The 57671-nt window shown below is 72.0% G+C and carries 45 protein-coding genes, 6 tRNA genes, 1 pseudogene and 1 riboswitch (1 of these 53 running past the window's edge); of the genes and pseudogenes, 22 read left to right on the forward strand and 30 right to left on the reverse strand.

All coding sequences use genetic code 11. The features are described from left to right. Positions 1 to 480: 480 nt before the first annotated feature. Positions 481 to 1029, reverse strand: a complete 549-nt coding sequence (locus tag AB0P07_RS30620) for a MarR family transcriptional regulator (protein WP_365556282.1) — start codon at positions 1027 to 1029, stop codon at positions 481 to 483. 152 nt (positions 1030 to 1181) lie between these two features. On the opposite strand from AB0P07_RS30620, the gene AB0P07_RS30625 reads away from it, so the two are divergent. Beyond that, positions 1182 to 2462, forward strand: a complete 1281-nt coding sequence (locus tag AB0P07_RS30625; protein ID WP_365556459.1) for an MFS transporter — start codon at positions 1182 to 1184, stop codon at positions 2460 to 2462. Positions 2463 to 2507: 45 nt separating this feature from the next. Here the strand turns inward: AB0P07_RS30625 and AB0P07_RS30630 are convergent, their stop codons facing one another. After that, complete coding sequence (locus tag AB0P07_RS30630) at positions 2508 to 4157, reverse strand: SpoIIE family protein phosphatase (protein WP_365556284.1); 1650 nt, start codon at positions 4155 to 4157, stop codon at positions 2508 to 2510. Between the two features lie 183 nt (positions 4158 to 4340). Next, the gene (locus tag AB0P07_RS30635) at positions 4341 to 5720 is read right to left on the reverse strand and encodes an NAD(P)/FAD-dependent oxidoreductase (protein WP_365556286.1); all 1380 of its coding nucleotides are present in this window, start codon (positions 5718 to 5720) and stop codon (positions 4341 to 4343) included. A gap of 374 nt (positions 5721 to 6094) precedes the next feature. Between AB0P07_RS30635 and AB0P07_RS30640 the strand changes: the two genes are divergently transcribed. After that, positions 6095 to 6925 carry a TetR family transcriptional regulator gene (locus AB0P07_RS30640; RefSeq protein ID WP_365556288.1) on the forward strand — a complete coding sequence of 277 codons (831 nt, stop codon included), beginning with the start codon at positions 6095 to 6097 and terminating at the stop codon, positions 6923 to 6925. A 436-nt stretch (positions 6926 to 7361) separates the two neighbouring features. Here AB0P07_RS30640 and AB0P07_RS30645 read toward each other — a convergent pair whose 3' ends face one another. Continuing rightward, the gene (locus tag AB0P07_RS30645; RefSeq protein ID WP_365556290.1) at positions 7362 to 7568 is read right to left on the reverse strand and encodes a hypothetical protein; all 207 of its coding nucleotides are present in this window, start codon (positions 7566 to 7568) and stop codon (positions 7362 to 7364) included. Positions 7569 to 7577: 9 nt separating this feature from the next. Between AB0P07_RS30645 and AB0P07_RS30650 the strand changes: the two genes are divergently transcribed. Further along, on the forward strand, positions 7578 to 9359 hold the full coding sequence (locus AB0P07_RS30650) for a sigma-70 family RNA polymerase sigma factor (protein ID WP_365556292.1): 1782 nt from the start codon (positions 7578 to 7580) through the stop codon (positions 9357 to 9359). Here AB0P07_RS30650 and AB0P07_RS30655 read toward each other — a convergent pair. Continuing rightward, entirely contained in the window at positions 9346 to 12639 is a 3294-nt protein-coding gene (locus AB0P07_RS30655; protein WP_365556294.1) for a BTAD domain-containing putative transcriptional regulator, read from the reverse strand. The genes AB0P07_RS30650 and AB0P07_RS30655 overlap by 14 nt on opposite strands. Positions 12640 to 13528: 889 nt before the next feature. Further along, the gene (locus AB0P07_RS30660; protein WP_365556295.1) at positions 13529 to 15688 is read right to left on the reverse strand and encodes an asparagine synthase-related protein; all 2160 of its coding nucleotides are present in this window, start codon (positions 15686 to 15688) and stop codon (positions 13529 to 13531) included. Positions 15689 to 16401: 713 nt separating this feature from the next. On the opposite strand from AB0P07_RS30660, the gene AB0P07_RS30665 reads away from it, so the two are divergent. Next, positions 16402 to 17823, forward strand: a complete 1422-nt coding sequence (locus AB0P07_RS30665) for an MFS transporter (RefSeq protein ID WP_365556297.1) — start codon at positions 16402 to 16404, stop codon at positions 17821 to 17823. A gap of 76 nt (positions 17824 to 17899) precedes the next feature. After that, entirely contained in the window at positions 17900 to 19108 is a 1209-nt protein-coding gene (gene lhgO, locus AB0P07_RS30670; protein WP_365556299.1) for an L-2-hydroxyglutarate oxidase, read from the forward strand. Between the two features lie 290 nt (positions 19109 to 19398). Here lhgO and AB0P07_RS30675 read toward each other — a convergent pair whose 3' ends face one another. Further along, positions 19399 to 19803: a Dabb family protein gene (locus AB0P07_RS30675; protein ID WP_365556300.1), complete on the reverse strand. Its 405-nt coding sequence runs from the start codon at positions 19801 to 19803 to the stop codon at positions 19399 to 19401. Positions 19804 to 19984: 181 nt separating this feature from the next. Between AB0P07_RS30675 and trmB the strand changes: the two genes are divergently transcribed. Both trmB and AB0P07_RS30685 read left to right on the forward strand, forming a co-directional pair. Beyond that, positions 19985 to 20758, forward strand: coding sequence for a tRNA (guanosine(46)-N7)-methyltransferase TrmB (gene trmB / locus AB0P07_RS30680; protein WP_365556461.1), 774 nt, complete (start codon positions 19985 to 19987; stop codon positions 20756 to 20758). 10 nt (positions 20759 to 20768) lie between these two features. Then, positions 20769 to 22151: a PrsW family intramembrane metalloprotease gene (locus tag AB0P07_RS30685; RefSeq protein ID WP_365556301.1), complete on the forward strand. Its 1383-nt coding sequence runs from the start codon at positions 20769 to 20771 to the stop codon at positions 22149 to 22151. A 16-nt stretch (positions 22152 to 22167) separates the two neighbouring features. On the opposite strand, the gene AB0P07_RS30690 is transcribed toward AB0P07_RS30685, so the two are convergent. The 7 genes from AB0P07_RS30690 to AB0P07_RS30720 all read right to left on the reverse strand — a co-directional run bounded on the left by AB0P07_RS30690 (position 22168) and on the right by AB0P07_RS30720 (position 28023). Then, positions 22168 to 23112 carry an aldo/keto reductase gene (locus AB0P07_RS30690; RefSeq protein WP_365556303.1) on the reverse strand — a complete coding sequence of 315 codons (945 nt, stop codon included), beginning with the start codon at positions 23110 to 23112 and terminating at the stop codon, positions 22168 to 22170. Positions 23113 to 23264: 152 nt separating this feature from the next. Beyond that, the gene (locus AB0P07_RS30695) at positions 23265 to 24308 is read right to left on the reverse strand and encodes a M23 family metallopeptidase (protein ID WP_365556305.1); all 1044 of its coding nucleotides are present in this window, start codon (positions 24306 to 24308) and stop codon (positions 23265 to 23267) included. An 11-nt stretch (positions 24309 to 24319) separates the two neighbouring features. After that, positions 24320 to 24476: riboswitch (cyclic di-AMP (ydaO/yuaA leader) on the reverse strand. A gap of 224 nt (positions 24477 to 24700) precedes the next feature. Beyond that, a complete protein-coding gene (locus tag AB0P07_RS30700; RefSeq protein ID WP_365556307.1) occupies positions 24701 to 25912 on the reverse strand; it encodes a PP2C family protein-serine/threonine phosphatase in 1212 nt (403 codons plus the stop codon). Positions 25913 to 26115: 203 nt separating this feature from the next. After that, positions 26116 to 26189, reverse strand: a tRNA-Met gene (locus AB0P07_RS30705). A 68-nt stretch (positions 26190 to 26257) separates the two neighbouring features. Then, complete coding sequence (locus tag AB0P07_RS30710) at positions 26258 to 27388, reverse strand: dihydrofolate reductase family protein (protein WP_365556309.1); 1131 nt, start codon at positions 27386 to 27388, stop codon at positions 26258 to 26260. A 69-nt stretch (positions 27389 to 27457) separates the two neighbouring features. Next, on the reverse strand, positions 27458 to 27757 hold the full coding sequence (locus tag AB0P07_RS30715) for a hypothetical protein (protein WP_365556311.1): 300 nt from the start codon (positions 27755 to 27757) through the stop codon (positions 27458 to 27460). After that, positions 27757 to 28023, reverse strand: a complete 267-nt coding sequence (locus AB0P07_RS30720) for a hypothetical protein (protein ID WP_365556313.1) — start codon at positions 28021 to 28023, stop codon at positions 27757 to 27759. The genes AB0P07_RS30715 and AB0P07_RS30720 overlap by 1 nt, the downstream gene beginning before the upstream one ends. Before the next feature lie 200 nt (positions 28024 to 28223). Here AB0P07_RS30720 and AB0P07_RS30725 point away from each other — a divergent pair, with 200 nt between their 5' ends. Further along, on the forward strand, positions 28224 to 28478 hold the full coding sequence (locus tag AB0P07_RS30725) for a GntR family transcriptional regulator (protein ID WP_365556463.1): 255 nt from the start codon (positions 28224 to 28226) through the stop codon (positions 28476 to 28478). A gap of 46 nt (positions 28479 to 28524) precedes the next feature. Then, positions 28525 to 29484, forward strand: a complete 960-nt coding sequence (locus AB0P07_RS30730; protein ID WP_365556315.1) for a MerR family transcriptional regulator — start codon at positions 28525 to 28527, stop codon at positions 29482 to 29484. Here the strand turns inward: AB0P07_RS30730 and AB0P07_RS30735 are convergent. The 4 genes from AB0P07_RS30735 to AB0P07_RS30750 all read right to left on the reverse strand — a co-directional run bounded on the left by AB0P07_RS30735 (position 29465) and on the right by AB0P07_RS30750 (position 32628). Continuing rightward, complete coding sequence (locus tag AB0P07_RS30735; RefSeq protein WP_365556317.1) at positions 29465 to 29863, reverse strand: hypothetical protein; 399 nt, start codon at positions 29861 to 29863, stop codon at positions 29465 to 29467. The two genes, AB0P07_RS30730 and AB0P07_RS30735, sit on opposite strands and share 20 nt — an antisense overlap. Positions 29864 to 29869: 6 nt before the next feature. Next, positions 29870 to 30238 carry a hypothetical protein gene (locus AB0P07_RS30740; RefSeq protein WP_365556318.1) on the reverse strand — a complete coding sequence of 123 codons (369 nt, stop codon included), beginning with the start codon at positions 30236 to 30238 and terminating at the stop codon, positions 29870 to 29872. Positions 30239 to 30301: 63 nt separating this feature from the next. After that, positions 30302 to 31483, reverse strand: a complete 1182-nt coding sequence (locus tag AB0P07_RS30745; protein WP_365556320.1) for a Cmx/CmrA family chloramphenicol efflux MFS transporter — start codon at positions 31481 to 31483, stop codon at positions 30302 to 30304. A gap of 764 nt (positions 31484 to 32247) precedes the next feature. Next, the gene (locus tag AB0P07_RS30750; protein ID WP_365556465.1) at positions 32248 to 32628 is read right to left on the reverse strand and encodes a MerR family transcriptional regulator; all 381 of its coding nucleotides are present in this window, start codon (positions 32626 to 32628) and stop codon (positions 32248 to 32250) included. Positions 32629 to 32820: 192 nt separating this feature from the next. Here AB0P07_RS30750 and AB0P07_RS30755 point away from each other — a divergent pair, with 192 nt between their 5' ends. From AB0P07_RS30755 to AB0P07_RS30770, 4 genes are all read left to right on the forward strand, one after another. After that, the gene (locus AB0P07_RS30755; RefSeq protein ID WP_365556322.1) at positions 32821 to 33762 is read left to right on the forward strand and encodes a chlorophyllase; all 942 of its coding nucleotides are present in this window, start codon (positions 32821 to 32823) and stop codon (positions 33760 to 33762) included. Positions 33763 to 34175: 413 nt separating this feature from the next. After that, the gene (locus tag AB0P07_RS30760) at positions 34176 to 34754 is read left to right on the forward strand and encodes a helix-turn-helix domain-containing protein (RefSeq protein WP_365556323.1); all 579 of its coding nucleotides are present in this window, start codon (positions 34176 to 34178) and stop codon (positions 34752 to 34754) included. 213 nt (positions 34755 to 34967) lie between these two features. Next, the gene (locus AB0P07_RS30765; RefSeq protein WP_365556325.1) at positions 34968 to 35849 is read left to right on the forward strand and encodes an alpha/beta fold hydrolase; all 882 of its coding nucleotides are present in this window, start codon (positions 34968 to 34970) and stop codon (positions 35847 to 35849) included. A gap of 165 nt (positions 35850 to 36014) precedes the next feature. Then, positions 36015 to 36257 (forward strand): hypothetical protein, encoded by a 243-nt coding sequence (locus tag AB0P07_RS30770; RefSeq protein ID WP_365556474.1) that lies wholly within the window; start codon positions 36015 to 36017, stop codon positions 36255 to 36257. A 232-nt stretch (positions 36258 to 36489) separates the two neighbouring features. Here AB0P07_RS30770 and AB0P07_RS30775 read toward each other — a convergent pair. The 6 genes and pseudogenes from AB0P07_RS30775 to AB0P07_RS30800 form a co-directional block, all read right to left on the reverse strand. Beyond that, a pseudogene (locus AB0P07_RS30775) lies at positions 36490 to 36648 on the reverse strand (IS5/IS1182 family transposase); the annotation flags it as partial. A 565-nt stretch (positions 36649 to 37213) separates the two neighbouring features. Continuing rightward, a tRNA-Lys gene (locus AB0P07_RS30780) sits at positions 37214 to 37286 on the reverse strand. 116 nt (positions 37287 to 37402) lie between these two features. Continuing rightward, complete coding sequence (locus AB0P07_RS30785; RefSeq protein ID WP_365556327.1) at positions 37403 to 38938, reverse strand: amino acid permease; 1536 nt, start codon at positions 38936 to 38938, stop codon at positions 37403 to 37405. 138 nt (positions 38939 to 39076) lie between these two features. Continuing rightward, positions 39077 to 41245 carry a DEAD/DEAH box helicase gene (locus AB0P07_RS30790; RefSeq protein WP_365556329.1) on the reverse strand — a complete coding sequence of 723 codons (2169 nt, stop codon included), beginning with the start codon at positions 41243 to 41245 and terminating at the stop codon, positions 39077 to 39079. A 491-nt stretch (positions 41246 to 41736) separates the two neighbouring features. After that, entirely contained in the window at positions 41737 to 42303 is a 567-nt protein-coding gene (locus AB0P07_RS30795) for a hypothetical protein (protein ID WP_365556331.1), read from the reverse strand. 136 nt (positions 42304 to 42439) lie between these two features. Next, complete coding sequence (locus AB0P07_RS30800; RefSeq protein ID WP_365556332.1) at positions 42440 to 42790, reverse strand: metallopeptidase family protein; 351 nt, start codon at positions 42788 to 42790, stop codon at positions 42440 to 42442. A gap of 71 nt (positions 42791 to 42861) precedes the next feature. On the opposite strand from AB0P07_RS30800, the gene AB0P07_RS30805 reads away from it, so the two are divergent. The 7 genes from AB0P07_RS30805 (at position 42862) to AB0P07_RS30835 (ending at position 49514) form a co-directional block, all read left to right on the forward strand. After that, positions 42862 to 44514 (forward strand): metallophosphoesterase, encoded by a 1653-nt coding sequence (locus AB0P07_RS30805; protein WP_365556334.1) that lies wholly within the window; start codon positions 42862 to 42864, stop codon positions 44512 to 44514. Positions 44515 to 44594: 80 nt separating this feature from the next. Next, positions 44595 to 44667, forward strand: a tRNA-Glu gene (locus AB0P07_RS30810). A 34-nt stretch (positions 44668 to 44701) separates the two neighbouring features. After that, positions 44702 to 44776 (forward strand) — tRNA-Asp (locus tag AB0P07_RS30815). Between the two features lie 24 nt (positions 44777 to 44800). Further along, positions 44801 to 44874, forward strand: a tRNA-Phe gene (locus AB0P07_RS30820). A 118-nt stretch (positions 44875 to 44992) separates the two neighbouring features. Beyond that, positions 44993 to 48952, forward strand: a complete 3960-nt coding sequence (gene hrpA / locus AB0P07_RS30825; protein WP_365556336.1) for an ATP-dependent RNA helicase HrpA — start codon at positions 44993 to 44995, stop codon at positions 48950 to 48952. Between the two features lie 104 nt (positions 48953 to 49056). After that, positions 49057 to 49131, forward strand: a tRNA-Asp gene (locus AB0P07_RS30830). Positions 49132 to 49319: 188 nt separating this feature from the next. Next, complete coding sequence (locus AB0P07_RS30835; RefSeq protein ID WP_365556338.1) at positions 49320 to 49514, forward strand: DUF6274 family protein; 195 nt, start codon at positions 49320 to 49322, stop codon at positions 49512 to 49514. Between the two features lie 458 nt (positions 49515 to 49972). Here AB0P07_RS30835 and bldC read toward each other — a convergent pair whose 3' ends face one another. Both bldC and AB0P07_RS30845 read right to left on the reverse strand, forming a co-directional pair. Continuing rightward, positions 49973 to 50179, reverse strand: coding sequence for a developmental transcriptional regulator BldC (bldC, locus tag AB0P07_RS30840; RefSeq protein WP_003949541.1), 207 nt, complete (start codon positions 50177 to 50179; stop codon positions 49973 to 49975). Positions 50180 to 50748: 569 nt separating this feature from the next. After that, the gene (locus AB0P07_RS30845; protein ID WP_365556340.1) at positions 50749 to 51600 is read right to left on the reverse strand and encodes a hypothetical protein; all 852 of its coding nucleotides are present in this window, start codon (positions 51598 to 51600) and stop codon (positions 50749 to 50751) included. A 229-nt stretch (positions 51601 to 51829) separates the two neighbouring features. On the opposite strand from AB0P07_RS30845, the gene AB0P07_RS30850 reads away from it, so the two are divergent. Beyond that, a complete protein-coding gene (locus tag AB0P07_RS30850; protein WP_365556342.1) occupies positions 51830 to 52924 on the forward strand; it encodes a Glu/Leu/Phe/Val dehydrogenase dimerization domain-containing protein in 1095 nt (364 codons plus the stop codon). A gap of 321 nt (positions 52925 to 53245) precedes the next feature. Beyond that, positions 53246 to 53500, forward strand: a complete 255-nt coding sequence (locus AB0P07_RS30855) for a DUF3073 domain-containing protein (protein ID WP_052843058.1) — start codon at positions 53246 to 53248, stop codon at positions 53498 to 53500. Between the two features lie 78 nt (positions 53501 to 53578). On the opposite strand, the gene purM is transcribed toward AB0P07_RS30855, so the two are convergent. The 4 genes from purM to AB0P07_RS30875 all read right to left on the reverse strand — a co-directional run. After that, positions 53579 to 54646: a phosphoribosylformylglycinamidine cyclo-ligase gene (purM, locus tag AB0P07_RS30860; RefSeq protein WP_365556345.1), complete on the reverse strand. Its 1068-nt coding sequence runs from the start codon at positions 54644 to 54646 to the stop codon at positions 53579 to 53581. A 51-nt stretch (positions 54647 to 54697) separates the two neighbouring features. Beyond that, positions 54698 to 56224: an amidophosphoribosyltransferase gene (gene purF / locus AB0P07_RS30865; protein WP_365556347.1), complete on the reverse strand. Its 1527-nt coding sequence runs from the start codon at positions 56222 to 56224 to the stop codon at positions 54698 to 54700. Between the two features lie 62 nt (positions 56225 to 56286). Continuing rightward, positions 56287 to 57138: an META domain-containing protein gene (locus AB0P07_RS30870; RefSeq protein ID WP_365556349.1), complete on the reverse strand. Its 852-nt coding sequence runs from the start codon at positions 57136 to 57138 to the stop codon at positions 56287 to 56289. A 60-nt stretch (positions 57139 to 57198) separates the two neighbouring features. Beyond that, on the reverse strand, positions 57199 to 57671 hold the 3' portion of the coding sequence (locus tag AB0P07_RS30875; RefSeq protein WP_365556350.1) for a sterol carrier family protein. It continues 325 nt past the right edge of the window; the window shows 473 of its 798 coding nt (coding positions 326–798); its start codon lies off the right edge, out of view; the stop codon is at positions 57199 to 57201.

The raw sequence follows: 57671 nt of genomic DNA on the forward strand, positions 1-57671 counted from the left end.
GCTGTTGAGTTCTCAAGGAACGGACGCTTCCTTTGTACTCACCCTCTCGGGCTTTCCTCCGGGCGCTTCCCTTCGGTCTTGCGTTTCCGACTCTACCAGATCTTTCCGACCCGATTTCCTCGGTGCTTTCCAGGTTCCCGCTTTCGCGTTTCCCTTTCCGGCGGTTCCGACTGTATCAGATCCTTTCGGGCTCTGATTCCCCGTCAGAGGGGGTTGTCGTCCCGGCCATTGGGCCGTTCCGACGTTTCAAACCTTAGCGGACCTTCTCGGCGTTTCCCAATCGGGGTCGACCGGGCCGACGCGTACCCAGCGGAATTGAATTCGGGCGCGCCGAAGTCATTCCCATTGGGGATCGTGCTGGTGGTTTGAGTGCCGCTGCTGCGGCGGAAGGTGCTGCCGCTGAACCGTTACGGTGCCGTGGCAACTCGAAGAACCTTACGTATCCGGCAAGGGACTGTCAAGCGTCGCTGTCAAGATCTTTTAATCGAGGTCGCTGAGCCGGCCGCCGGCGTCCGGCTGGGCGTGTTCCACCCTGCGCAGGAGGCGGGTGAGCACCTCGCCGAGCGCGGTGCGGTCGTCGGCGGAGAGGTCCTGGAGCAGGTCTTCCTCGAAGACCGTGGCCATGCGCATGGCTTCCTGCCACTTCTCGCGCCCCTCCGCCGTGATCGCCACGATCACGCGAACCCGGTTGTTCTCGTCTCGCTCCCGGGTGACCAGTCCCTCCGTGACCATGCGGTCGATGCGGTGGGTCATCGCGGCCGGTGTCAGGCCGAGGCGCTTGGCGAGGTCCCCGGGTCCCAGGCGGTAGGGGGCGCCGGAGAGCACCAGGGCCTTCAGCACCTCCCAGTCCGTGTTGCTGATGCCCAGCTCGGCGGTCTGCCGGCCGTACGCGACGTTCATACGGCGGTTGAGACGGGAGAGCGCCGAGACGATCTTCTCGACCTGGGGGTCGAGATCCTGGAACTCGCGCTGGTAGGCGGCGATCTGCTCTTCGAGTGTCGGCTCGCCGGCGCCGGAGGTGTCGCCCATGGCCGCAGTATGGCACGCGGCGCCTTTGCCTTGAAGTCCTTCGCTATGTACTCTTTACCTTCGAACTTTAGCTTCTAAGTCTTCAGCCTTCAGCTCTGAGGGCCGCAGCGACGATCCCGAGAGATCAAGAGAGGGTGAACGTGACCAGGGCAATGGGCGCGGCGATGCGCCGGATCCACGTGGGCAACGCACTCAGCGCGTTCGGACTCGGCTTCACAGTCCCCTACCTGTACGTCTATGTGGCGCAGGTGCGGGGACTGGGTTCTGTCACGGCGGGCCTCGTGCTCGCCGTCTTCGCCGTGGCCGCGCTGATCGTGCTGCCGTTCGCCGGGCGGGCCATCGTCCGGCGCGGCCCGCTGCCGGTACTGCTGGTCGCCCTGGTCACCGCCGCGCTCGGCGCGATGAGCCTCGGGCTGTCCGCCTCGGCGGGCACGGTGCTGCTGTCCGCCGCCGCGCTCGGTGCGGGGCAGGCCGTGATGCAGCCGGCGCTCGCGACGATGATCGTGGACTGCTCCACGACGGAGACCCGGTCGCGGGCGTTCGCGATGCAGTTCTTCCTGCAGAACCTGGGGCTGGGCGTCGGCGGGCTCATCGGTGGCCACCTGGTCGACACCTCCAGCGCGTCGTCCTTCACGCTGCTGTTCGCCATCGAGGCGGCGATGTTCCTGGTGCTGGTCGCCGTCATGGCGACGGTGCGGGCGCCGCGCGCTCCGCGGCTCGAGGAGGCGCCGGGGCAGGGCACCGGCGGCGGGAGCTGGAAGCAGTTGCTGGGCAACCGGGCCATGGTGCAGCTGTGCGTCCTGGGCTTCGTGCTGTTCTTCGCCTGCTACGGGCAGTTCGAGTCGGGGCTGAGCGCGTACGGCGTCGAGGCGGCCGGCATCTCCACGTCCGCTCTGGGGACCGCGCTGGCGGCGAACACGCTGATGATCGTGGTCGCGCAGTTCGCGGTGCTGAAGTTCGTGGAGCACCGGAAGCGCTCTCGCGTGATCGCGTCCGTGGGGCTGATCTGGGCCGTGGCGTGGGCCGTGGCCGGGTACGCCGGGCTCGGGCACGGCAGCCAGGCGATGGCGACGGCCGCGTTCATCTCGACGTATGCGCTGTTCGGGCTGGGTGAGGCGATGCTGTCGCCGACGCTGGCGCCGCTGGTGGCCGACCTGGCGCCGACCGGGCTCGCCGGGCAGTACAACTCCGCCTTCGCCCTGGTGAAGCAGCTCGCGCTGGCGATCGGTCCCGCGGTGGGCGGGCCGCTGGGGGCCTCGCTGCACGGGCCCTACATCGTGGCGTTCCTGCTGTTCTCGCTGGGCATCACGGTGCTGGCGGTGCGGCTGGGGCGGCAGCTGACCGACGTACAGAACCAGCCGGCGCTCGCGCGGAGCCGCGTGGTCACCCAGGGCGGGGCGCCGACCGACGCGGTGGTGGCCGCGGAGGCGTGAGCGGGCCGGCAGCCGGGGCCGGGAATCCCGCCGCCCCGCGCCGGCTCACGGCTTCTGCAGGAGGAACTCGCACCAGACCGCCTTGCCGCCGCCCGGAGTGCGTCGGGATCCCCAGTTGGAGGCGATCGTCGCGACGATGGCGATGCCCCGGCCGGACTCGTCACCGGGCTCGGCACGGCGGCGTCGGGGCAGGTGGTCGTCGCCGTCGGTCACCTCGATGATCAGGCGGCGGTCGGTGCGGCGCAGGCGCAGCCGCATCGGCGGGGTGCCGTGCTGGAGGGAGTTGGCGACCAGTTCGCTGGTGGCCAGGACGCCGAGGTCGTGCAGGTCGGGCGGGAAGCGCCAGCTGGTGAGGACGCCGGAGGCGAAGGCACGCGCGCGTGGAGCCGCTTCCACTCCGCCGAGCAGTTCCAGTGCGGCGTTGCGGAACAGCTCGGCCTCGGTGCCCTTGCGGGCGGGGTGCTGGAGGACGAGGACGGCGACGTCGTCGTCGTGGTCCGGGGTGACGCCCGCCGAGCGGACCAGGCGGTCGCAGACGACGTGGGGCGTGCCGGTGGCGCCGGACAGGGCGTGCTCCAGGGCGGCGATGCCCTCGTCGAGGTCCTCGTCGCGGCGTTCCACCAGGCCGTCGGTGTAGAGGACGGCCGTGGAGCCGGGAGGCAGCGCGATCGAGCCGGAGGCGTGGATCCAGCCGCCGGTGCCGAGCGGGGGGCCGGTGGGTTCGTCGGCGCGTTGGACGGTGCCGTCCTCGTCGCGCACGAGGATGGGCAGGTGACCGGCGGACGCGTAGACGAGGCGGCCCTCGTTCGGGTCGTGGATGGCGTAGACGCAGGTGGCGATCTGGTTGGCGTCGATCTCGGCGGCGAGGCCGTCGAGGAGCTGGAGCACCTCGTGCGGGGGCAGGTCGAGGCGGGCGTAGGCCCTCACCGCCGTGCGGAGCTGGCCCATGACGGCCGCCGCGCGGACGCCTCGCCCCATGACGTCGCCGATGACGAGGGCCGTGCGGCCGCCGCCGAGGGTGATCACGTCGTACCAGTCGCCGCCGACCGCGGCCTCGGTGCCGCCGGGGTGGTAGGTGGCGGCGACGCGCAGGTCGTCGGGCTCCTCCAGTTCCTGCGGGAGGAGGGAACGCTGGAGGGTGACGGCGGTTTCGCGCTGGCTGCGTTCGCTCGCACGGAGGCGGCCCGCCGCCTCGGCGTGGTCGGTGACGTCGGTGGCGAAGACGAGGACACCGCGGCCGTCGCCGTTGTGGCCCTCGGCGACCGGGGTGCAGGTGAAGGTGTAGGAACGGCCGTCGGGGGCCTTGCGGGACTTGAGGGTGCGGGGCCTGCCGCTGCGCTGGACCTGGTCCAGGAGCGGGAAGAGGCCGGGCTCGTCCAGCTCGGGGAGGGCCTCGCGGGCGCGGGCGCCGAGGTCGCGTGTGCCGAAGGCGGCGACGTAGGCGTCGTTGACGTAGGCGAGGCGGTGCTCGGGGCCGTGGACGAGGGCGACGAGGGCCGGGACACGGTCGAGGAGGTCGCGTACGGGCAGGTCGTCCACGTCGGGGACGGGCGGGGTTTCGTCGGTCAGCTGTTCGGCGCGGGCGGCGGGTACGGAGCCGTCTCCCCGGCGGTCCGGGGGGACCGCCGTGTCCGTCCGCGACGCGGCGCGGCGCTGTGTTCCGGGGAGTCGGGCGCTCCAGCGCGTGAAGTTCACGAATCCTTGCCTCGTGTAGTTGTCGGCGGCCGGGGACCGGGACGGGCCGGGGGCGGCCCGGGCCCCGGGGGCCGCGCTGGGGCGAGCGGCGGCGCGCCCGCGGTGGTGGACCAGTCTGGCAGGGTGCCCGGCCGGCCGACATCCGTCAGACGCCCCAGTGGCCGGGGGAGTTCCTGGCTCCGGTCAGGACGACCCCTTCGGGTTGTGCGGGGGCTCCTGAGAAGGCTTTCCACCGGCCGCGCGTTCGAACTCCGCCCGCGGATGTTCGAGTGACCCCAGGGAGACGATCTCCCGTTTGAAGAGGCCGGCGATCACCCATTCGGCCAGTACGCGCGCCTTGCGGTTGACGGTGGGGACCCGGCTCAGGTGGTAGGCGCGGTGCATGAACCACGCGGGGTAGCCCTTGAGCCTGCGCCCGTAGACCTGGGCGACGCCCTGGTGGAAGCCGAGGGAGGCGACGGAACCGGCATTGGTGTGGGCGTACGTGTCGAGGGGCTCGCCGCGCAGGGCGTGGGTGACGTTGTCGGCGAGGACCCTGGCCTGGCGGACGGCGTGTTGCGCGTTGGGGGCGCAGGTGCGGCCGGGTTCGGCGGCGGTGACGTCGGGGACGGCGGCGGCGTCTCCGGCCGCCCACGCGTGCGGGGCGCCGTCGACCGACAGGTGGGCGGTGCAGGTGAGCCGGCCCCGGTCGTCCAGGGGGAGGTCGGTGGCGGCGAGGACCGGATGCGGTTTGACGCCGGCCGTCCAGACGACCGTGCGGGTGGGGAAGCGGGAGCCGTCGCTGAGGACGGCCACGCGATCGGCGCAGGATTCGAGGCGGGTGTCCAGGCGTACGTCGATGTTGCGGCGGCGCAGTTCGGTGACCGTGTAGCGGCCCAGTTCCTCGCCGACCTCGGGCAGGATGCGGCCCGAGGCCTCGACGAGGATCCACTTCATGTCCTCGGGCGTGACGTTGTGGTAGTACCGCGCGGCGTAGCGGGCCATGTCCTCCAGCTCGCCGAGAGCTTCCACGCCCGCGTAGCCGCCGCCGACGAAGACGAAGGTGAGGGCGGCGTCGCGGACGGCCGGGTCGCGGGTGGAGGAGGCGATGTCCATCTGTTCGAGCACGTGGTTGCGCAGACCGATGGCCTCCTCGACGGTCTTGAAGCCGACTCCGTGGTCGGCGAGGCCGGGGACGGGCAGGGTGCGCGAGACGGAGCCGGGCGCGAGGACGAGTTCGTCGTACGTCACCCGGCGGGCGCCGGTCCTCTCCTCGTCCGTGGCGAGGGTGGTGAGGGTGGCGGTGCGCGTCGTGTGGTCGATGGAGCGCACCTCGCCGACGACGACGTCGCACTGGCCGAGGACACGGCGCAGGGGGACGACGACGTGCCGCGGGGAGATGGACCCGGCCGCCGCTTCGGGGAGAAACGGCTGGTACGTCATGTAGGGGTCGGGGGTGACGACCATGATCTCGGCCTCGCCCCGCCGCAGTTCGCCCTTGAGATTCCGTTGCAGCCGCAGGGCCGTGTACATCCCGACGTAGCCACCGCCGACAACGAGAATGCGCGCACGTTCCTTCACCACCCCATGACGCACCCGACGCTTGCGTTTGTCCACAGGCTCGGCAAATTGTGTGACTGGAGATCATGGGAGCGCACAGGCGGACGAAACAGCCCCGGGAAGCGTGATCCCGCAGGTCAGCGGGGGCGGGGGCGGGGTCCGGGGGTGGCACATTCGGGGTGTGTGCGATCGGTGCTCCGATCGGCGGGCGCTCCGTGCGGAACGTGCCCCTTCTGAATTGACCCTCGCTCAACTATGTTCTTTCCGACGGTGTGTGGGGGGATGTGCTCATGGGGTCCGCGACGGGCGGACCACGCTAGCGGGCCCGTTCCGTGCACTCCGGCTTTCGATGGCGGGGAGAGTCTCCGGGGGGAGACGTCATTACCGGGGGATTGTCTATGCATGTTCAGGATTCTCATTGGTCGTCCGCGTCGGCCGTCGCGCCCGGCGGTGCGATGAGTACGACGGCGAGCGGCGCCCGCGCAGACGCGGCACGGAGCGCGCCCTTGCGCGTGGACGCCCAGCGCAATCTCGAGCACGTGCTGCGCGCAGCCCGCGAGGTGTTCGGCGAGCTGGGATACGGCGCGCCGATGGAGGACGTCGCCCGGCGCGCGCGGGTCGGTGTGGGCACGGTGTACCGGCGCTTTCCGAGCAAGGACGTGCTGGTGCGCCGGATAGCCGAGGAGGAGACGGCTCGGCTGACCGACCAGGCACGCGCGGCGCTCGGGCAGGAGGACGAGCCGTGGTCGGCGCTGTCCCGTTTCCTGCGGACGTCGGTGGCCTCGGGCGCCGGCCGGCTGCTGCCGCCGCAGGTGCTGCGGGTCGGAGTGCCGGAGGACGGTCAGGGCGGTACCGGTGGCGCAGGTGGTGCGGCGGCCGGTGATCCCCGGGTGCCGCAGCAGCGGATACAGCCGGGCACCGAACTGCGGCTGGTGCCCGAGGAGGCCTCCTCGGCCGGGGCACCGGCCGGCGGGCCGGGTTCCGTCGCCGCCTCCGCCGACGGCTCCGTGGCGGTCGCCGAGGGCGCCGCGACGCTGCTGGAGGTCGTGGGCCGGCTCGTGGAACGGGCACGGACGGCGGGTGAGCTGCGGCCGGACGTGTCGGTGTCCGACGTACTGCTGGTGATAGCCACGGCGGCCCCCTCACTGCCGGACCCGGCCCACCAGGCGGCGGCCTCGGCCCGTCTGCTGGACATCCTGCTGGAGGGCCTGCGGTCACGGCCGGCCTGAGAGGACCGACGCGAAGCGGCCCGCGCCGTCCGGCCCACTCGGGACGCCCGGCGCGGAACGCGTCCGGTCCTGGACGGCGGATGCCGGCCGGGCCTGTCCGGGGCGACCGGAACGGAACGGCCGGGTGCTGGACCGGCCGGCCCGGGACGACCGGAACGGAACGCGTCCTGCCCGGGCAGCCGGAACAGAACGGGCCGGCCCGGGACGACCGGAACAGGACGGTCGGTCCGGGACGGTGGTGCCGTGGGGTGTTTCGTCTCTCCTTCCCCGAACGGCTGAGCGTTATTACCGCGGCCCGGCAAGTCCCCACAGACGAGTGACGGTCGGCACAAGGGGGTCCTGAACAAAAGCCAATATGGCACGCTGACCCGGTGTTCGGACTGGCTGGGCAGGTTGGCGGGGGCTTTCCGCGATGAGTGTTGACGGGCGGGACAGGTCAGTCGGTGACGGCGAGAAGGGACCTGGTGACGCCGGGACCGATGCCGCCCGGGAGGGCGGCACGCCGCAGGTGCCGGGCCAGGGCGGTCCGGCCGGACCGGCCCGCGACCGGCGGGCCGGCCCCGTCGAGGACGGTGGCCGCGAGGCCCCTGCCGAGGGCGAGAGCCGGGCCGGGGCCGAGGTCCCGGCACAGCGCGAGCTGCACGAGGACAGCGTGCTGCCGCCGCCCCGGGACCCGGACGACGGTGGCGTCCTGCCACCGCCGCGCGAGCTCCCGGCGTCCGACGCGGAGCTGATCCAGCGGATGCGCGCGGGCGACGACACGGCCTACGAGGAGTTGTACCGGCGTCACGCGGACGCGGTCCGCCGGTACGCGCGCACCTGCTGCCGCGACGCCCACACCGCGGACGACCTCACCGCCGAGGTGTTCGCCCGCATGCTCCAGGCGGTGCGCGGCGGTTCGGGTCCCGAGCACGCCGTACGCGCCTACCTGCTCACCGCGGTCCGGCGCGTCGCCGCCGGCTGGACCCGGTCGGCGGGTCGGGAGCAACTGGTCGAGGACTTCGCGGTGTTCGCCGCGCAGGCCGCGAACACCGCGAAGGTGCCGGACGACGACACCCTGGAGCTGGGCGCCGACGTCCGCGCCATGCACGAGGCCGAGCAATCGATGGCCATGCGGGCCTTCCGCTCGCTGCCGGAGCGGTGGCAGGCGGTGCTGTGGCACACCGAGGTCGAGGACGAGTCGCCGAGCGAGGTGGCCACGCTCTTCGGGCTGGACGCCAACGGCACCCGCGTCCTCGCCAGCCGCGCACGTGAGGGGCTGAAGCAGGCCTACCTCCAGGCCCACGTCAGCGATGCCCTCGCCACCGACGAGGAGTGCGCCCGCTACGCCGACCAGCTAGGCACGTACGCGCGCGGCAGGCTGCGCATCCGGGCCGAACGCGGGCTGCGCAAGCACCTGGAGGACTGCGCCAGGTGCCGGCTGGCCGCGACCCAGATCGAGGAGGTCGCGAGCGGCATCCCCGCCGTGGTGCCCGTCGCGGTCATCGGCTGGTTCGGTGTCGCCGGGTACGCGAAGGCGGCCGGACTCATCGCCGGCGGCGCGGGCGCCGGCGCGGCGGGAGCCGCGGGTGCGGCGGCCGCGGCGAGCGGCGGCAGCTCCGGCGGAGCGGGCGTCGGGGGCGGTGCGGCGGCGGAAGGCCTCGGCGCGCCGGTGAAGGCCGGCATCGCGGCCGGTGTGGTCGCGGTGGCCGCCGCGGCGGTGCTGGCCCTCGCGCTGGCCGGCAACGACTCACCGGACAAGGAACGCCCGAAGGCCGCCCCGCCGGCCTCCTCACCGGTGGCCCAGCCCTCCCCGGACACCCCCACGCCCGCGACGCGGCCCCCGAACCCACCCGAGCCGGTGGCGGCACCCGAACCGACCCCGACCCCCACCTCCACGCCCACGCCGACTCCGACCCCACCCCCGAAGCCCACGCCCACCCCCACACCCACCCCGACCCCGACCCCGACACCCACCCCCACGCCGACCCCGACGCCCACGCCTCCGCCCCCACCCCCACCCGCCGTCTACCAGTGGAGCGAGCTGGCGTACGACGTGAGTGGCGACGGTACCGGCCCCGAGATGCGGCTGGCCGGCAGCAGTTGGGTGTGGCAACGCTCGGCCCTGTCGATCGACGACGTGTCGTACGCGCACGGCGTCACCGTCAACGGACGTTCCTCGGTCACCATCGACCTCAACCGTGACTGCTCGTCCTACGACGCGCTGGCCGGCGTCGACGACCTGACGATGAAGCTGGGCAAGGTCCACTTCTCGGTGTACGCCGACGGCGTCCGGCTGTGGAACTCGGGCATGGTCAAGGGCGGCGACCCGGCGGTCCCCGTCCATGTGGACATCTCGGGGCGCGAGACGCTCCGGCTGGTGACCGAGCCGCACAGCCCCTTCGACACGGTGGCGCTCGCGGACTGGGCGCAGTCCCGCTTCACCTGCGCGTAGACGCTTGCGGGACCGGCTGTCCCACCGCCGCCGCCAGCTCGGCGACGACGTCCGACGGCGCGAGGACGGCCCCCTCGGCCAGTTCGAGGTCGTACCGCTCACCGCCGAGGGCACCGCGGGCGGCGGCCTCGGCCCGTTCGGCGTGTGCGCGGTCCGGCACGGGGCGCGGACGGTCGCCGCGCCAGTGTCCGGCCGCGCCGAGCAGCCGCACCGCGCGGACGTGGTCGCCGAGGTCGCTCAGCAGACCGGCCGAGCTGTCCACGAGGGTCGCGAGGACCAGGTCGGCGCACCGCTCCTCGACGGCCGTGCGGACGGTGCCCGCCAGCAGCGGCAGGGCCGCCCCCGGGCCCGACTCGCCCGCCGTCACGAGCGCGTCCACCAGCCCGAGCATCGCCAGGAACTGCGGCGGCGGCGTGCCGCGCAGGCACTCCTCGTAGGCCGCCTCCCACAGGACGCGCGCTCGTGCGTAGTCCTCCTCCACCACCGCGAGTCCGGCCCGCAGCATCAGGACGAAGGCCTTGGAGTCCACGACGCCGTACCGGTCCGCCGCGGCCCCGGCCTCGTCGAGGACGCCGAGTGCCGTGCCGTGGTCCCCCTCGCGGTAGGCGATCTCGGCGAGCCGGGCGATGAGGAACGGCGCCTCCGCGAAGGCGCCCACCTCCTCGGCGAGCCGCAGGGCCTCCTCGTACTCGGCCCTGGCCTCCTGGTAGCGACCGCGCACCATGGCGGCCTCGCCGAAGGCGCTGCACACCTGGGCCTCCACCAGGCGGTCGCCGACGCGACGGCTGAGCACGCGCAGCTCCGCCAGGTCGTCGTCGATGCCGACCGGGGTGCCCGAGAGGTCGACCACCGCGTGGGCGCGGAACATGAGGCTGGCAGCGATCTCCCATTCGCCCCCGTACGTACGGCAGTTGGCGACGGAGGCGTCCATGGAGCCGCGGACGTCGCCCGAGTCGCCGACGAAGAACTCGGTCAGCGGCCAGATGAGGCCGGGCACCCGGGCCGCTTCGGGGCCGCCCGCGGCGAAGTGGTCCCGCACCCGCCGCACGTACCGCCGCATGCGCTCGTCCCGCAGTCCTTCCCTCGGCGCGGTCTCGAAGGTGAGGAGGATGTGCATCATCCGCACGCGCATGCGCAGGGAGTGCAGCGGGTGCGGCGGGTCACCGTCCCGCTCGGCGAGGAGCATGTCGATGGGATCGCCGACCCGGTCGCGGACGTCCGTCGTCGAGGCAGAAGGGTCGTCCGCGTCGAGAGCTGCGCCTAGGCGCAGCACCCGGTCGAGCCATCCGACGCCTTCGTGACGGTAGTTCCGCAGCCACCAGAACCAGCCCATGGCGAGTGCGAGGGCGGCGGCCTCCGGCTCGTCGCCCGCGGTGAGGGAGCGGTCGAGGGCCGCGCGGATGTTGTCGTGCTCGGTCTCCAGGCGCGCTATGTACGGCAGTTGCCCGGACGAGCGCAGTTGCGGGTCGGCCTCCTCGGCCAGGGCGCGCGCCCAGGCGCGGTGGGCCCGCTCGGCGTCGGCACGCAGCCCGGGGACCTCGGCGGCGCGTTCCCCGGCGTACTCGTGGATGGTCTCCAGCATGCGGTAGCGCATGTCGGCGCCCTCCCGGCCGAGATCGGCGACGACGAGGGACTTGTCCACGAGAGCCCCCACGAGCTCTGCGGCGGACCCGGAACACACGGCCTCCGCCGCCGCCAGGTCCCAGCCGCCCGCGAAGACGGACAGCTCGCGCAGCATCGTGCGTTCCGCCTCGTCGAGGAGGTCCCAGGACCAGTCGACGACCGCGCGCAGGGTCTGCTGGCGGGGCAGGACGGTGCGGCTGCCGGAGGTGAGCAGGCGGAAGCGGTCGTCGAGCCGGTCGGCGATCTCCCGCGGGGTGAGCAGCCGCAGTCGGGCGGCGGCCAGTTCGATGGCGAGCGGCAGTCCGTCGAGGCGTCGGCAGATCTCGGCGACGGCCTCCTCGTCGCGCAGTAGGACGTCGGCGTCGGGCCGTACGGCACCGGCGCGCGCGGTGAAGAGACGAGACGCCTGCTCGGCGCTGAGCGGCTCGACCGGGCGCACCGCTTCACCGGGCACGCCCAGCGGCTCCCGGCTGGTGGCGAGGACGGTGAGGCCCGGGCACCGGGTCAGCAGGGTCTCGGCGAGCCGGGCCGCCGCGCCGATGACGTGTTCGCAGTTGTCGAGGACCAGGAGTTGGCTGCGCGGGGCGCAGTACTCGACGAGCAGGGCGACGGGGTCGTCCTGCACGGTCGGCCGGTCGCCGGTCAGCAGCACGGTCTCACGCAGCCCGAGGGCGTTGACGACCGCGCCGGGCACCGCCTCCGGCCGGTCGAGCGGGGCGAGTTCGACCAGCCACGCCTGCCCGAGCCCGGTGGCGGCCTCTTCGGCGAGGCGGGTCTTCCCGGATCCGCCCGGTCCGGTGAGGGTGACCAGGCGGGCGCGGCGCACGTCGGAACGGATGGCGTCGAGCTCCCGTTCCCGCCCCACGAAGGTGGTCAGCCTGGGCCGGATGTTGCCGCGGCGCTCACCGGCGGCCACAGCCCGCTCGGACGCCGGGCCGGTCTCCGGCTCCGCGCCGAGCAGTTCGGCGTGCAGGGTGCGCAGTCGGGTGCCGGGTTCGGTGCCGAGGCCTTCGGCGAGGGTGCGGCGGACGTTCTCGTAGGCGGCCAGCGCGTCGGCGGCGCGGCCGGTGGCGCGCAGGGCGCGGACGAGGAGGGCGTGCAGGGGCTCGTCGTACGGGTGCGCGGCGGTCAGTTCGCGCAGCCTCGGCACGGCGTCGTGGGCGTCGCCGAGGCGCAGACCGGCCTCGATACGGGCGCGGGTGGCCTCCATGTGCAGGGCCTCGGGGCGGGCGGCGTGGCCGGGGAGGTCGGCCAGGGCCGGGCCGCGCCAGAGGGCGAGCGCCTCGTCCAAGTGCCGGGCGGCGGTCGCGGCGTCGTCGTGCCCGAGGGCGGCGGTGCCCTGGCGTACGAGGCGTTCGAAGACGTACAGGTCCACGTCGTCGCGGGTCGCCGCGAGCCGGTAGCCGCCGGGGGCCGATGCGACGGCTTCCTTGCCGACGGTACGGCGGAGGCGGCCGACCAGGGCCTGGAGGGCGGCAGGGGCGTCTTGCGGTGGGTCGTCCTCCGCCCAGACCTCGTCGATCAGCGTGGTGGGCGTGACGACGTCACCGGGGCGCAGGGCGAGGGCGGTGAGCAGCGCGCGCAGGCGGGGGCCGCCGGGGGTTGCGACGGTGCCGTGGTCCTCCGTCTGGGTGACGCCCAGGATTCTGTACCGCACGGGTTCATTGTCGCCGAGGGGATGTGCCCGGGCCCCCGGCGTGCCCTTGGCGCCCGACGCGGGTGCGGACGCGGGATCGGTCACGCGGCCCGACGCCGGCAGGGTGCCCGGCGTGGGTGCGGGTGGGCCCACCGGTCCGGGGTTGCCCGGTCACCCGGCGCGGGTGTGGGCGGGGGAGCGGGGTGAGGCGGCCCGGCGCCGGCGGGGTGCCTCCCCCCAGCGCCTGAACGGCCTGGGAGGCACCCCGACCGCCCACCCGTGCCGCCCCAACGGCACGCCTGCCCGCAGCGGGGGCGGCAGGCATGGCAACTGCCCGCAGCAGCGGCGGTGGCGTGGCGGACTCCCTGCATCTGGGGCGGCAGGCGTGGCGGACTGCCCGCAGCAGCGGCGGCGGTGTGGCGGACTGCCTGCAGCTGGGGTGGTGACGGCGGCGAGGGCGGCGGGGAGCCGCGTACGGCGGGGACGGGGCAGTGGCGTGGGGCGGCGGAGAGCCGCGTACGGCGAGGAGGGGTCGGGTCGGGGGGTGTCCGCCCGCAGCGGTTGGCGCGTCAACGCCGGGGAAGATCTGCGGCCGACCGATTCCGCGCCGTTCCGAGGACGGACACCCCCCGGCCCGACCCCGACCCACCACGCACCCCAAGGCGCTACGCGTACCCCCACCGAACCCGCACAGGCGCCGCAGGCACCCCCCACCACCGCCGCAGGCACCCGCACCACCACCACGCACCCCGTACAGGCCGCCGCAGGCACCCCCCACCACCCACCGCCGGAGGCACCCGCACCGGCGCCGCAGGCATCCGCACCCCACCCCACCCGCGCAGGCGCCGCAGGCCCCCCACCACCAACCACCCACCGCCGCAGGCACCCGAACCGGCGCCGCAGGCACGCGTCACACCCGTCGCGCGACCGCGCCCGCCCCGCCCAGCGCGCCCCGTTGGGGTGCGATGCCGCCGGGGACCGCGCGTTGGCGGGCCGGGGTGCCGGTCCAGCAGGTGCCGCGGCGGGCCAGGAGGCGGCCGAGCCACAGCTCCAGGGAGACGAGGTCGGCCAGCCCGTCCAGCGGCAACGGCTCCCCCGCGGCAGCCGCCCGCACCGCCTTGCGCACGACCCGCGCCTCCACCAGCCCCGCCTCCGCGAGCAGCGGCCGGTCGAAGAGCCCCAGCAGGGAATCCGCGGCGACCCGCAGCCCCGTCCGCGCCGCGGAGGCCGCCAGCGCCTGGGTCGGCGCCCCCCACCCCGGCGGCAGCTCGCTCACCCCCGCCCCCTCCAGCACGGACCGCAGGATCGCCGCCCGCGCCCCCGGCTGCACCCGCAGCGCCTCCGGCAGGGCCCGGCACGCCCGCACGACCTGGTTGTCGAGGAACGGCGTGTGCAGCCGCTGGAAGCGGATCTCCGCAGCCTGCTCCAGCACCCGTACCTCCGCCGCCTGCCGCGCCAGGGCGGCCCGCGCCCGGAAGTCCCCCGGCCGCTGCCCCGGCCCCACCCCCGACCGCTGCGAGGACGTCTGCAGGCGAACCGATACTTCAGCCAGCGCCTCTCCGGTCAGCCACCGCGCCGCCGGCCCCGCCCCGGCCCAGGTCAGCGCGGCCAGGGACGCATCCATCGCACCGTCGCCGGGTGTGTCGAACCGCCGCCGCAGCAACCGCTCGGCGAGCACCTCGAGGCCGCTCCGGTACGGCGTGCGGGCCAGCCGTCGCGCCGCCGCGTACACGCGGGCGGGGACCAGTACCGACCCGTCGGCCTTGGCGAGCGCGGCGACGGGCCGCACCAGGTGGCGCCTCTTGCGGTCCATGAGCAGGTCGGCCAGGCGCGCCGGATGGGCGTCCAGCACCTGCCGCGCTCCGTACCCGGTGAAGTGGTCCGCGCTGCCCGCGGCCAGCCGCGCCCGGTGCCGTGCGGCGGCGACCAGGAAGGACCCCGGTTCGTCGGTCAGCGGCCCGTCGAGGGCGGCGTACGGCAGCATGTCCTCGTCGCCGGTGACCACCACGTGGTGGAACCGCGGGTTGGCCGCCAGCGCCCCCGCCCGCGCCAGCTCGGGTTCCTGCCCGCCGACGGCGAGGTCGTTGAAGGTGACGGCCAGCAGCCGCTCCCCCGCCCCGGTGCCGTGCCCCAGCACGGTCCCCGGCATCCCCGGCAGCCCGGCCGCCAGCAGCGCCAGCGTGCCCGAGGCCGGCCCGCCGGACAGGTCGGCCCCGATCCCCGGCACCGGCATCCCGCGCGCCGCACGGCGTTCGGCGGGTCCCATGCCCGGCACCGGACCGGGGTCGATGCCGTCCCCGGGGACGTGCCGGGGCGCGGCGAGCCGGGTCCGTACCGCCTCCACCAGGGCGTCCCGCACGGCGTCCACCGCGCGGTCGGGGTCGGCCGCGGGCGCCGCGACGGCGAGCGAGGCCACCGGCTCGTACCCGGCGATCTCTCGCGCCCCGGCGCGCAGGATCAGCGCGTGCCCCGGCGGAACGCGCTTCACCCCGTCGTACGGCGTGGAATCGTCGAGCGCGGCCGGCACGTCGGGCGTGGCGAGCAGCGCGGCGAGGTGGCCGAAGTCGAGGTTGGCCTCGACGAGGTCGGCGAGCGGCAGCGCCGCGGTGGCGTAGGCGGTGCCGCCCGCCCACGGGGTGTGGAAGACCGGCCGCGCGCCCGCGAGATCGCCGCACACGGTGATCCGTCGCCCGACCTGGACGACGGCCGTGTAGCTGCCGGGCCACGCCGTCAGATGCCGCAGTGCGCCCCCGCGCGCGGCGAACAGCGCGACCCGCAACTGCTCGTCGCTCGCGCCGCAGATGCCGAGCACGGCGATCCGGGTCTGCGGGTCCGCGGTGACGACGCGCACCTCGTCGGGACGCCAGTCGCCGACCGCCCACAGCGGGTCGGGGTCGCCCCACAACGCCTGGGCACCCACGGGCTGCACGGTCTCACCGTCGTAACCGGTGGCCCCGGCCGAGCCGTAGACCCCTGCGGAACGGGTGGCCCCGGCGGAGCCGGCCGCCCCGACGATCCCCGCTGCTCCTGCTCCCACGGCGGCGCTGCTCCACCCCACCAACCACCGCATCGACGCCTCCACAGGCTGGGGACAACCAGTGCACCGTACGAACTGGTTCCCCATGCTGCCACGAAGGGCGCGCCACAGAGCGTCGGCGGAGCCGTGTGTGCTCCGCGAATGCGCCCTGGCGGAGACTCACGCGAGGACGCCAACTCCCTTGCACCGTCTCCGGGACGCCGCAACCGAGGGAGTGAAGACGACGCGAATGCGCCCCCGAAACGCGCCCTTTGGCTCCCCCGCGCGCCCTCAACTACCGTGGTGAGGGCGGCGGTACCCCGAAATCACCAGCGGTGATTTTCAGCCAAATCGACGTAACGCGGCCACACTCGAACACGCTCCGTACAAACTCCGCGCACCGCCCGACGAGCCGCCGACGGTGCGCGGCCCGGGGGACGGGACTCGCCCCCCGGGCCGGTCCGCCGCCCGCGGGGATGTAGGCGGCGGCGTCCCCCAGCCCACTGGATCCAGTACAGCGGGCCGACCCACGCACCGCCCATGGAATCGCTCCCGCCGTGGCCGGAGAAGAGCGCACGGACGGGCGCACGGCCACACATCGGGAGCACGCGGCAACAGACCGTACATACACCGCACTTGAGTACGGACCACAATCCCGCCATCCGGAAGAATGCCTCTTAACGCATGGGATGCGGCGAACTACGCTGGGTTTACGAATGCCGCGTGGTTATGCCAGCGCGGCAGCCGTCTGTGTCGAGGGGTGACGCATGTCCAGGGAGCAACGCGGGCCGAACGAAAAGCTCGGCGCCGTTCTCGCCCTCGCGGGAATCAGCAACGCAGGTCTCGCCCGGCGCGTCAACGACCTCGGCGCCCAGCGCGGGTTGACCCTTCGCTACGACAAGACGTCGGTGGCGCGCTGGGTCTCGAAGGGCATGGTGCCGCAGGGTGCCGCGCCGCACCTCATCGCCGCCGCCATCGGCCAGAAGCTCGGCCGCCCGGTGCCACTCCACGAGATCGGCCTGGCGGACGCGGACCCGGCCCCCGAGGTGGGCCTCGCCTTCCCGAGGGACGTCGGCCAGGCGGTCAGGTCCGCCACCGAGCTGTACCGTCTCGACCTCGCCGGCCGCCGGACCGGCGGCGGCATCTGGCAGTCGCTCGCCGGATCGTTCGCGGTGAGCGCATATGCGACGCCCGCCTCACGATGGCTGATAACCCCGGCCGACAGCTCGGTGGCGCGCGAGGCAGGCCCGGCCGAGGGCTCCGGCGCACCGCTCAAAGTCGGCCACAGTGATGTGCAGAAGCTGCGCGAGGCCGCCGAGGACGCCCGACGCTGGGACTCCAAGTACGGCGGCGGCGACTGGCGTTCGTCGATGGTCCCCGAGTGCTTACGCGTCGAGGCGGCACCGCTGCTCCTCGGCTCCTACTCCGACGAGGTCGGCCGCGCCCTGTTCGGCGCCTCGGCCGAACTGACCCGCCTGGCCGGCTGGATGGCCTTCGACACCGGCCAGCAGGAGGCCGCCCAGCGGTACTACATCCAGGCCCTGCGCCTGGCCCGCGCGGCGGCCGACGTCCCGCTCGGCGGCTACGTCCTCGCCTCGATGTCCCTGCAGGCCACCTACCGCGGCTTCGGCGACGAGGGCGTGGACCTGGCCCAGGCCGCCCTGGAGCGCAACCGGGGCCTGGCCACGGCCCGCACCATGAGCTTCTTCCGCCTGGTCGAGGCCCGTGCCCACGCGCGCGCGAACGACGCGGTGGCGGCCGGCGCCGCCCTGAAGGCCGCCGAGAGCTGGCTGGAGCGCGCCCGTTCCGGCGACAGCGACCCGTCGTGGCTCGGTTTCTACTCCTACGACCGGTTCGCCGCCGACGCGGCCGAGTGCTACCGCGACCTGAAGGCACCCCGCCAGGTCCGCCGCTTCACGGAGCAGGCGCTGTCGAAACCGACGGAGGAGTTCGTACGCTCGCACGGTCTCAGACTCGTCGTCTCGGCGGTGGCCGAGCTGGAGTCGGGCAACCTGGACGCGGCCTGCGAGCAGGGCGTGCGGGCGGTCGAGGTGGCGGGCCGCATCTCCTCGGCCCGCACCACCGAGTACGTGAAGGACCTCCTGCACCGCCTGGAACCCTACGGCGACGAGCCGCGCGTGGTGGAGCTGCGCGAGCGCGCCCGCCCGCTGCTGGTGACTCCGGCCTGACGGACCGCCCTCTTCCGGGTTTGAAGGCATTGTCAGTGGCGCAGTGCACTATCGAAGCCGGGAGGTGAACCGGGAGATGGAACGAGTGTTCGACTGTGATGTGCTGGTGGTCGGCGGCGGCATCGTCGGCCTGTCCACGGCGTACGCGATCACGCGTGCCGCACCGGGCACCCGGGTGACGGTCCTGGAGAAGGAGCCGGGCCCTGCCCGTCACCAGACGGGCCGCAACAGCGGCGTCATCCACAGCGGCGTCTACTACCGCCCGGGCTCCCTGAAGGCGCGCTACGCGGTGCGGGGCGCCGCCGAGATGGTGAAGTTCTGCGCCGAGTACGGCATCGCCCACGCCGTCACCGGCAAGCTGATCGTGGCCACCGACCGCGCCGAGCTGCCCCGCCTGCACGCCCTGGTGCAGCGCGGCCGGGAGAACGGCATACCGGTGCGCGAGCTGGGCGGCTCCCAGATCGAGGAGTACGAGCCCGAGGTGCGCGGCCTGGCCGCCATACACGTCGGCACCACCGGCATCTGCGACTACGGCGCCGTGGCCCGGCAGCTCGCCCACGCCTCCGGGGCGCAGATCCACTACGGCGCCGAGGTGCACCGCGTCGACCGGCGCCCCGGCCTCGGCGTCGCCGTCCGCACCCGCGCCGGAGACGTGCTCCGTGCCAGGGTCGTGGTCAACTGCGGCGGGCTGCACTGCGACGAGATCGCCCGGCTGACCGGGGACGACCCCGGCATGCGGATCGTGCCCTTCCGGGGCGAGTACTACGAGCTGGCGCGGCCCGAGCTGGTGCGAGGGCTGGTGTACCCGGTCCCGGACCCGGCGTTCCCCTTCCTCGGGGTGCACCTGACCCGCGGCATCGACGGAGGCGTCCACGTCGGGCCGAACGCGGTGCCGGCGCTGGCCCGCGAAGGGTACGGCTGGGGCGTGGTGCGCCCCCGCGAGCTGGGCGCCACCCTGGCCTGGCCGGGGGCGTGGCACATAGCCCGGCGGCACTGGAGGTACGGCGCGGGAGAGCTGCGGCGGTCGCTGTCCAAGGCCGCGTTCACGACGGCGGTCCGCAGACTGCTGCCCGCGGTGACGGAGGACGACCTGGTCGCCGCGCCGGCCGGGGTGCGGGCGCAGGCGGTGCTGGCGGACGGCACGCTGGTGGACGACTTCCTGATCAAGGAGGGCCCCCACGCGGTCCACGTCCTGAACGCACCGTCGCCCGCGGCGACCGCGTCCCTGCCCATCGGCCGGGAAGTGGGGCGCAGGGCGCTGGCGATGCTGGCCGCCGCGGACTAGCTAGGGGGCGTCGTTTGGATCTTGTCGGGGTCGCGGGGTCCGGCACGCGCTCCCCCACTGCCTGAAGGGCGTGGGAGGTGCCCCCAGCGGCGTTGTCGTCGGTTGTCAACGCTCCGCGTTGCCGCCCTCCTCCGCCGTGCAGCTGCACGCTCCCCCACTTGCAGCTGCACGCTCCCCCACGCTCGGCTTCGCCCGCGCGAGAGGGGCCCCACCGCCTCCGCTCGGGTCGGCCACACGGCACCCTTGCCTGGAGCCGGCCCGATCCGAACGACATCCCTAGAGGACCTGTCCTACTCGGGCGCGCTGCTGCCCTCGTACGAGCCGAGGCCCTCGATCAGGGCGACGAGGGCCGGGTCCCCGGCGAAGCGCTCGGCGTGGATCTGCCGGATGAGGTCGCCCGTGGCCGGGTCCTCGTCGTCGGTCAGATCGTGCGAGACCATGCGCCGCACCAGCGGCAGCCCGATCTCGTCGACCCGCCGGTGCAGCGGGGCGTGCATGTACGCCCGGTAGCCCTCGATGTCCTCGACCGAGAACAGCGCTCCGTAGTCGAAGTCGCCGCCCACGTCGCGCCCGACCGACCAGTACGTGACGGCTTCGATCTCCCGTCCCATCCTGCGGAGCATCTCCAGAGCCTCGTCGACCCGGTCCCGGGGCGCGTCGGGGCGCATGGCGAGGCGGATCTGGTGGTGAATCACGGCGTCTCTCCTCGGCGTTGACGCGAGCACTTCGATCTGTCGCTACAGTTATATCCCATAACTATTTCGACAGGCCATCGCACACACGTACACGCACTAAAATCGACGCATTGTGTCTGACTCCCACCACGCCCACGCCCACGCCCCCGAAGCCCCTCCCCAGCCCCCGGCCGGGGCCTCCCTGCGGCACGTCCGCGCCAAGGGCGAGCCCCGTTTTCCCGACGGGCCGAAGCCCGATCCCGCCGGATCGCACTTCGAGCGGCGGATCCGGAGTTTCCAGCCGCGCCGCAGCCGGGTGACCACCGGGCAGGCGGACGCGCTGCAGCGGCTGTGGTCCCGGTGGGGGCTGGACATCGACGGGCAGCGGGTCGTCGACCTCGCCGAGCTGTTCGGCAACGCCCGCCCCGTCGTGGTCGAGATCGGCTTCGGCATGGGCGAGGCCACCGTCGCGATGGCCGCCGCCGACCCGGACACCAACATCCTCGCCGTCGACGTCCACACCCCGGGCCAGGGCAACCTGCTCGGTCTCGCCGAGCGGAACGAGCTGTCCAACATCCGGGTGGGCAACGGCGACGCGATCATCCTCCTGCGCGAGATGCTCGCCCCCGACTCCCTCGCCGGGCTGCGCGTCTACTTCCCCGACCCGTGGCCGAAGAAGCGGCACCACAAGCGCCGGCTGATCCAGCCGGAGTTCCTGTCCCTGGCCGCGACCCGGCTCGCCCCGGGGGCCGTGCTGCACTGCGCCACCGACTGGGAGCCGTACGCCGAGCAGATGCTCGACGTACTCACCGCGCACCCCGACTTCGAGAACACCGCGCCCGGCGGCGGATTCGCGCCGCGCCCCGAGCACCGGCCGCTGACCCGTTTCGAGGGGCAGGGACTGGACAAGGGGCATGTGGTGAACGACCTGCTCTTCCGCCGCGTACCGCACAAGGAGCTGCCCCCCACCGGTTAGGGTCCATGCCGTGGCCACCTGTCCCCCGTATTCGACCCCCGTGCACCGGCATACGCACTGGTGGCAGCGCCCCTGGGTCCGCTACGCCGCGCTGATCACCCTGCTGGCGCTCTCCGGCCTGGTGATCCTGGCCCTGGTGCGCGAACAGACCGGCACGCAGGGGTTCCTCGTGGGGCTCGGCCTCGCCGTCCTGCCCGTGCCGCTGCTCATAGCCGCGTTCCGCTGGCTGGACCGGGTCGATCCCGGCCCCTGGCGGAACCTGCTGTTCTGTTTCGCCTGGGGTGCCTGCGCGGCGGCGCTGATAGCGATCGTCGCCAACAGCTTCGCGACCCGGTGGATAGCGACCGCGACCGCCGACCCGACCGGCGCGGACACCTGGGGCGCCACGGTGATAGCCCCGGTCGTCGAGGAGTCGGCCAAGGCCGCCGCCGTCCTCCTGGTCTTCCTCTTCCGCCGACGGGACTTCACCGGCCTCGTCGACGGCGTGGTCGTCGCCGGGGTCACCGCCACCGGCTTCGCCTTCACCGAGAACATCCTCTACCTGGGCACCGCCTTCGGCACCGACCAGTTGACCGGCGACAGCGGCATCGCCTCCGTCACCGCGGCGACCTTCTTCGTCCGCGTCGTGATGTCGCCGTTCGCGCACCCGCTGTTCACCGTGCTCACCGGCATCGGTTTCGGCATCGCCGCCCTCTCCGGGGGCCGGCACCGCCTGCGCCGCTCCCTGCTGCCCCTTGGCGGACTGCTGCTCGCGATGGGCATGCACGCCCTGTGGAACGGCTCGGCCGCGTTCGGCGAGTACGGCTTCTTCGCCGTGTACGCGGCGTTCATGGTGCCGTCGTTCGGCCTGCTGACCTGGCTGGTGATCTGGACCCGGCAGCGCGAACTGGGCACCGTACGGGCCGAGCTGCCCGCGTACGTCGTCGCCGGGTGGCTGACGCCGACGGAACCGTACGCGCTCGGCTCGATGCGGGCCCGCCGCGTCGCCCGGCAGTACGCCCGCCGGCACGTCGGGAAGGAGGGGGCGCGGGCGGTGGCGCGGTACGAGGCCTGCGCGACCTCGGTGGCGTTCCTGCGGCAGCGCGGGCGCCGGGGCAGGGCGGGCGCCGACTTCGCCGTACGCGAGCGGGAACTGCTGGACGCCCTGTGGCGGCTGCGGGGCGTGGCCCGTCCGGCGCTGGAGTACGCGGCCCGGGTCACGGCACCGCCGGCGCCGCGGCCGGTCCCGCCGTGGGTGTACGGGTACGGGGCGCCCGGCCCGTACGGACCCGCGCCGGTGCCCGCCCCGTACGGTCCGTACGGTCCGCCCCCGTCGCACCATCCGTACGCGCCGCCCACCCCGCCACTGCCCTACGCGCCGCAGTACCCGCCACCCCGCCCCTACGGGCCGTAGGGCCCGCGCCGCCCGCTCAGGCGGACGCCCGCGTGAGCCGCTCCGCCTCGTCCTGCGTCAGATCCAGCTCGGCCACGCCCAGCAGTGCGGGCAGTTGCTCGACGGTGCGCGCGGAGGCGATGGGCGCCGCCACCGTCGGCCGGCCGGCCAGCCAGGCGAGGGCCACCGTGGCGACGGGCACGCCGTGCGTCTCGGCGATCTCGTCCAGGGCGGCGAGCACCCGGCGCCCGCGCTCGGTCTCCAGGTGCTTGGCCGCACCGCCCGCCCGCGGGCTGTCCACGGCGGTGCCCGGCCGGTACTTGCCGGTGAGGAAGCCGGCCGCGAGCGCGTAGTACGGCACGGCGGCGAGACCGGCCCGCTCGGCGAGGCCGCTCAGTTCGCCCTCGTAGGTGTCGCGGGAGACCAGGTTGTAGTGCGGCTGGAGAGCGACGTACCGGGCCAGGCCCTCGCGCTCGGAGAACTCCAGGGACGCCGCGAGCCGCTCGGCGGAGATGTTGGAGGCGGCGATGTGCCGCACCTTGCCGGCCCTCACCAGCTCGTCGAGGGCGCCGATGATCTCCTCGACCGGCACCTCGGGCTTGTCGAAGTGGGTGTAGTAGAGGTCGATCCGGTCGGTGCCCAGGCGGCGCAGCGAGGCGTCGGCCGCGGCCTTGATGTTCGCGGCGGACAGGCCGGGGTAGTCGGGGTGCTGGCTGACCTTGGTGGCCAGGACGACGTCGTCACGGTTGCCGCGGGAGGCGAGCCACTTGCCGAGGACGGTCTCGGACTCGCCGCCGCTGTTGCCGTCGACCCAGGCGGAGTAGGAGTCGGCGGTGTCGACGAAGTTGCCGCCCGCCGCCGTGTAGGCGTCGAGGACGGCGAAGGAGGTGTCCTGGTCGGCGGTCCAGCCGAAGACGTTGCCGCCGAGGGCCAGGGGGAAGACCTCGAGGTCGGAGGAGCCGAGCTTGCGCAGAGAAGTCATGTGGAGGATCAACGACCGCACTGGAGCGGACCATTCCGGATGCACGCAAAAACCCCGCAAAACGACCGCGAACCGGCAGCCCTGACGTCGGGGGGTTGCCGTCAGGACCGCCGGGGTTCAGCGGGGCGGGAAGCGTGACGACTCAGTCGGTCTCAGGGGGTGAGGCCCTTGCTCTGCAGCCAGGCCATCGGGTCGATGCCGGAGCCGTCGGCGGTGTGCACCTCGAGGTGGAGGTGGGCACCGGTGACGTTGCCGGTGGCGCCGACGCGGCCGATGACGTCACCGGTGGTGACCTTCTGGCCGACGCTGACGTTGATCGACGACTGGTGCGCGTACCAGAGCTCGGTGCCGTCGTCGAGGGTGAGCACGGTCTTGTAGCCGTACGACCCGTCCCAGCCGGCCGACGTGATGGTGCCGCTGTGCACCGCCTTGAGCAGCGTGCCCGTGGGGGCGGCGAAGTCGAGGCCGGTGTGGTGACCGGATGCCCACAGGGAGCCGGCCTGGTTGAAGGTGGAGGAGATCGTGTACGAGGAGGTCGGCAGGGTGAACTGCTTGGCCAGCTCGGCGAGCCGCTCGGCCTCGGCCTTCTTCGCGGCCTCCTCCTCCGCCTTCTTCTTGGCGGCGGCGGCCTTCTCCTCGGCCTCCTTCTCCGCCTTGGCGGCGGCTTCCGCGGCCTTTTTCTCGGCGGCGGCCTGCGCTTCGGCGGCGGCCTTGGTCTCGACCTGGGCCTGCTGCTGCTCGGCCTGCGCCATGATCCGGGCCCGCAGCGACTCGCCGGCCCCGGCGGAACCCGCGTCCGCCCCGGTGTCCGCGGCGACGGCCTGGGTGATGCCGCTGAGCGGGGTGGCGGAACCCTCGGGCTCCGCCTCCTCGTCGCCGCCGGGCATGAGCGAGCCGACGTTCGGCAGGTCCGGCATGGAGATGGACACCGGCGGCTTGCCGGTCTGCGCGCTGGCCATGCCGCCCGCGCCGACGGCGGCTATGACACCGACGCCGAGGACGGTGGAGCTGCGGGCGAGCCCGCCGCGCTGCTTGGCGACGCGGTGCCGGCCGCGCACGGGGCGGATGGACTCCGCGGTGGGGTTCCACTCCTCCCAGGGGCCCTCTTCGGCGCGGGGGGCGTCGTAGCCGAAGGTGTCGGTGCCGTGCCCGGTGGGCACGAACGGGGCCTCGGGGGCAGGCCGGTTGGACGCCACGTGGGCGTACTCCTTTCCTTCCTTCTCGCCTACCGGGTTAGCTGACGGGTTCGGAGCAGGAAGGTCTCCTACGGGTGCGTGCCGACGTGTTTCCACGGCGTCATGCGCCCGATTCACCCCAATGTGGTGGTTCCCCGGTTCCCTTGCGGGATTCGGCGCGTGCGCACGGAGCCGCCTTCTGTGACGGCTGGGACGACCGCGCTGCGTTATCGAACGTTAATAGACGCGAGGCTCGGATTCCAAGCCGTTCCACTTGATCATTAACGGCAACGGCCGGGACGCACCCCTCACGACCACTGAAATCCGGACGAGTTGACTCGCTCTCGGTATTCCCCTTCACGCCACTTTCTTCTGACGGTGTATCAGTTGTTATGCGGAGGGGGGTCGCACTGTCACGACTCGTGACAATGATCAAGGTCGTCGTGCCGGGGGCGCCGTACGGCCAGCAGCGCCATGTCGTCCGCCATGCCGCCCCCGGAGTGCCGGCGCACGTCCTCGGCGAGGGTGTCGAGCAGGGTCGCCGGATGCCGGAAGACGCGGCCGGCCAGCCGCGTCAGCGGATCGTAGAACTCGCCCCCGGCGTCCCGGGCTTCGGTCAGCCCGTCGGTGTAGAGCAGCAGGGTGGCCCCACCTGGGAAGTCGACCTCCTCCGCCCGGTCGGGCCAGACGCCCAGCTCGCCCATGCCGAGCGGCAGCGCCGACTCGCGGGCGGGCAGGGCGCCCAGGGTGCCGTCGGCGTGGAGCAGCAGGGGCGGCGGATGGCCGCGGTTGACGATGCGTACGGTCCCGTCACCGTGCGGGAGTTCGGCGAGGACGGCGGTGGTGAAGCCCTCGAAGGCGTCCAGTCCGTCCCGCCGGGTGCCCTCGCGCGCCAGCGCCCGCTCCAGCCGCTGCGCCACGGCCTCCAGCGTCGCCTCCTGCTCGGCGGCCTCCCGGAACGCGCCGATCACGACGGCGACGGCGGCGACCGCGCCCATGCCCTTGCCGCGCACGTCGCCGACGATGAGCCGGACGCCGCGGGCGGAGTCCTGCACCGCGTACAGGTCGCCCCCGATGAACGCGTCGGCCTGCGCGGCCTCGTAGCAGACGGCGATCTCGAAACCCGCGATGCGCTCGGCGGGTTGGGGCAGCACGGCGCGCTGGGCGGCCGCGGCGATCTCGCGGACGGAGACGAGACGCTCGCTGCTGCGCCGGACCATGCCGTTGACGATGACGGCGAGCACGGCGACCGTCGCGATGGTGATCAGCTCGGTGAGGGAGTCGACGTAGTGGATGACGCCCTTGCCCAGCTGAAGCCCGATGACCGAGACGACCACGGCGACACCGGTGAGCGCCGTGCCGCGCCGCGAGTAGAGCGGGGCGGCGATCAGGGGAGCGGCCGTGTAGAGGGGGCCGGCGGTGAAGTACCTCGGGGTGAGGATGTCGTACAGGATGGCGACGACGATCAGCAGCACGGGAAGCGCGTGCACGAAGACGCGCCCGTAAGCGGTCCGGCTGCGCGGCGGCGGCCCGGCGGGCGGCTGCTCGTCCCCGAGGCCCGGGTCGGGAACGGGATCGCCGGGGAGCCGGCCACCGGCTCTGGCGGCCGCTCCCTCGTCCTCCACGTCACCTGGCCGCACCACTCGTCTCCCACCACCCCGCACGTCCGTGCGCCGCTTACCGTCCAGGAGTCCAGGTTTCCGGGAGCGGGGGCGGGCGGCGAGCGGTGAGGGGCCGACCGGATGACACGGGGGTGCGGGACGCCGTCGTACGTGCCGAGACGCACCGAGGGCCGGAACCCTTTCGGATTCCGGCCCTCGGCCTTCAGTAGCGGGGACAGGATTTGAACCTGCGACCTCTGGGTTATGAGCCCAGCGAGCTACCGAGCTGCTCCACCCCGCGCCGTTGTGTTCACCACTGTACGTCATCCCGGGACCGGAATGCACATCGGTGTCTCCGCCGCCGGTTCCCTACCGCTCCAGATGGCGGTTCGGCGCCTTGGCCGCCCCCTCGTACTCGGGCAGTACGACGACGGCGGCGCCCTGCGCGGCGAGCAACCCGCTCCCGTCCGCGCCCGCCACGAAGGTGTCCGGCTCCCGCCAGGCCGTGACGACCCGGCGCACCCCGGCGTCGAGGATCAGCCGGGCACAGGGCGCGGGACGGGAGGCCCGGCGGGCACAGGGCTCGAGACTGCTGTACACGGTCGCGCCCGCGAGCCGTGCGTCGCAGGGGTCGATCTTGGCGAGCGCGGCCTCTTCGGCGTGCACCACGGGATCGCCGCCCTCCCGCGAATACCCGCGCGCCAGCTCGCTCCCGTCGGCGGCGACCACGACCGCCCCCACGCTGAACGCGGTCTCCGACGGCGGACACAGGCCGGCCAGCTCACAGGCGACCTCCAGCCAGTACCGGTCGGCGGGGGCCACACGCTCGCCGGTCCCGGGTGCGGTGGGCCGGTACCGCATCAGCACGACGTCCTCGATCCGCCGCGTCCCGACCAGCGCGAGCCGCCCGCCCTGGTAGGCGCCGGGCCCGAACAGCCGGGGTGCGGCCGGGTCCCCGACCAGGAGGGGCGCGAGAACGAGCTGCAGCTCGTCGGCGAGCTCCTGCTGGAGCAACTGGCTGTGGACGGTCCCGCCCCCCTCCACCATGAGCCGCCGCACACCTCGCCGGTCGTGCAGGTACTCCAGTGCGGCGTGCCAGTCCAGCTCCGGCCCCAGGGACACGACGTCGGCACCGATGCCGAGCCCGCGGGCCCGTCGGGCCCCGTCGTCCGTGGTCAGCAGCACCTTCTCCCCGCCCGTGTGCCAGAACCGCGCCGCCGGATCCAGCTCGCCGCCGCCGCTGACGGTGACCTTGAGCGGGTACTCCGCCTGCCCGGCCGCGACCCGGGCCGCCCGCCGCTCGGCCGAGTTCACCAGCAGCCGCGGATCGTCGGCCCGGATTGTCCCGGCCCCGACCAGGATCGCGTCCACGCAGGCCCGCACCTCGTCGACCCGGTCGAAGTCGGCGGGGCCGGACAGCAGCAGCCGTTCGGGATTGGTGTCGTCCAGGTAGCCGTCGAGGGAGACGGCGGCGGAGAGGAGGACGTGGGGCAGGGGCATGGGTGACACTCCGGGAAGGCGGGCGGGCGGCGGGTTCCGGTGGGCAAACACTAGGCGCCGCTGCTGTTCCTACGGTTCACCGTGGTCCGTGGACAGGCACCGCCCCCTCGACTCCGCCACCCGCAGCGCGTCCGCGAGGCACTCGGTCAGGCGGATCGCCGTGTAGCGGACCTCGGCGTTCGGGGACACGGGGTCGTCCAGGACGCCGCGCGCCGAGCGGAGTACGTCCAGCCCCTCGGCGAGCTGCCGGGCCTCCGTCTCGTCTGCGAGCCGGGACACGGGCCCGCTGCCGTCGCCGGGAGCGAGGAAGCAGGGCTTGCCGTCGGCCGACAGCCAGGGCAGCAGCCGTAGCGCGGTGTGCGGTGTCATCACGCGGCCGCCTTCTCCGCACCGCCGACGTGCCGGTCCAGCTCCTGCTCGTGGGCGGCGACGTAGGGGCGGACAAGGCGGGAGGCGGCGCCGTCGAGGGGGAGGTGACGGCAGTACGGGGAGTGGTGGAAGGGGAGGCTCGCGGGGACGGTGGGGGGAGTGGTGCTCCGGGCTCGATGGCGTGGGCCGCCTGCCCGACGGGTTCCGGTGCCTGGGCCCAGGAGAAGGGTCAACCAGTGGGCGATGCGGTGGATAAGGTCGTGCATGTCGACGCTCCTTGTAAGCGTTGGCCGTGCCCCGGGAGGTCTGGCCACCTCGCCGGGGTCTTCTGTGGATCAGCATGCACGCGGGACACAGCCCTCTGTATACAGGTACAGAGGAATCCACTCGTACGTGTAGGTCGACGGATGCATACGTTGGACACGTGAGCGATACAGAACCCGAGCCCTCGACCCCCCTGGACCCGATGAGCGCGAGACCGCTCTACGTTCAACTCGCCGACGTCATCGCGAAGAAGATCGAGTCGGGAGAGCTGGCACCGGACAGGCCCATCCCGTCGGAGAACCATCTCGCCGACGAGTACGGCGTAGCGCGACTCACCGCGCGCCGGACCGCGCAGGAGCTCCGCGAACGGGGGCTCATCGTCACCGTTCGCGGGAAGGGGTCGTTCGTCGTGGAGCGGCCGCCCGCCGCCGACGACAAGGACCAGCCCTCCGGCTGACGCCCCGCCTTGACTCTCCAGTGGCTGGAGACCGCAGGGTGGGCTCATGAACGGCGCGACGCCCCTGCACTCGATCGGTGAACTGTCGGCCCGTACCGGCGTGCCCGTGCGGACGATCCGGTTCTACTCGGACACCGGACTGCTGCCGCCCACCGACCGCACCCCGGCCGGATACCGCCGCTACGACGACGCGGCCCTGGGCCGGCTCCACCTCGTCGGCGTCCTGCGGGAGCTGGACGTCGACCTCGCCACGGTCCGCCGCGTGCTGGACGGCGCCGTCTCCGTCGCCGAGGTCGCCGCCGCGCACGCCGACGCCACCGCCCTCCGGATCCGCGCCCTGCGGCTGCGCCACAGCATGCTGCGGCTCGTCGCCCGGCGCGGTCCCAGTCCCGAGGAGACCGTTCTCATGCACCGGCTGACCCGCCTCACCGCCGACGAACGACGGCGCATGATGGCCGACTTCATCACCGGCCTCGGCGCCGGCACGCCACAGGCCCGCGACGCTGCCGCCGTTCTGCGCACGGCCCTGCCCGACCTCCCCGACGAGCCGTCCGACACCCGGCTCGCCGCGTGGGTGGAGCTGGCCGAACTCATCGCCGACGACGACTTCCGCGCGCGCATGGCGGACGCCGCGTTCCCGCCCGCCGACGAGAACGCGCTGCCGGGGGTGGCCCCCGAGCAGGCGGCCGAGCTGGTCCCGTTCGTCCGGGACGCCGTCGCCGACGCGAGGGCGGCGGGCATCGACCCGGACGGCTCCGGCGCCGACGCGGTGGTCGAGGCCGTCGCGAGGCGCTTCGCCGCCGTACTCGGGCGCCCCGACGGCCCCGGGTTGCGGGACTGGATGGCGTCGCGGTTCGAAGCGGGGCACGATCCGCTCGTCGAGCGGTACTGGCGTCTGGTGTGGACCGTCAACGACTGGCAGGTGGTCACCGGGCACCTGCCCTTCCAGCCCTGGATGGCCCGGGCCCTGAGCCGCTCCGGCCGGGTCAGCTCCAGTCGCCGTTGACCCAGGCGACCAGACGCGCACGCTTCTTGTAGGAGCAGCGGGCGGGGTCGGCACCGTATGTGTCGTGGGCTGCGGACCAGCCCGGCACCGCGTACCCGTAGTCGCCGGGACCGTACTCGCCGTCGCGACGGCCGTCCATGCCGTCGGCCCAGTCGAGCAGGCCGAAGTCCGGGAAAGCGAAGTCGAGACCGAGGTTGTCGAGATACCGGCCCGGGTCGGCCGGTTCCACCGGTGCGGGACGGCCGTCCGCCTCGGCGGTGTTCCGGTCCTGCGGGCAGCCGTCGGACAGCACCGGCTGGCCCAGCCACCAGCCGGCCAGGAACACGGCGTACAGCGTGGTGACGACACCGAGGCGGCGCGGGGTCATCCAGTCGGGCATCCGGCTCTACTTCCAGTCGCCTTCGAACCACGCCTGAAGACGCGGGCGTTCACCCATGTCGTCGGTGCAGGTGACGGCATAGGAGCTGTAGGCGACGGCCATCGTGGACCGGCCAACGACACGCGCCTCGTCGTGCAGGGGGGCCGGGAAGGCGGACGGTGCGGGGGTGGGCGTGGAGACCGGTACGTGCCCGTACCGTTCGGCGACCCGGTCGACGGCGGCCTGGTCGGGTCGGCATTCGGGCGTCACGGGCTGCCCCAGGTACCAGCCCGCGACGAACACGCCGTAGACCACGGCGGCGGCACCGAGGCGGCGCGGAGTGATCCGGCGAGGGCGGAGGCCAACCCAGCCTCCGCCGGGCGGAGTTGTACTCATACCGAGGGACTCTACCGGCAGGCACCGACGGTCCGGCGGGGCGGCGGCCGGCGCCCGGACGGGTCAGCCGTCGACCTCGGCGCCGCGACCGGCCGCCGCGACCACGCGCCGGAAGGGGAACGCCACGAGCAGCGCGACCGCCACCAGCAGCCCACTCACCCAGAGCGGCCCGAGGTCCCCGAACGTGGTGCCCAGGGAGGCCGCGGCGACGAACGGCCCCACCAAGGCACCGGTGTTGAGGGCCGCGGTCGCGTACGAGCCGGCCATGGTGGGGGCCCCTGCCGCCTCGTAGAGCACTCGCGTGATCAGGGTGCCGCCCAGCGCGAACGACAGCGCGCCCTGCACGAACACGAGGACGAGCAGGGCGGCCGGCCGGTGGGCCAGCACGGCCAGGGCCGGCCAGCCGAGGAGAAGCAGCGGGCCACCGAGAAGGACGACCAGGCCGGGACGGTGGTCGGACACGCGTCCGGCGACGGTGATGCCGACGAAGGAACCGAGGCCGAAGAGGACCAGGACGACGGAGACCCACAGGTCGCTCAGGCCGGCGGTGCCCGTGACGACGGGGGCGAGGAAGGTGAAGCTCGCGAAGGTCGCCGCGTTCACCAGGGCACCGAGCAGCATCACGAGCGCCAGGCGCCGGCTCCTGAGCCGGGTGAGTTCCGCTCGCAGCGCCGGCCTGTGGGGCTTGTTTCCTTGGTCGGGGCCGGCCGGGACGCCTTTGAGGATGCCGAGGGTCGCGGGCAGACAGAGGACGGCGACGGCCCAGAACGTGGCTCGCCACCCGAGCGTGGTGCCGAGTACCGATCCCGCGGGGACCCCGGCGATCGTGGCCGCCGTCGTCCCGGACAGCAGCACCGCGAGCGCGCGTCCCTTCCTGTCCGCCGGGGCCAGCCGGGCGGCGATGGTCAGCGCCACGGCGAGGAATCCGGCGTTCGCGAGCGCCGCTACCACCCGGGCGGCGAACAGGACCGGGAAGTTCGCGGTGGTGGCGCCCAGTGCGTGAGCCGCCGCGAAGACGAGGACGAACCCGAGAAGGCTCGATCGCGCCGGCCAGGTGCGGGCGAGCCCTGCCATGAGCGGAGCGCCGACGACCATGCCGATGGCGAAGGCCGACGTGAGCGTGCCCGCCGTCCCGACCGCCACGTCGAGGTCGGAGGCGATCCCGGGCAGGAGGCCCGCGAGCATGAATTCGGAGGTGCCCATGGCGAAGACGGCCAGGGCAAGCAGGTACAGCGCGAGAGGCATCGAGTGGCTCCGAGGCGATGAGAAACAGAGGGAGAGGCGTTCTCGTCACCGCGGTCAGCACCCACGGACCCGGGCGTCCGGCCGCGGAACGCGGCAGGACGGCCAGCACTACGGACTCAGTGGTCCAGGGGGCTGACGGCGTGACCGAAAGCCCCCACCCTGGATGCTTCGGGGCTCGACATGCCCCGCAAGCTACCCGACCGCCGCCCGACGACGCACACCGTTTTGTGCGCCTCCGTACCGGCGCAGGTGTCCCGGTGCCGGGAGCGGAACCGACGGGACCCCGGTTCGGTCGTGCTCTGAACCGGGGTCCGACGTTGTAGGCCCTGTGGGACTCGAACCCACAACCAATGGATCAAAAGTCCTGGCCCAAGGCTTGCTGGGCCGGTTCCGGGCGCTGCCACGGGGTCCCGGAACTACCTGGTCAGGGTGTCTGCCCGTGATGAGCGGTGCGGCTCGTGGCTGTTCGTGCCACACCGTCCGCTCACGCATCGCTCACGCATACGGGCCCGGCGGTCAGACCGTCGGGTGATTCCTGTCGCAGATCCCCTCCTTCCGGCAACAACGGCTCCAGCCGGTCCCACTGCTCGTCCGACGGATCTCCACGTGCCACAGAACACGATCGACACACACCACGATCTACTTCCGCAACAGACTCCAGCCGACCGCCGGTGGGTCCCGATGGGAGCAGGTGGCTGCCATCGCTGCGGCTCACCGGTCGTGCTGGTGCAGCGCCCGCACCCGTGCCATCCAGTGGTGCCGACCTAGTCGGCCGCGCCTCGTCGGCAAGGGGCGCCGGTGTGCATGTTGGCGGAGGCACCGGCGATGACCGAGTCGAGCCGGTCCCGCGTGCGTGACAGGTCCGCGATGTGCTGGTCGATGCCGTCGCGCTCCACGGCGAGGCGGTCGAGCAACTCGGGCGTGGCCTTGCCGTCGATGACGCAGGGCGTCAACTCGGCGATGGTCTTGCTGGACAGGCCGGCGGCGTACAGCTCCCGGATCAGCCGGATCTGGTCGACCGCGGCTTCCGCATAGTGCCGCTGCCCGCTGTCGCTGCGCTGGGAGACGAGCAGGTTCTGCTCCTCGTAGTACCTCAGAGCCCGGGGGGTGACTCCGGTCTTCCGGGCGAGTTCTCCGATACGCATTCCCGCCTCCATGCCCAGCGTGTCGTGCATCACATCTACTTGCCTTTGACGTCAACGTCAGGTTTTAGCGTAGCGGATATGAACCTCTGCCGATGGTTTCTGCCGATACGTCCCCGGCAGGCCCTCAACGCCGAGCGCAGCCTCACAACCTCCTGACCCACCACCCGGACCACACCCGAAAGGGATACACGCATGGCCATCAACCAGACGACAGGTCTCGCCAGCCCCCTGCCCACCCCGATCGTGTCGGTCAAGCCGCTCGTACTGCCCGCGCCGTGGCGCGGCGAGGACCTGCACGTACGCGTCTCCGCACCGGCTACCGGCGACAACCTGCCGGTCGTGCTGTTCGCGCACGGATTCGGCTCGAACCTGGACGGCTACGCACCACTGGTCGACCACTGGGCCTCCCATGGCTTCGTGGTCGTCCAGGCCACCCACCTCGACTCCAAGCGCTTCAACGTGGCCGCGGACGACCCTCGCAAGCCCCATATGTGGCGCTACCGCGTGCGGGACATGAAGCGGATCCTCGACGAACTCGCCACCCTGGAGGCGTCCGTGCCCGGCCTGGCCGGCCGGGTCGATCACAGCCGCATCGTCGCGGCCGGACACTCCTTCGGCGGCCAGACCGCGGGCATCCTCGTGGGGCTGCGCGTCACGGACCCGGTGACCGGCACCACCGAGGACCTGTCCGACTCCCGGGTCATGGCCACCATCCAGCTGGCCACCGCCGGCGAAGGCGGCGCCAACCTGACCCCCCTCGCCCTCGAGATCGCTCCCTGGCTGCGCGACCAGGACTTCTCCCACATCACCGCCCCCGGACTCGTCGTCGCCGGCGACAAGGACGAACTGCCGCTCTCCACCACGGGCCCGTCCTGGACAAGCGAGCCCTACACGCTCAGCCGGGGCAACAAGAGCCTGCTGACGGTCTACGGCGGCCAGCATTCCCTCGGCGGCATCCCCGGCTACGACGCGGCAGAGACCACCGACGAGAACCCCGACCGCGTCGCCCTCGTCCAGCAGGTCACCCTCGCCTACCTGCGCCACGCCACCGGCATCGACAACACCGACTGGGAGACGGCCCGCACCGTCCTCGCCGGTGATTCCCACGCGTTGGGGCGACTGGAGTCCAAGTGACCCCTGCCGGCTCAAGGCGCGCGCCGCTTGCCTGAAGGCGTGCGAAACCACTCGCTCTCCCTCCCGAGACCGTGTACCGCGGAAGTGGTGCAGCCGTCAGGGCCGCGTTGGTCCAGGTTTCCCACGGCTCGGCCGGTCCGGCCGAACGTACACAGGCCGCAAGGCCAGCCAGTCAGGACAGTACGCGTCATCCGTGGCCCTGACGCCGACCTGATCACCGCCGGGACCCGCGGTACGGCCCATACCGCCCGGCTGCACCATCCGGTGGGGCACCGCCCGTCCGGACGCCTCACCCGCACCACCCAGCCTCAGTGACTTCAGCCGGACCCAGCCCCACCCACCGAGAAGGCCCACCATGACAGCCATACGGCTCTTTTCTTGAGCGTGCGATCCAGATAGGTTACGGTGGAGTCATGGCAAGGACCCGGGAGTTCGACACGGAGGCGGCGGTGAGCCGCGCGATGGAGCTGTTCTGGACGCGCGGCTACGAGGCCACCTCGGTGCGCGACCTGACCGGGCACCTGGGGATCGGGCAGGGATCCCTGTATGCCGCGTTCGGCGACAAGGACGGCCTCTACCGGGCGGCGCTGGAGCACTACCGCACCACCCTCGCGGCGGCCGCCCTGCGCAGTCTGGAGGAGGAGGCAGACGCCCGGTCGGCGATCCGCGCGCTACTGGTGGAGCGGATCCGGATCGCCGTGGGCCACGATGGCCGGGGCTGCCTGGCGGTCAACGCCGCCTGCGAGCGCCTGCCGGAGGACACGGCGACCCGGCGGACCGTGCGCGACATGCAGGACGCCAGCCGGGACGCGCTCGCCGAAGTGCTGCGGGTCGCGGCGGAGCGGGGCGAGATCGCCAAGCGCCACGACCCGCACACCCTCGCCGCTTTCCTCGTCACCTTCCTCAACGGACTGCTGGTCTCCGCGAAGATCACGCCGGACGTCCGCGCCCTCGACCCCCTCGTGGAGGTCGCGCTGGCCGCCCTCGACTGACTTTTTCATGGCCAGAATCTGTAACAAGCGTTCCAGTAAATGCGGCGGTGCACGCCCGGACAGGGAGTCCGGCGCCCCCATCCCGCTCGCACCCTGACCGAGGACGACCACGGACGGCACCGGACCGAGCCGCCTGGCGATCCTCGCCGCCCCCGCGCCGGCCCACTGACGCCCTCATCGCCACGCACACCAAGAAGACGGAGGAAGAGCAACATGATGTTCGACCATGAAGGAAAGCCCGTCCGCACGGGCCGAGCAGCCGTGAACGGAACGAGTCTGCACTACCGCGCAGCCGGGTCCGGCCCCGCCGTGGTGCTCCTGCACGGCGTGCCCAAGACCAGCTACCACTGGCGCCACCTCCTTCCCAAGCTGACGCCCCACTACACCGTCGTCGTGCCGGACCTCCGCGGTCTCGGCGACTCCGCCCGGCCGTCGGACGGCTACGACTCCGCGACCATGAGCGACGACGTCGCCGCGCTGATGCACCACCTCGGCCACCGGACCTACGCCGTGGCGGGTGAGGACTGGGGAGCGGTCATCGGCTACCAACTCGCCGCCCGCCACCGCGACCACGTCACCGCTCTCGTGTTCGCCGAGGCACTGTTCCCCGGATTCGGCTTCGAGGACCACACGGCCCTCACCCCCGAGAACGTCGCCAGCGGCATGCACCTGTGGCACCTGGGCTTCTACTTCCAGCCCGACATACCCGAGACGCTGATCAGCGGACACGAACGCGAACTGATCACCTACATGATCAAGTACGAACGCAGCCGGCCCGACGCCGCCACCCCCGACGCGCTCGACGAATACGTGCGCTGCTACTCCATGCCCGGCGGCATCCGCGCCATGCTCTCCATCTACCGGGCCATGCTCGTCGACGCCGAACAGAACCGGCAGGCCGCACAGAAGAAGCTGGACATCCCGGTCCTGGCCCTGGGCGGATCCGCGTTCATCGGCGACCGCAACGAATCCCAGATGCGACTCATGGCCCACGACGTCACCGGACACGTCTTCGACGCCGGCCACGACCTCGCAGAGGAAGTACCCGACGAAATGGCCGCCGTCCTCCTACCGTTCCTGGCCACGCTCCAGTAACGGCACCCCCGGCCGCCGAGGCCGCCGATCCGAAGCGGCCCGGCACGGCGAGGGCCTCGTGCCTGAAACGAACGATCCGGTTCCGCACAGCCACGAGGCCCCTGGCCTCACCGGCACCCACCGGGCGCTCTCCAAGCACTCCTCAGCGAAACGAAATTGAGCACCATGCACAACCCTGAAACCCCGGGAAGACACCGTCCCGCGCTGATCACTGCCGTGCTCTCCTGCACAACGTTCACGGCCGGAGTCGCCGAATACGTCCTGACGGGACAGCTCGACCTCGTCGCCCAAGGGCTCGGAGTCAGTGAGGCGACCACAGGTCAACTGGTGACCGTTTTCGCTCTTGCGTACGGGCTGCTGACGCCCATTCTTGTCGTGATGACGGCTCGAATCGAACGGCGCCTGTGATCGCAGCCGCAGGCGTCACCGCCTCACTCGTCCTCCTGCTTCTCACGCGCCGCCACGACCGAAGTGCGCACAACTCATCGGCAACACCTGCCGAGTGTCCGCAGCCATAACGCGACGACCCGTGGAGCGGTATGCATCGGGGCCTGCCGGACTCCTGATCGCCGACGGCTTCAGCAAACCTTCGTTCTCCGAGGATCGCCCTGCGGGGCGCCCGAACCCCGGAGGTCTTTCCGCGTTGCCGCTTCAGGGTGAGGGCAGCTTTGGCGATAACGGTCATGCGGTTCGGGCTGATGTGGGATCTTCGGAAGACGTGCCAGGTCTTCGGCCGTGCCATGCCGCGTTCGACCGGTGCCCGGGCTGCGGCCAGGGCCCGGTTGGCGGTGCGCTGGGTGGATGCCGGCGTCAGGGGTTCGGGGCCTCCGGCAGGCAGCCTGCCGAAGGCCCACCTGTCTCGATCCGAGACACAGGCAGGGTTCACTGCGTGCACACGCGTTCCGTTTCGGAACAAGCCCCTCGTTCCGCTGCGGATCGCTTGCTTCGTGCCGTGACGGAACACGGACAGTACGTCCACGCGGGCAACAGTCCAGCGATTCTGTGTCAGCTCAGCGCAGAACGGACTGCTGTGTTGCCGCCTCCTCGCGCCGCCAGCCCGAGAAGCTCCAGCAGGTCCGCGGTCACCACCCGAGAGGCGTTGCCGAGCCGCGGCACCTTGCACGGACAGGCACCCCGCTTCGCCAGCTCATACCCCTCGCGGTCCTCCGGGAGCAAAGGAACCGCCAGGAGAAGGAACGTTCCGAGTGGGACGACGCCTGGCGTACACCGGCAAGGACTTCACCAAGGAGGACGGCGCCGTCCGCTCACGCAAGGGCCCGAGAACAAAGGAGCGTCCGAGCCGACCGAAGCCGACCCGGACGCTCTCTAGCAGGTCAGAGGGCGTATAGCCTGCCTGCGCGGGGTAGGCCCTGTGGGACTCGAACCCACAACCAATGGATTAAAAGTCCACTGCTCTGCCAATTGAGCTAAGGGCCCAGGCGGTGTGTCGCGCGGTGCTGCGTGATGTTGCCACACCGAGCATAGCCCGCCGCGGCCGGGACGCCGATCGGGTATCGGGGTCCCGGCCGCGTCAAAGGGCCGGGGAGCCGGGGCTACGGATCCACCGGCTCGGGGGAGTTCGCGTGGGCGGCGGCGCGGGCGCGGGTGCGTTCGTGGTCGGGATTGAGGAACCAGTGCCGGGCCGAGGCGAGCCACCAGGTGGCGGCGAAGCCCAGGACGATCAGGACGGCGACCGGCGCGTAGTTGAAGGTCTCCCAGGTGACCGGGGACACCTGGGGCAGCATGAACAGGACCGTGATGACACCGACCCACGTCACCGCGACCACGCCGGTCACCCGCGACCAGCGGCCCAGGTGCCAGGGCCCGCGTTCGAAGGCGGCGCCCTTGCGGACCCGCAGGAGCGTCGGGATGACGTACGCGATGTAGAGGCCGATGACCGCGATCGAGGTCACGGCGGCGTATGCGGTGACGTTGATGAGGTACGGAAGGCCCAGGACCAGCGCGGCCAGGGCCGCCAGCCAGACCGCCGCGACGGGCGTGCGGGTGCGCGGGTTCACCGAGTGCCAGACGTGGGAGTAGGGGAGCGCGCCGTCCCGGGAGAAGGCGTAGATCATGCGGCTGTTGGCCGTCACCGACGCCATCCCGCAGAACAGCTGCGCCCCGATGACCACGAGGAGCAGGAGCTTGCCCGCCGTCGCGCCCAGGGCGTCGAGGAGGATCTGCGCGGGCGGCGCGCCCGTCGGGGACGTCAGGGCGCCCTCGTAGGACTGGATGGCGAAGGTGAAGCCGAGGAGGAGGACGAAGCCGGCGATCCAGGAGGTCCAGATGGAGCGGACGATGCCCTTCGGGCCGGCCGTGGACGCGTCGTGGGTCTCCTCCGTCATGTGGGCGGAGGCGTCGTAGCCGGTGAAGGTGTACTGGGCCATCAGGAGGCCGATGAGGACGACGTACACCCCGCTGCCCCAGCCGGTGTTGTTCACGAACTCGCCGAAGACGAACGACGCCGACTGGTGGTGGTCCGGCGCGAAGGTCAGGGCGCCGACGATCACCGCGACGCCCAGGACGTGCCACCACACGCTCACGCTGTTCAGCAGGCCGACGATGCGGACGCCGAAGGTGTTGAGCAGGCCGTGCAGGATCAGGATCGCGGCGAAGAGCAGGATCGTGCGGCCCGGCGTCACCTCGAAGTCGAACTGCAGGTTCAGGTAGGCGCCCAGGAAGGACGCGGCGCCGAAGTCGATGCCGGCGGTGACCGCGACCTGGCCCAGCACGTTGAACCAGCCCGTGAACCACGCCCAGGCCGCCGCCGTGCGCGGGGGCGCCAGGCGGTGCGCCCAGAAGTACAGGCCCGCCGAGGTCGGGTACGCCGAGCAGATCTCGGCCATCGCCAGGCCGACGAAGAGCGTCATCAGGCCGACGGCGACCCAGCCCCAGGTGATGACGGCCGGGCCGCCGGTGTTCATGCCGAAGAGGTAGAGGGTCAGGCAGCCCGAGAGGACCGAGATGATCGTGAAGGAGACCGCGTAGTTGGAGAACGCCGACATGCGGCGGGCCAGAACCTGGGTGTAGCCGAGCTGGGCCAGCCGTTCCTCGTCCGACAGCCCACTCGCCTTGTCGTCATCTGTCATGCCCCCAGCAATTCCCTTGCGCCGAGCGTGACATGCGTCACTCCGTGGACCTCGTGGCCGGGACCGGACCGCAACGCGAAACGCCGTGGCCTCCACCCGGTGGGGCGGAGGCCACGGCGCTTGTCGGTTGTTCAGGCGTCAGCCGTTGCGCTTCCAGCGCGGCTTGTCGTCACGGCGGCCGAAGGACGAACCACGGTGGTCACCGCGGTGGTCGTCGAGGCGGCCGTACGGACGGTCGTGGCCGCCGGAGCGGGAGCCGGGACGGTCGCCCTGGCGGTCGCGGTTGAACGGACGGTCGCTGCCACGGTGCCCGCCGCGGTCGTCACGGCGGTCGAACGAGCGGCCACCGCGGTCGTCGCGGCGGAAGCCCCCGCGGTCACCGCGGTCGTCACGGCGGTCGAACGAACGCCCACCGCGGTCACCACGGTCGTCGCGGCGGTCGAAGGAACGGCCACCCCGGTCGTCACGACGGTCGTCGCGGCGGAAACCACCACGGTCACCACGGTCGTCACGACGGTCGAACGAACGCCCACCGCGGTCACCACGGTCGTCGCGGCGGTCGAAGGAACGGCCACCCCGGTCGTCACGACGGTCGTCACGGCGGAAACCACCACGGTCACCACGGTCGTCACGACGGTCGAACGAACGACCACCACGGTCACCACGGTCGTCGCGGCGGTCGAACGAACGGCCACCGCGGTCACCGCGGTCGTCACGACGCTGGTCGCGACGCTCGTACGAGCGCTCGCGGTCGTTGCCGCCGCGCTCCGTCTTCTCCACGTCCCGGGCGCCGGGCTGCTCGGGCAGCGAGACCTCGGCCTCGGACGCGGCGGCGGCCACCTCGGCCAGGACCGTCTCCGGGTCCTCGCCGCGCTCCCGCGCGACCCTGGCGACCAGGCGGTCCGCCTCCTCGCGCAGCTCGGTGGCGCGGCGCTGGGCCCGCTCCAGCTCCTTGGTGAGCTGGGTGACCTCGCGCTCGGCCTGCTGCGCCGCGTTGCCCGCGGACTCGGCCTGGACCTCGGTCATCGACCGGGCGCCGGTGATCTCGGCGACCTCGGGGTCGAAGGCGGCGCCGCCCTGGATGATGTGGCGCGTGGCGTCGACGCCCGCGTCCTCCATCAGCCGGAAGATCTGGCGGCGCTGGTGCGGCAGGGACAGGGACACGACGGTGCCGGTGCGGCCGGCGCGGGCCGTACGGCCCGCCCGGTGCAGGTAGTCCTTGTGGTCGCCGGCCGGGTCCACGTTCAGCACCAGGTCGATGCCGTCGACGTGGATGCCGCGGGCGGCGACGTCGGTGGCGACCAGGACGTTGACGTAGCCGTCCTTGAAGTCGGCCAGCGTGCGGGTGCGCGCGCCCTGGGTCATGCCGCCGTGCAGCGCGTCGGCCTTGGCCCCGGCGTCGCGCAGCTGCTCGGCGACGCGGTCGGCGCCCAGCTGGGTGCGGACGAAGATGATGGTGCGGCCCTTGCGGGAGGCGATGGCCGCGGTGACCGGCGCCTTGTCCTTGGGCTTCACGACCAGGATGTGGTGCGACATGGTCGTCACCGCGCCCTGGGCGGCGTCGACCTCGTGGAGGGCCGGGTTCTTCAGGTACCGGTCGACGAGGGTCTTGATCTCGTTCTCCATGGTGGCGGAGAACAGCATCCGCTGGCCGCCGGCCGGGACCTGGTCGAGCAGCTCGGTGACCTCGGGCAGGAAGCCCAGGTCGGACATCTGGTCGGCCTCGTCGAGGACCGCGATCTGCACGTTCTCCAGGGAGCAGGCGCCGCGGTTGATGATGTCGCGCAGCCGGCCCGGGGTGGCGACCAGGATGTCGACGCCGCGCTCGAGGGCGTAGATCTGGTTGCCCATCGAGGTGCCGCCGCAGACGACCTTCATCTTCAGGCCCATGACGTCGCCGTACGGCTGGAGCGCGTCGGCGACCTGCATGGCCAGCTCGCGGGTCGGGGTGAGGATGACGGCGCGGGGCTTGTGCTTCTCGGTGCGGCCGCCGGCCAGGGTGGCCAGGGTCGGCAGACCGAAGGAGAGGGTCTTGCCGGAGCCGGTGCGGCCCCGGCCGAGGATGTCCTTGCCGGCCAGGGCGTCCGGGATGGTCGCGGCCTGGATCGGGAAGGGGGTGGTCACGCCGTTCTGCGCGAGCTTGCGCACGACGCCCTCGGGCAGACCGAGGTCGGCGAACGTCGGCTCGGCAGCCTCGGGGGCCTCCGTGGTCGCGGAGGCGGCAGCGGCCTCGACGACCTCCGGCTCGCCCTGAACGCCCTCGGCGTTTCCGGGCACGACGACGTGGTCAGTACTGGTCATGGACATGCGAATGCGAAACCTTCCGGAGTCTCTCGTCGGCACGCGCCCGTCAACTCCGTGAATCGCGATTCGCAATACGACCGCCTCGATGCGGTCCACCACGGCAAGGGGAGAGTACGCGCCACACGGCGCGCTCTGCGGTGGCGCCGGGCAAATGGGATCAAACGATCTACCACCATACGCACCTCCCACCCCCGAAGGCAAACCGGCAGCTCATCCGCGGCCCGCCCGGCAGCACATCCCCAGCTCAGCGGGCTTCCCTAGATCCTGTCGTCACATTCCCGTCGTCCGCCCGAAGGGCGGGGCCGGCGGCGTCAGGCGCGTGCTCTGGGGGTCCCCCCCCCGGCCGGAGGCTGGGGGAGCGCCGGGCGTCGACCGGCGCACTGGTGGTACGTGGCCGGCGCCCGGTGCGGCGAGTGGGGGTACCTCCCACGCCCTTGAGGCAGTGGGGGAGCGTGCATGGCGCCGCCGGGCAGACGGGAATGCGACGACAGGACCTACGCCGGTGTCCCGGCCGCCGGCGCCGGCTCCCGCTGCTCGAGCTGGGTTCCCGGCGGCTCGTGCGCCGACGAGGACGGCTCGGCCACCGTCGGCTCCGGCGTCGGAGAGGCGGGCGGCTCCTCGGGGGGCGTCGGCTCCGGCTCGGCCGGCCGGGTGGGCTCCACCGGGAGCGTCCGGGTGGGCTCGGGTTCGTGGTCCCCGCCGCCCGGCGGCCGGTCCCCGGTCGGGCGGGCGGCCGGGGGCGCCGAGGCGGACGCGCCCTTCCCGGCGCCCTCCTCGCCGCCCTTCCCCTTGCCGTCGCGTTCGGCCTCGTCCCCGCCCTTGTCGTCCTTGCCCTTCTTCCCCTTGCCGTGCTTCCCGTCTCCGGCCGCCGCGCCGTACCCGGCGTTCCCGCCGGAGACCGCGGGGCCGCCGTCCGGCACCTCGCCGCCCCGCTCCCCGGCGGAGTGCGACGGCTTGCCGCTCCCGCCGGGTGCGTCGTCGCCGACGCGCATGCAGCCGGCGGCAGCGGCGACGGCCAGGGCGGTGGCGGCCAGACGGACGGGGACGTACAAGGGGCGCACGGGCGGCCACCTCCGGGGGTCAAGGAGTCGCCGTGCCCAACTCCCTTCACCCACAAGAGGACACGCGCCCGGCGAGGCGGACTTGACCCGAGCGCGTCACCCGTACCCGGGGCACGCCCCTCGCGTCCGACCCGCGTCACCCGTACCCGAGGGAGTGCAGCCGCGCGTCGTCGATCCCGAAGTGGTGGGCGATCTCGTGAACGACCGTCACCTCGGTCTCGGCGACGACGTCTTCACGCGTCCCGCAGTACCGCAGGGTCGGCCCCCGGTAGATCGTGATCCGGTCCGGCAGCACCCCCGCGTACCACTCCCCGCGTTCCGTCAGCGGCGTCCCCTCGTACAGGCCGAGCAGCTCGGGATCGTCCGCGGGCGGTTCGTCCTCGACGAACACCGCGACGTTGTCCATCAGCCGCGTCAGCTCCGGCGGGATCCGGTCCAGGGCCTCGGCGACCAGTTCCTCGAACTCCTCGCGCGTCATCTCCAGCACAGGCCCATTGTCGGGTACGACCGTGGAGTACGACCCGCATATCCACCCCGGGCCACGGGCATACGGGACCAATGGCCCGCGTCCCCGCCGTAGTCCCGCACGTCCTGGCCGAGGTGGTGAACCCCATCCGCAACGCCCCGCGCGCCCTCACCCGCCGCCTCCGCGACCGGCGCGACCGCCACGCCCGCCGCGGTCGCCGCACGTCCGCGACCCCGGAACTCGCCGCCCGCCCCCACCCCTGGGCCCGCGCCGCCGGCCTCGTCGCCGTCGTCCTGCTCGGCGCCTGGCTGGGACTGCTGGTCGTCGGCAACGTCCGGGCCCCGGTCGGCCCCATGGACACGACGATGACGCTGCGGCCCTCCCTCACCGGCGGCACGAAGATCAACGTCTCGCCGCTGGGCGCGCTGCAGCTCGACAGCCACGTCGCCCCGGTCCGCCTCGACGTCAACGTCGACCAGCTCGACCCCGCCCGCGCCCAGGCCCTCGTCGACCACCCCGAACGCCTCTCCGGCCTCCAGGACGAGGTGGCCCGGGACGTCGAGCACGGCACCCTCGACCTCGCCGTCCGCTCCTGCGTCGCCGTCGTCACCGGCGCCACCGCCCTCGGCCTCGCCGTCTACCGCCGCCCCCGGCGCGCGCTCGCCTCGGGCGGACTCGCGCTCACCCTCCTGGTCGCCTCCGGCGGCACCGCGTACGCGACCTGGAACCCCGACTCCGTCCTGGAGCCCAAGTTCTCCGGCCTGCTCTCCTCCGCGCCCTCGCTGGTCGGCAACGCGCGCAGCATCGTGACCGAGTTCGACGTCTACCAGAAGGAGCTGGCCCGCCTGGTGACCAACGTGACCAAGCTCTACGACGTCACCTCGACGCTCCCCGCCTACCAGACCGACCCGACCACGATCCGCGTCCTGCACGTGTCGGACATCCACCTGAACCCGGCGAGCTGGAAGATCATCGCCTCGCTGGTGGAGCAGTACAAGGTGAACGTGATCGTCGACTCCGGCGACACGATGGACCACGGCACCGCCGCCGAGAACGGCTTCCTGGACCCCGTCGAGGACCTCGGCGCCCCCTATGTCTGGGTCCGTGGCAACCACGACTCGCGCGGCACCCAGGAGTACCTGAAGCACCTGAAGAACGTGCACGTCCTGGACGACGGCCACGCCCGGACCGTCGGCGGCCTGCGCTTCGCCGGGATGGGCGACCCGCAGTACACCCCCGACCGCTCGAAGGCGGACGGCGCCGAGGCCTCCCAGGAAATGGCCGGAGCCCGCCTCGCCTCCGCCCTGCGCGACCAGCGCGCGGCCGGCACCCCCGTGGACATCGCCGTCGCCCACGAACCGTCGGCCGCCCGCGAGGTCGACGGCGACGTGCCGCTGGTGCTCGCCGGGCACCTCCACCACGAGGACATGGAGGTCATGAAGTACGGCACCCGGCTGCGCGTCGAGGGTTCCACCGGCGGCAGCGGCCTGCGCGCGGTCGAGGGGAAGTATCCCGACCCCATCCAGGCGTCGATCCTCTACTTCGACCGGGACTCCCGGCGCCTCCAGGCGTGGGACGAGATCGAGCTGGGCGGCCTGGGCCTGACGACGGCCGAGGTCAGCCGCCACCTGCCGAAGGAGAACCAGCCGGGCGCCACGCCGTCGCCCTCTCCCACCGGCCCGTCCCCGTCCGGCGCCGGCGCCTCGCCCTCCGCCCCGGGCAGCCCCGCCCCCAGCACTCCGTAAACCGTTTTGGCGATACCTCCCGCCATCCCATATGCTTCTCACGTCCCCGACGCGCTGCGAAGCGCCCAGGCGGGCCGATAGCCCTCATCGTCTAGCGGCCTAGGACGCCGCCCTTTCAAGGCGGTAGCACGGGTTCGAATCCCGTTGGGGGCACGCAGTACATGTGCGACACTGTCGTACGAAGCTTGGTCCTGTGGAGCAGTTTGGAGTGCTCGCCACCCTGTCAAGGTGGAGGCCGCGGGTTCAAATCCCGTCAGGACCGCTGAGGTTTCACGTGAAACCTCGCGGCTGGGTAGCTCAGTTGGTACGAGCGATCGCCTGAAAAGCGATAGGTCGCCGGTTCGACCCCGGCCCCAGCCACAGCAAAGGCCCCGATCTTCGGATCGGGGCCTTGTTGTAGTTGCCTGCGTTGCCTGTGCGGACGCCGCGGCAAAAGCGTTCGCCAGGTTTTTCCCGAGGATGAGATCCTGGAATCCGTATGTCTACGCACCCTGCCCCCGCCCTCGGCACCCTCGCCCCCCGGCTGACCGAGCTGTCGCTGCGCGACGCGCACCGGCTCGGCCGCAGGCTGGAGGGTGCGCGGAAGATCCGTAAGCCGGAGGCCCGCGCCGCCGTTCTCGCCGAGATCGAGACGGAGGTGGCCAAGGCCGAGCAGCGCATCGGTGAGCGCCGGGCGCGAGTGCCGGCCGTCAGCTACCCCGAGCAGCTCCCGGTCAGCCAGAAGAAGGACGAGATCGCGGCGGCCATCCGTGATCACCAGGTCGTGATCGTCGCCGGTGAGACCGGCTCCGGCAAGACCACGCAGATCCCGAAGATCTGTGTGGAGCTGGGCCGTGGTGTCCGCGGCATGATCGGGCACACCCAGCCCCGCCGGATCGCCGCGCGCACCGTCGCCGAGCGGGTCGCGGACGAGCTGGACACCCCGCTCGGGGAGACCGTCGGCTGGAAGGTCCGCTTCACCGACCAGGTGAATCCGCAGTCCACCTTCATCAAGCTGATGACGGACGGCATCCTGCTCGCCGAGATCCAGACCGACCGCGAGCTGCGCGCCTACGACACGCTCATCATCGACGAGGCCCACGAGCGGTCCCTCAACATCGACTTCCTGCTGGGCTACCTCGCCCAGCTGCTGCCGAAGCGTCCCGACCTCAAGGTCGTCATCACCTCGGCGACCATCGACCCCGAGCGCTTCTCCCGGCACTTCGGCGACGCCCCGATCATCGAGGTCAGCGGGCGCACCTACCCGGTGGAGGTCCGTTACCGGCCCCTCCTCGAGGAGGACGGCGACGACGCCGACCGCGACCAGATCACGGCGATCACCGACGCCGTCGAGGAGCTGATGGGCGAGGGCAAGGGCGACATCCTCGTCTTCCTCTCCGGCGAGCGGGAGATCCGGGACACGGCGGACGCGCTGGAGAAGAAGAAGTACAGATTCACCGAGATCCTGCCGCTGTACGCACGGCTCTCGCACGCCGAGCAGCACCGGGTCTTCCAGCAGCACACCGGGCGCCGGATCGTCCTCGCGACCAACGTCGCCGAGACCTCCCTCACCGTCCCGGGCATCAAGTACGTCATCGACCCCGGCTTCGCCCGCATCTCCCGCTACAGCCACCGCACCAAGGTCCAGCGGCTGCCGATCGAGCCGGTCTCGCAGGCCAGCGCCAACCAGCGCAAGGGCCGCTGCGGCCGTACGTCCGACGGCATCTGCATCCGTCTGTACTCCGAGGACGACTTCAACGCCCGCCCGGAGTTCACGGACGCGGAGATCCTGCGGACCAACCTCGCCTCCGTCATCCTGCAGATGACCGCGGCCGGGCTCGGTGACATCGAGAAGTTTCCCTTCATCGACCCCCCGGACCACCGCAACATCCGCGACGGTGTGCAGCTCCTCCAGGAGCTGGGGGCGCTCGACCCCGCGCAGAAGGACGTACGCAAGCGCCTGACCGACACCGGCCGCAAGCTCGCCCAGCTGCCCGTCGACCCGCGGCTCGCCCGGATGGTGCTGGAGGCGGACAAGAACGGCTGTGTCCGCGAGGTCATGGTCATAGCCGCCGCCCTGTCCATCCAGGACCCGCGCGAGCGCCCGGCGGACAAGCAGGCGCAGGCCGACCAGCAGCACGCCCGCTTCAAGGACGAGACCAGCGACTTCCTCGCCTTCCTGAACCTCTGGCGCTACGTGCGCGAGCAGCAGAAGGAGCGCGGCTCGTCGTCATTCCGCCGGATGTGCAAGCAGGAGTACCTCAACTTCCTGCGCATCCGCGAGTGGCAGGACATCTACACCCAGTTGCGCACGGTCGCCAAGCAGATGGGCATCCACCTCAACGACGCCGACGAGGCCGCGCCCGACGACCGGGTGCACGTGTCGCTGCTGGCCGGTCTGCTGTCCCACGTCGGCATGAAGGACGTGAAGGAAGGCGCGAAGAACGAGTACCTGGGCGCCCGGAACGCCAAGTTCGCCATCTTCCCGGGCTCGGCGCTCTTCAAGAAGCCCCCGCGCTTCGTCATGTCGGCGGAGCTGGTGGAGACCTCCCGCCTCTGGGCCCGCGTCAACGCGAAGATCGAGCCCGAGTGGGTGGAGCCGCTCGCCGGGCACCTCCTCAAGCGCACCTACAGCGAACCGCACTGGGAGAAGGACCAGGCGGCCGTGATGGCGTACGAGAAGGTCACGCTGTACGGCGTGCCGATCGTCGCGCAGCGCAAGGTGAACTACGGACGCATCGACCCCGAGGTCAGCCGCGAGCTGTTCATCCGCAACGCCCTGGTGGAGGGCGACTGGCGCACGCACCACAAGTTCTTCGCCGACAACCGCAAGCTCCTGACCGAGGTCGAGGAGCTGGAGCACCGGGCCCGGCGCCGGGACATCCTGGTCGACGACGAGACGCTGTACGACTTCTACGACCAGCGGGTGCCCGAACACGTCGTCTCGGGCGCGCACTTCGACTCGTGGTGGAAGCACAAGCGGCACGAGCAGCCCGACTTCCTCGACTTCGAGCGCGAGATGCTCATCAACGAGAAGGCGGGGGCGGTCACCAAGGACGACTACCCGGACTCCTGGCGGCAGGGCCCGCTGAAGTTCCGGGTGACCTACCAGTTCGAGCCGGGCGCGGACGCCGACGGCGTGACCGTCCACGTGCCGCTCCAGGTGCTCAACCAGGTCACGGACGAGGGTTTCGACTGGCAGATCCCGGGCCTGCGCGAGCAGGTCGTCACGGAGCTGATCCGCTCCCTCCCCAAGCCGGTCCGCCGCCACTACGTGCCCGCGCCGAACTACGCCCAGGCGTTCCTGGACCGTGCGGTGCCCCTGCAGGAGCCGTTGACGGTGACCATGGCGCGGGAGTTGAAGCGCATGGTGGGGGTGCCGTTCGACGCGGAGGACTTCGACTGGGCGAAGGTCCCGGACCATTTGAAGATCACGTTCCGGATCGTCGACGAGCGCCGCCGCAAGCTGGCCGAGGACAAGGACCTGGAGGCGCTGAAGCTCCGGCTCCGCCCGAAGGCGCGCAAGGCGCTCTCGCAGGCCGCGGCGGCCACCGCACAGCGCAGCGGCGGCGAGTCCCTGGAGCGCTCCGGGCTGACGGACTGGACGATCGGCACGCTGACCCGGGTCTTCGAGACCCGGCGGGCCGGCCAGCCGGTGAAGGCGTACCCGGCCCTGGTGGACGACGGGCCGAAGGCGAACACCGTCTCCGTCCGCCTCTTCGACACCGAAGCCGAGCAGGCGCAGGCGATGTGGAAGGGCACGCGCCGGCTCATCCTGCGCAACATTCCGGTCAACCCGGCGAAGTTCGCGTCCGAGAACCTGACCAACCAGCAGAAGCTGGGCCTGTCCGCGAACCCGCACGGTTCGATCCAGGCACTGTTCGACGACTGCGCCATGGCGGCGGCGGACAAGCTGATCGCCGACTTCGGCGGCCCGGCGTGGGACGAGGAGTCGTACCGCAAGCTCTACGACAAGGTCCGCGCGGAGATCGTCGACACCACCGTCCGTACGGTGGGCCAGGTGCAGCAGGTGCTGGCGGCCTGGCAGGCGTGCGAGCGGCGCCTGAAGACCGTGCGCAGCCCGGCGCTGCTGGCGAACCTCCAGGACGTACGGACGCAGCTGGACGCGCTGGTGAAGCCCGGTTTCGTCACCGGGGCGGGAATCAAGCGGCTGCCGGACCTGATGCGCTACCTGGTCGCGGCGGACCGCCGGCTGCAGCAGATGCCGACGGGCGCGCAGCGGGACACGTCCCGCATGGAGAAGGTCCACGAGATGCGGGACGAGTACGCGTGGCTGCTGGAGCAGATGCCGCAGGGCCGGCCGGTGCCGCAGCAGGTGCTGGAGGTCCGCTGGATGATCGAGGAGCTCCGGGTCAGCTATTTCGCGCACGCGCTGGGCACGGCGTACCCCGTCTCCGACAAGCGGATCGTGAAGGCGATCGACGCGCTCGCACCCTGACGAAGCGGTGACGGAGCCTGCACGGAGGGTGAGTTCGACCGGGGGCCCGCCCTCCTGTACAGTCTCTTCTCGCAGCGCAACGCACGAAAAGCGCCGCGAAACCTGGTCCTGTGGAGCAGTTTGGAGTGCTCGCCACCCTGTCAAGGTGGAGGCCGCGGGTTCAAATCCCGTCAGGACCGCAGCAAAGCCCCGCACCGAGTCATCGGTGCGGGGCTTCTTCGTTGCCCCCTGGCTGTCTGGTGCCGACCGGAACCGCCGAACGCCCTCAGTGGCCCTCAGAGGCCCTCTCGCGGCCTTGACGGCGTCACATTCGCTCGGTACTCCAAAGACAGGGCACATCCCCTGCGTGCCCCCCTGGAGGTGGCGTATGGCGACATCGGTCAGGCACGAGACGCGGGCCCTGCTCCGCGCGCATCTGTCGGCCGCGTCGTCGTACGGTCACGTGACGCGCCACTGTCCGATCTGCCACCGGTTGTTGCGGCTGGCGCTGGACTCGCCGGCGCCACAGTCTCCTACGGCTCGTCAAGAGGGCGTCGACGACGGGAGCGCGCCCACGGCGTGAACCCCTGCGGGCCCCAACACCCTTGCACCGCCGAGCTCCTGGAGGCCGCGCCTCCAATAGCGCACGGGCGCCGGACCCAACAACCACCGTGCCGTGTGACGGGTGTCACCGCATGAGTTTTTGAAACAGCGGCACTTACGACTCCCCTACAACCGGTCAATTTAATATGTGCAATTGCACCGCCTTCGCAGTGCTCGCACAGTCGAACCGACACCCCTCCCCAGACTCCGACAAGCCCGCTCACAGAACCGGCCACCGGCCCGCCGCCCGGCACAGGACCGCACACGCACCCGGCCGGCACTCGCACCCGGGCACAAAAAAATCGCGCTGGACCCGGCGGAGTCCAGCGCGATCAACGACGCACCTCTGTTGGGGCAGGGACGGCGTCGCTTGGAGCTGTGGTTCCAGGCGCCTCGGCAGGTTGGGGGACCCGCCGTTCTGCCCGGTTATTCAGTTGTTCAGGCCTCGCTGCGCTGCTGCGGAATGCCCGCGAGCAGGGCGCGGACCTCGGCTTCGCGGTAGCGGCGATGCCCGCCGAGCGTGCGGATCGACGTGAGCTTGCCGGCCTTCGCCCAGCGCGTGACCGTCTTCGGGTCGACGCGGAACATGGTGGCGACCTCAGCCGGGGTCAGCAGCGGCTCGGCATCAGGGGTGCGAGCGGTCATGAGCGGCCTCCTCGGGAGAACCGAACCTTCTCGGTTCATTCCTCTAAATTCTGCACCTTGACCCGCGTTGCCCGAAATGGCGGACGCGAGTCGAGTCGGTTATAGGACGAACGGCTTGTCCTCGGCACTACAACTACACCATCTGTCCAGCCGCGTCGGCCAAACCGATGGAATTGCCCTCCCAGGTGTTCATCAGCGACGGATGCCGATGGACCATGCCATAGCGGACAGTCACGCCCCTGTGACGATCAGTCACAGGGCGATCAGGGGTCACCAGACCTGACACCAGACCCCCCAAAGCGTGCAATGCTGAGATTCCGCCCATAGTGCACCACAGCAGGACGGAAGGAACCCTCCCCGGACTCCTTGTCCTATTTTGGCATGAGGAGGGGGAAGCGGCGCAAGAGTGATGTACGTGCGGTCCGTCACGCTTGACGCATACGCCCGGATCGGGACCTACGTCCTTTGTCGGCAAGGAATCAGCCCACACCGAACAGGTGTCGGAGCGGAAGACGAAACCCCACATCGGGCGGTACGTCAAACGTCAGTTCGCGGACCGGCCCGCACCGTCAGTTCGCGGACCGTCGGTCCCGGACCCCCCGCCAGCGCTCCACCAGCCGCCCGTAGGCCGCGCCCGCGGTGGCCCCGTCGCCGTGCCGCAGCGCCTCGATCCCCTCGGCCACGTCCGCCGCGGAGTGGTCCGCCTCCAACTCCCCGGCGGGCAGGGCGTGCGCCAGGCCGCCGTAGTCCAACTCGACCATGGAGCGCGGGTGGAACTCCTCCAGCCAGCGCCCCACGTCCACCAGCCCGTCGATGAGCGGCCCCTCGTCCACGGCCTCCCGCAGGGCGCGCAGCCCCCGGGCCACCCGCCGGCGGGCCTGCACCATCGGGGTGCGGTAGCGCAGCACCGGAGCGGTCGCCCCCTCGCCGTCGCCGCCCTCGTCGTACTCCCGCTCCGCGTCGGAGACCAGCACGAACCAGTTGATCGGCACCTGCCAGGTGGCCGTGCGGATCCAGGGCCGGGCGTCCGGGTTGCGCCGCAGCCAGCGCTCGTAGTCCTGCGCGCTCTGACGACGCACGACCGGAGGGATCAGGGCGTCCAGGACCGGCTCCGGGAAGTCCTCGGCCAGTTCCCCCAGGGCCTGCCAGCCGCGCAGCCGGGTCCGCCAGGGGCAGACGCAGACCACGCCGTCCACCTCCGCCACGAAGGCGTCCGCGCTCTCGTGCACCGGCACCGCCACGGGCGGCGTGGGCAGCAGGTCGGCCAGCGAGCGACGCAGCTCGTCCTGGCAGGAGGGCCGGTCGGAGCGCCGGGCGTAGCGGGTCCAGTGGGCGCGTTCCTCGTCGGGGAAGGCCGCCAGCGGCTCGTACACGCGCAGGTACGCCGCGTACGGCACGATCAGCGAGGACACCTTGGGCACGCCTGCTCCCTCCCCCGCGCACCGACGCGAAAACCTGCGGAAAGCCGTGGAAACGGATCACAAACGCGCGAGAATCTCTGCAAATCGTCGCACGCCCGTACTCCGTGCGGAGGTGATCCTGAGCACTGTGCGGCGGGCGGGCACCGCCAGGCTCTAATCTCGTGCCACAGTCCACGCCACCCGCACGGGGACTGCCGTCCACCGCCGTACCTACACAGGAGTCACCACCGTGACCGACGTAACCGGCGCACCTGCTGATGTACTGCACACCCTGTTCCACTCGGACCAGGGGGGTCATGAGCAAGTCGTGCTCTGCCAGGACCGTGCCAGCGGTCTCAAGGCCGTCATCGCCATCCACTCCACCGACCTGGGCCCCGCGCTCGGCGGTACCCGCTTCTACCCGTACGCGAACGAGGCGGAGGCCGTCGCCGACGCGCTGAACCTCGCCCGCGGGATGTCGTACAAGAACGCCATGGCCGGTCTCGACCACGGCGGCGGCAAGGCCGTGATCATCGGTGCTCCGGAGCAGATCAAGAGCGAGGAGCTGCTCCTCGCCTACGGCCGGTTCGTCGCCTCGCTCGGCGGCCGCTACGTCACCGCCTGCGACGTCGGCACCTATGTGGCCGACATGGACGTCGTGGCGCGCGAGTGCCGGTGGACGACCGGGCGCTCCCCCGAGAACGGCGGCGCGGGCGACTCCTCCGTCCTCACCTCCTTCGGCGTCTACCAGGGCATGCGGGCCGCCGCCCAGCACCTGTGGGGCGACCCGACGCTGCGCGACCGCACCGTCGGCATCGCGGGCGTCGGCAAGGTCGGCCACCACCTGGTCGAGCACCTGCTCGCCGAGGGTGCGCACGTGGTCGTGACGGACGTGCGCAAGGACGTCGTACGGGCCCTGACCGAGCGGCACCCTTCGGTGGTCGCCGTCGCCGACACGGACGCGCTGATCCGGGTGGAGAACCTGGACATCTACGCGCCCTGCGCACTCGGCGGCGCGCTGAACGACGAGACCGTGCCGGTGCTGACCGCCAAGGTGGTGTGCGGCGCGGCCAACAACCAGCTCGCGCACCCGGGCGTCGAGAAGGACCTGGCCGACCGCGGCATCCTCTACGCGCCGGACTACGTGGTGAACGCCGGCGGCGTCATCCAGGTCGCCGACGAGCTGCACGGGTTCGACTTCGACCGGTGCAAGGTCAAGGCGTCGAAGATCTACGACACCACGCTGGCCATATTCGCACGTGCGAAGGAGGACGGTATTCCGCCGGCCGCCGCGGCCGACCGGATCGCCGAGCAGCGGATGGCGGAGGCACGCGCCCGCCGCTGATCCGGCCGTCGTACGGCGTCGGCCCGGCAGGGTCCTCGCAGGTTTGACGGGTACCAGTCGGGGGGCAGTTCGAGAGAACTCTCACTTATCCCGGCGGGTCGACCGCCGAAAGGTGGTTAAAATCGCGGTTGACCAGCGAGGACGGGGCGCCTCGACGGTCCTGGGCAGAGTCACGTGCTGCGGGCGACGTACCGTATGGGCGTGGGCTCAGGTACCGTGGAAGCCCTACGGACCGGTCTCTCTGCGGAGAGCCCGTTCCGGACCATGAACGCGTGTCAAGACTCTGGGGCCGTCGAGCCCCGTCGTTGAGGGGGTCGAGCCATGGGGCGCGGCCGGGCCAAGGCCAAGCAGACGAAGGTCGCCCGCCAGCTGAAGTACAACAGCGGTGGGACTGATCTCTCCCGCCTGGCCGAGGAGCTGGGCGCATCGCCGTCGAATGCACAACCGCCTAACGGCGGGCCATTCGAGGACGATGAGCAGGATGACGACGTGTACGCAAAGTACGCCGACCTCTATGAGGACGACGACGAGGACGAGGACGGCCAGTCCCCGTCCCAACAGCGACGCGGCGCTTGACCTCGCACTGAACACCTTCCCGGTCGGTGACCTCTGTCACCGACCGGGTTCTGTGCTACCCGCATCACCCGCGGTGCCTCAGGCGGCGTAGTCGCCCACGAGCTCGGCGCCCGTCGGGTGCTCGCCGCGGTCGGTGATCTCGCCGGCCACCCAGGCGTCCACACCGCGGTCGGCGAGGGCCGTCAGGGCCACGTCCGTCGACTCCTCGGGCACGATCGCGATCATGCCCACGCCCATGTTGAGGGTCTTCTCCAGCTCCAGGCGCTCCACCTTGCCGGTCCGGCCGACGAGGTCGAAGATCGCGCCCGGGGTCCAGGTCGACCGGTCGACCACGGCGTGCAGGCCGTCGGGGATCACGCGGGCCAGGTTGGCCGCGAGCCCGCCGCCGGTGACGTGGCTGAAGGCGTGGACCTCGGCGGTGCGCATGAGGGCCAGGCAGTCCAGGGAGTAGATCTTGGTCGGCTCCAGCAGCTCCTCGCCGAGGGTGCGGCCGAGACCGTCCAGGTGGGCGTCGAGCGCGAGGCCGCCCTCGTTCAGCAGGACGTGACGGACCAGCGAGTACCCGTTCGAGTGAAGCCCGGAGGACGCCATGGCGATCACCGCGTCACCCGTACGGATGCGATCCGGGCCGAGCAGCCGGTCGGCCTCCACGACGCCCGTACCGGCGCCGGCGACGTCGAAGTCGTCCGCGCCCAGCAGGCCGGGGTGTTCGGCCGTCTCGCCGCCCACCAGGGCGCATCCCGCCAGCACGCAGCCTTCGGCGATGCCCTTGACGATGGCGGCGACCCGCTCGGGGTGGACCTTGCCGACGCAGATGTAGTCGGTCATGAACAGCGGCTCGGCGCCGCAGACGACGATGTCGTCCATGACCATGGCGACCAGGTCGTGGCCGATGGTGTCGTAGACGCCCAGCTGCCGGGCGATGTCGACCTTGGTGCCGACCCCGTCGGTGGCGGAGGCGAGCAGCGGGCGCTCGTAGTTCTTGAGGGCGGAGGCGTCGAAGAGGCCGGCGAAGCCGCCGAGGCCGCCGAGGACCTCGGGGCGCCGCGTCTTCTTGACCCATTCCTTCATGAGCTCGACGGCGCGGTCGCCCGCCTCGATGTCGACTCCGGCGGCTGCGTAGCTGGCACCAGTTGTGTCAGGCATGACGATGAGAACCTTCGTGTCGTACGGCGGTAGTACCGGGGAGGCGGACGGCTACGGGCGACGGATGGCGTCGGCGGCGGCCGTACCGGCGGGCCCGGCGGCCAGCTCGGTCTCCAGGAGCTGCTTGCCGAGCAGCTCGGGGTCGGGGAGCTCCATCGGGTACTCGCCGTCGAAGCAGGCGCGGCACAGGTTCGGCTTGGCGATGGTGGTCGCCTCGATCATGCCGTCGATGGAGATGTACGCCAGGGAGTCGGCGCCCATCGAGGTGCCGATCTCCTCGACGCTCATGCCGTTGGCGATGAGCTCGGCGCGGGTGGCGAAGTCGATGCCGAAGAAGCAGGGCCACTTCACGGGCGGGGACGAGATCCGGATGTGGATCTCGGCGGCGCCGGCCTCGCGAAGCATGCGGACCAGGGCCCGCTGGGTGTTGCCGCGGACGATGGAGTCGTCGACGACGACCAGCCGCTTGCCCTTGATGACTTCCTTCAGCGGGTTCAGCTTGAGGCGGATGCCGAGCTGGCGGATGGTCTGCGAGGGCTGGATGAAGGTGCGGCCCACATAGGCGTTCTTCACCAGACCGTTGCCGAAGGGGATGCCGGAGGCCTCGGCGTACCCGATCGCGGCGGGGGTGCCGGATTCCGGGGTCGCTATGACGAGGTCGGCCTCCGCGGGGGCCTCCTTCGCCAGCCTGCGGCCCATCTCGACGCGCGAGAGGTAGACGTTGCGGCCGGCGATGTCGGTGTCCGGGCGGGCCAGGTACACGTACTCGAAGACACAGCCCTTGGGCTTCGCTTCCGCGAATCGCGACGTTCGCAGGCCGTTCTCGTCGATGGCGACGAACTCGCCGGGCTCGATCTCCCGGACGAAGCTGGCACCGCAGATGTCGAGGGCGGCGGACTCGGAGGCGACCACCCAGCCGCGCTCGAGCCGGCCCAGGACCAGCGGGCGGATGCCCTGCGGGTCGCGGGCGGCGTAGAGGGTGTGCTCGTCCATGAAGACGAGGGAGAAGGCGCCGCGGACCTGGGGCAGCACCTTGCCGGCCGCCTGCTCGACGGTCAGCGGCTTGCCGTCCTCGTCGACCTGGCCCGCGAGCAGCGCGGTGATCAGGTCCGTGTCGTTGGTCGCCGCGACCCGGGTGGAGCGGCCGTCCTGCTTGGGCAGGTCGGCGACCAGGCCGGCGAGCTGGGAGGTGTTGACGAGGTTGCCGTTGTGCCCGAGCGCGATGGAGCCCTGCGCGGTGGCACGGAACGTCGGCTGGGCGTTCTCCCACACGGAGGCACCGGTGGTCGAGTAGCGGGCGTGACCGACCGCGATGTGACCCTGGAGCGAACCGAGCGAGGTCTCGTCGAAGACCTGGGACACCAGGCCCATGTCCTTGAAGACGAGGATCTGGGAGCCGTTGCTGACCGCGATTCCCGCGGATTCCTGGCCCCGATGCTGGAGGGCGTACAGCCCGAAGTACGTGAGCTTTGCGACCTCTTCGCCCGGAGCCCAGACACCGAAGACGCCGCAAGCGTCCTGGGGGCCCTTCTCGCCGGGAAGCAGATCGTGATTGAGTCGACCGTCACCACGTGGCACGCCTCCGAGTGTAGGCGAGGTCGACCACTGGTCCGAATTGGGGACAGAGTGTCAGCAGTGGATCACTGCTCGGCGACGGCCCGCACCGTGGTGCCGTCTTCGCTGGTCAGCGTCAGGGTTTCATGATCGATGCGATAGTCGACCTCGCCGTCGAAGAGGCCGAGGAGCCGCTTCTCGGCGTCCATGAGTGAGCCTTCGCACACCATTCGGGTCGTGGACGGGGCGCCGAGCACGATCCGCCCGTCGCCGACGGCGGCCCCGGCGCTGACGCGGTTGCAGGAAAGACGTCCGGAGACGGTCTTGGCGTCCCGGTCGAAGGTGAGGCGGGCGCGGCCCTCGGCGCCCTGCTGCCCCGGGCCGTCGACGACCCACTCCGTCCCGTACAGGGACGCGTCCTCGGAGCGGCTGAGCCGGACGGTGTCGCCGTCGGCGGTGGTGAGGGTGAGCCGCTCGCCCCGGCCCTCCGTGGTGAGCGGGCCGGTGGTGAGGGCCCGGCCGAGGGACTTCTCGAAGTCTGCGGGGACCTTGTCGCAGGCCTTCTCGGTGAACATGGCGTCGCTGAGCCGGACGCGCTCGCCCTCGCCCCGGTCCTCTACGGCGGCACGGGCGCTGAAGCTGTTGCAGCCGGTGCTGCCCGCGGCCTCGCCGCCGTCGTCGATGCGTACGTGTGCGGTGTCCGGCGCCCGGTGGGTGGTGCCGTCGACGGTGACGCTGTCGATGCTCCACCGCACACCGGTGACGCGCTGCCCGCCGGCGCCCACGGAACCGCTGCCGGTGTCGTCGGCCGCCTTCTCGCTGCCGCAGGCCGCGGCGAGCGGGACGAGCGCGGCGACGGCGGCCACGGTGAGGGTCGTGCCGCGCTGCGGCTTCTTCCTGTCCGCGTGCTTCTTGATCTGCCTGCTCTGCCTGTACATGCCGATTCGACGGAGCGAGGGAAGATCCGGTTCCGTCCGACTCGGTCTGCGGTTACTCCCTCAGCGCAGCAGCGGCAGCAGGGCGCCGAGGTCGGCCCGCTCCCCGCTCGCACTCGCCTTCGCCCCGTCCACGGCGTCCTTCCAGGCCAGCCGTCCGGTGGCCAGCCGGACCCAGGTCAGCGGGTCGGTCTCGACGACGTTGGGCGGGGTGCCCCGGGTGTGCCGGGGACCTTGCACGCACTGCACGACCGCGTACGGCGGGATCCGCACCTCCGTCGAACCGCCGGGCGCCTTCACGGCGAGCGCGTCGGCCAGCAGCCGGGTCGCGGCGGCGAGCGCCTGCCGGTCGTACGGGACGTCGAGGCCGGGGACCGCGGCGTTCAGGTCGTCGGTGTGCACGACCAGCTCGACGGTCCGGGTGACGACGTAGTCGGCCAGTGGCAGGGCACCAGCGCTGGTCGGGAGCAGCCTGCTGCCGGGCCGGGTGTCGAGCAGTTCGGTGAAGCGCCGCTCGACCTCGGCGAGGTGGGCGT

Origin of the sequence: Streptomyces sp. NPDC085944, assembly GCF_040686295.1 — a bacterium.
GTDB lineage: Bacteria > Actinomycetota > Actinomycetes > Streptomycetales > Streptomycetaceae > Streptomyces > Streptomyces salinarius.

Excerpts from the sequence above, each read along its gene's own strand:
- AB0P07_RS30620 (WP_365556282.1), bottom strand. The coding sequence starts at position 1,029 with ATGGGCGACACCTCCGGCGCCGGCGAGCCGACACTCGAAGAGCAGATC.
- AB0P07_RS30625 (WP_365556459.1), top strand. The coding sequence starts at position 1,182 with ATGGGCGCGGCGATGCGCCGGATCCACGTGGGCAACGCACTCAGCGCG.
- AB0P07_RS30640 (WP_365556288.1), top strand. The coding sequence starts at position 6,095 with ATGCATGTTCAGGATTCTCATTGGTCGTCCGCGTCGGCCGTCGCGCCC.
- AB0P07_RS30660 (WP_365556295.1), bottom strand. The coding sequence starts at position 15,688 with ATGCGGTGGTTGGTGGGGTGGAGCAGCGCCGCCGTGGGAGCAGGAGCA.
- AB0P07_RS30665 (WP_365556297.1), top strand. The coding sequence starts at position 16,402 with ATGTCCAGGGAGCAACGCGGGCCGAACGAAAAGCTCGGCGCCGTTCTC.
- lhgO (WP_365556299.1), top strand. The coding sequence starts at position 17,900 with ATGGAACGAGTGTTCGACTGTGATGTGCTGGTGGTCGGCGGCGGCATC.
- AB0P07_RS30690 (WP_365556303.1), bottom strand. The coding sequence starts at position 23,112 with ATGACTTCTCTGCGCAAGCTCGGCTCCTCCGACCTCGAGGTCTTCCCC.
- AB0P07_RS30710 (WP_365556309.1), bottom strand. The coding sequence starts at position 27,388 with ATGCCCCTGCCCCACGTCCTCCTCTCCGCCGCCGTCTCCCTCGACGGC.
- AB0P07_RS30715 (WP_365556311.1), bottom strand. The coding sequence starts at position 27,757 with ATGACACCGCACACCGCGCTACGGCTGCTGCCCTGGCTGTCGGCCGAC.
- AB0P07_RS30720 (WP_365556313.1), bottom strand. The coding sequence starts at position 28,023 with ATGCACGACCTTATCCACCGCATCGCCCACTGGTTGACCCTTCTCCTG.
- AB0P07_RS30725 (WP_365556463.1), top strand. The coding sequence starts at position 28,224 with ATGAGCGCGAGACCGCTCTACGTTCAACTCGCCGACGTCATCGCGAAG.
- AB0P07_RS30730 (WP_365556315.1), top strand. The coding sequence starts at position 28,525 with ATGAACGGCGCGACGCCCCTGCACTCGATCGGTGAACTGTCGGCCCGT.
- AB0P07_RS30735 (WP_365556317.1), bottom strand. The coding sequence starts at position 29,863 with ATGCCCGACTGGATGACCCCGCGCCGCCTCGGTGTCGTCACCACGCTG.
- AB0P07_RS30740 (WP_365556318.1), bottom strand. The coding sequence starts at position 30,238 with ATGAGTACAACTCCGCCCGGCGGAGGCTGGGTTGGCCTCCGCCCTCGC.
- AB0P07_RS30745 (WP_365556320.1), bottom strand. The coding sequence starts at position 31,483 with ATGCCTCTCGCGCTGTACCTGCTTGCCCTGGCCGTCTTCGCCATGGGC.
- AB0P07_RS30750 (WP_365556465.1), bottom strand. The coding sequence starts at position 32,628 with ATGCGTATCGGAGAACTCGCCCGGAAGACCGGAGTCACCCCCCGGGCT.
- AB0P07_RS30755 (WP_365556322.1), top strand. The coding sequence starts at position 32,821 with ATGGCCATCAACCAGACGACAGGTCTCGCCAGCCCCCTGCCCACCCCG.
- AB0P07_RS30760 (WP_365556323.1), top strand. The coding sequence starts at position 34,176 with ATGGCAAGGACCCGGGAGTTCGACACGGAGGCGGCGGTGAGCCGCGCG.
- AB0P07_RS30765 (WP_365556325.1), top strand. The coding sequence starts at position 34,968 with ATGATGTTCGACCATGAAGGAAAGCCCGTCCGCACGGGCCGAGCAGCC.
- AB0P07_RS30770 (WP_365556474.1), top strand. The coding sequence starts at position 36,015 with ATGCACAACCCTGAAACCCCGGGAAGACACCGTCCCGCGCTGATCACT.
- AB0P07_RS30785 (WP_365556327.1), bottom strand. The coding sequence starts at position 38,938 with ATGACAGATGACGACAAGGCGAGTGGGCTGTCGGACGAGGAACGGCTG.
- AB0P07_RS30790 (WP_365556329.1), bottom strand. The coding sequence starts at position 41,245 with ATGTCCATGACCAGTACTGACCACGTCGTCGTGCCCGGAAACGCCGAG.
- AB0P07_RS30805 (WP_365556334.1), top strand. The coding sequence starts at position 42,862 with ATGGCCCGCGTCCCCGCCGTAGTCCCGCACGTCCTGGCCGAGGTGGTG.
- hrpA (WP_365556336.1), top strand. The coding sequence starts at position 44,993 with ATGTCTACGCACCCTGCCCCCGCCCTCGGCACCCTCGCCCCCCGGCTG.
- AB0P07_RS30835 (WP_365556338.1), top strand. The coding sequence starts at position 49,320 with ATGGCGACATCGGTCAGGCACGAGACGCGGGCCCTGCTCCGCGCGCAT.
- bldC (WP_003949541.1), bottom strand. The coding sequence starts at position 50,179 with ATGACCGCTCGCACCCCTGATGCCGAGCCGCTGCTGACCCCGGCTGAG.
- AB0P07_RS30855 (WP_052843058.1), top strand. The coding sequence starts at position 53,246 with ATGGGGCGCGGCCGGGCCAAGGCCAAGCAGACGAAGGTCGCCCGCCAG.
- purM (WP_365556345.1), bottom strand. The coding sequence starts at position 54,646 with ATGCCTGACACAACTGGTGCCAGCTACGCAGCCGCCGGAGTCGACATC.
- AB0P07_RS30870 (WP_365556349.1), bottom strand. The coding sequence starts at position 57,138 with ATGTACAGGCAGAGCAGGCAGATCAAGAAGCACGCGGACAGGAAGAAG.